We start from the raw sequence: 57671 nt of genomic DNA, 5'->3' as shown, positions 1-57671 counted from the left end.
GAGCCCATGCTCGACCTGCGCCTGTTCGCCCAGCCGTCCTTCCTGGGCGTCGCGGTGGCCGTGTTCGCCATGATGGCCACGCTCGTCGCGGCCATGAACTACACGGCCCTGTATGTCGCGAACACCCTGGGCTACGGGCCGTCGGCCACGGGCCTGCGCTTCCTGCCCCTCACGATCGCCTCCTTCGTGGCCGCGCCGGTCACGGCGGCACTGGCCGACCGCGTCCCGCCGCGCCTGACCGTCGGCGGGAGTCTCCTGCTGACGGCGGCCGGGCTGGGACTGACCGCTCGCCTCGACGCCGACTCACGATGGACCGAGCTGGTCGCCGGGTTCGTCGTCGCCGGAATCGGGCTGGGCGCGGGGAGCGCCGCGACCTCCAACGCGGCCCTCTCCCTGGCCGAGCCCTCCCGGGCCGGTACGGCGACCGGCATGGTGAACACCATGCGCCAGATCGGCCTGGCCACCGGTGTGGCCGTGCTCGGTTCGGTCTTCCAACGGCGGGTCACCGACGCGACCAGCGGTCAACTGGCCTCGGTGCCCCTGCCGCACGACACGATCGCCGCACTCTCCGAGGCGGTCGGCTCCGGCGCCGGCGCCCAGGCCGCGGCCGGCGTCCCCGGCCCGCTGCGGCGAACCGTCGTCGAGGCGGCCCGGGCGGCCACCGCCTCCGGCCTCAATCACATCCTGCGCATCGGAGCCGTCGTCGCGGCCGTCTGCGCGGTGGTCGCGCTGGTGACGATCCGGCGGGAGACGCCGACCGCGGAGACCACGGTCTCGGCGGCGCCGGTCACGGCCGCAGAGACCGCCGGAAAGCCCTGACCATGCCGACGACGAGCTGCGGCACCAGGACCTCGCGGTTTCCTGGATGCCGCGGCGGACGTCCGGAGCCGGAGCGCCGTCGGCGACCGCGCCGCCCGGAACTCAGAAGGCGAGGACGCCTCGGAGGTTCAGGCCCTTGTGCATGTCCTCGTAACCGCGGTTGATGTCGTCGAGTTCGTAGGTGCGGGTGACGAGGCCGTCGAGCGGCAGCCGTCCGGCCCGGTAGAGGGCGTAGATCCGCTCGATGTCGGCGAGCGGGCGGGTCAGTCCCATCACCACGCCGATCAGGTTCTTCGCCGACATGGCGAACTCGACCAGCGGCAGACTCACCGTGTCCTCGGTGACAGGGGCGACGGACGTGACGACGACGTTGCCTCCCTTGCTCACCAGACGGCTCACGGGCCCGATCATGGAGCCGTACAGCACCCCCACCGTGATGATCGCGGCGTCGGCCATCCGGTTGCGGGTCAGCTCGGAGACGATGCCCTGCGCCTCCTCGACGCTCTCCGCGGTGTGGGAGGCACCGAACTTCAGTGCCTGCTCCCGCTTGAACGCGACCGGGTCCACCGCCACGATGTTCGCGGCGCCCGAGACGGCCGCGCCCATCACCGCGCTCATCCCGACCCCGCCGGTGCCGACGACGACCACGGTGTCGCCGTCCCGGATGCCGGCGGCGCGGACCGCCGAGCCGTATCCGGTGATGACCCCGCAGCTGGTCACCGCCGCGACCTGCGCGGGGATGTCGCGCTCGTAGCGCTGGACGCGGATCTCCTGCACCAGGGTGTATTCGGAGAAGGTGCCGAGCTGGCCGTACGCCCCGATCTCACGGCCGTCGGAGGTGGTGAACGCGAACGTGCCGTCCGCGCGGGCGCCGGTCATGACGTCGAGGTTCCTGTCGCACAGGTGTGTGCGTCCGTCCGCGCAGTAGCGGCACGCGCCGCACGTGGGCAGGGGCAGCAGCATCACCGGGTCGCCGACGGCGACCCGGTCGACGCCCGCGCCGACGGCCACGACGACGCCCGCGCCCTCGTGGCCCCCGACCACAGGCAGATTGGCGGGGAAGTCACCGGTCACGTTGTGATCGTCGCTGTGGCACAGCCCGGCGTACTCCAGTTTCACGAGGACCTCGCCCGCTCGGGGATCGGGGAGGGTGCAGTCGACTATCTCCCAGGGGCGGCCGACTTCCCAGCACACGGCGGCTCGGGTACGCGTAGACACTTTGGCCTCTCCTTCGAGGTGACGTGGGTGAAGCGAGGACGGCCGCGGGGGCGTGTCGCCCCGGCTAGAGCCGGATGAAGACCGACTTCAGCTCGGTGAAGTTGTCGAGTGACTTCTCGCCCAGCTCGCGGCCGATGCCGGACTGCTTGAAGCCGCCGAACGGGAAGGTGAGATCCAGTTCCGAGTACGTGTTCACCCAGACCACGCCGGCCCGCAGCCTGCGGGCCACGCTGTGCGCGGTGGACACGCTGGACGTGGCGACCGCGGCGGCCAGTCCGTAGTCGGTGTCGTTCGCGATGCTCACGGCCTCGTCCACGTCCCGGAAGGTCAGGAGTGCGGCGACCGGGCCGAAGATCTCCTCTCGGGCCAGGCGCATGCTGTTGTCGACACCGGTGAAGACCGTCGGCTGCACGAAGTAGCCGGGTGCGTCGTACTCCCCGCCGCCGATCGCGACCTCGGCGCCCTGCTCGCGGCCGATGGCGACATAGGAGGTGACCCGTTCGAACTGCTGGGCGGAGACGACGGGGCCCAGCACCGTGTCCTCCGCGAGCGGATCGCCGACCCGGAACTGCTCGAGGGCCTTGGCCAGTTCCTCGGAGAACTCGTCGTGCACGGCCTCGTGGACGAGGATGCGGGTGCCCGCGACGCAGACCTGCCCGGTGAGCATGGCGAACCCGGCGGCGGCGGCCCGTGCCGCCGCCGGGATGTCCGCGTCGGGCATGATGATGTGCGGTGACTTGCCGCCCAGCTCCAGCGTGACCCTCTTGAGGTTGCCCTGCGAGGCCTGCAGGATCGCCTTGCCGGTGGCCGTCGAGCCGGTGAACGACACCTTGTCGACACCCGGGTGGGCGGCGATCGCGGCGCCAGCGGTGTGACCGAAGCCGGTGACGACGTTGAGGACCCCGCGGGGCAGACCCGTCTCCGTGATGATCTCCGCGAGCCGCAGCGCGGTCAGCGGCGTCTGCTCGGCCGGCTTCAGGACGACCGTGTTGCCGCACGCGAGCGCGGGGGCGATCTTCCAGGCCGCCATCGTGATCGGACCGTTCCACGGGATGATTCCCGCGCAGACGCCGACGGGTTCCCGCACGGTGTAGCAGTGCACCGAGGCATCGACCGGGTTGACCGTGCCGGTCATCTTCGTCGGCCAGCCGGCGTAGTAGCGGAAGGTCTTCGCCGCGTCGGCGACCATGCCGCGGGTCAACGTGATCGGGATTCCGCCGTCGAGCGTCTCGAGGGTGGCCAGTTCTTCGGCATGGGCGTCGATCGCGTCGGCGATGCGCAGCAGGACCATGGTCCGCTCGTGCGGGTTCAGGTCCGGCCAGGACCGGTCCTCGAAGGCACGGCGGGCGGCGCTCACGGCCCGGTCGACGTCGGACGCTCCGCCCGAGGCCACGGAGGTCAGGGCCGTTCCGGTCGCCGGATTGATCGTCTCGAACGTCTCACCCGACTGTGCACCGGTCCAGTCACCGTCGATCAGCATCGGCCTGGCGCCGGGTCCGGCGATGAATTCGGGAACCGGTGCGGCGGTGACGTCGATGTGCATCGTCACGGGTTGACTCCTTACGTGTCGAGCAGGCGTCGGCTGAGGCACGGGATCACGTACAGAGAAGAAAAATGTGTGCAGTTTTACACGCCCGAAACGCTAGATCGCTCTTCGCCGATCCGTCAAGGATCGCGCAGGAGTTCCGTTCGCCTCGGAGATCATCCACGCCAGAACATGGCGCCGACCTTGAGATCTGCGTAGCGTGGGGGTGAGCCGCACGATCGCGCGAGGACGTCCCCCGGATGGTGTGGCCACGTCATTCTGCATGCATAACTGTCCCTGTCGATGGTCGTTCGGCTCTGTCGGCGGGTGCGGGAACGACCGCGCGGCACGGGTGCGGTCGCCAGGCGGGCCGCTGGTCCGCCGCATGCGCCAGTCGCGCCCGGCGTGCCGGTGTCGCCTACCTTTCGGAGCTCGTGATGGCCTTGTCGATAGACCCGCAGCGGTGCCAGGGGCACGGCCGCTGCGCTCTGATCAGTTCCGCGCTGTTCGACGTCAGCGACGAGGGGCTGGGTGTCGTCCTGGTGCCCGAGCCCGGCCCCGAGCACGCGGCCGACGTCGCCGCGGCGGTCGACAACTGCCCCGAGATGGCGATCCGTGCGGCGGCCGGCCCGGCCGACTGACGTCTTTTGCCTCACTACTTGCGGAGGTACTACCCCGTGTGTAGTTTCCGGATGATTGGCGCGTCGCCCCGGCCGCGCGCCGAGGGTTCCCTTCCCTTCTGCCGCCCGCACCTGGACGGCGCCCTGGGCCGCCTCGACGGAGGTCGACATGACCAGCCTGGACAATGAGAAGATTCCGGTCGATGAACTCGCCGCGCACTTCGACCTTTTCGATCCGGTGCACAGCGAGCGTCTGTGGGAGGTCCTGTCCTACGCGCGCTCGTCCTGTCCTGTGGTGAAGACGGATGCCGACGACGGGTACCACATCGTCACGCGCTACGACGACGTGCGGGCCGTACTCGAGGACGCGGCCACCTTCAGCTCGGTGCAGGCCGGGCTGCGCGGTGTGCCGATCCCGCAGCCGCCGCTGACGGAGGACCCGCCGAACCATCTCGAGTACCGAAGGGCGCTCAACCCGTATCTGTCCCGGTCGTTCCTCGCCCGCTACGAGGACGACATCCGCCAGCACGCCCGCGAATTGCTCGACGAACTCGTTCCCAAGGGGCGGTTCGAGTTCATGACCGAGTTCGCGGTCCCGTTCACCTCGGGCAACCTGGCGAAGGTGATCCTCGACGACGACAACGAGGAGCGCCTCGCCCGGGCCATCCGCCTGGCCACGGAGATCAGCAGCGAGGGCCGGCACGAGGCCTTCTTCGAACTCGCCGCGCTGGCGGAGGAACTGCTGCACGAGCGGGCCGAGTCCGGCAGCGAGCGCGACGACGTGCTGTCCGCGATCATCCGGGCGACGGTCCAGGGCCGGCCGCTCACCATGGAGGAACGGGTCGGTGCCACCACGATCCTGTTCACGGGCGGCCTCGACACCACCAAGGCCGCCCTCGGGAACATCGTCAGGCATCTCGCCGACGAACCGGCACTGGAGAGCCGCCTGAGGAATCCCGACTGGGTCAAGGGCGACCTCGACGAGTTCCTGCGCCTCGAGTCGCCCATCACCTTCATGGCCAGGACCGTGACCCGGGACACCGAGGTCGGGGGCTGTCCCCTGCACGCCGGTGACCGGGTGGCCATCCACTACGCCTCGGCGAACCGTGACGAGACCCGCTTCGAGGACCCGGCCGAGCTGCGCTTCGACCGCGGGCGCAATCCGCACGCCGCGTTCGGTCTCGGGCCGCACCGGTGTATCGGACTGCACTTCGCCCGTCTGCAGATCGAGATCGGCTTCCAGGAGTTGTTCAGGCGCGTCACCCGTATCCGCGTGCCCGCCGGCGAGCAGGTCAAGTCGGCCACCGGCATCGTGCTGACCCACGAGTACCTGCCGATCGAGTTCGACACGGCCGAGTAGACCGGCCGCGCCGCCCGCGGACGCCCACGGGGCGGACCGGCGGCGCCAGGATCTCCGCATACGGGCGCGCGGGGGAGGGCCGGCCCGCCGCTGGGTGCGGCCCGGCCCGCACGACCAGGCGGGAAGCCTGTGCCGTGCGGGCCCTTTCACGTCTCCAGGGTCGGGCTGACTCCAGCCCTGCGACCCTCCGTTCCGCTGGTTCGCCGGCCCTTCGGCTGTGTGCCGTCCCAGGTCACGGTCCCCTCGCCCGGCGCGAGGGTGACCGCTCTCCTCCCTGCCCCGCCTCACCCCGCCCCGACGGCGCCCGCGTTGACGCGGAGCCGGGAGGTCCGCGCCGCCGGCTGGACGCCTCCCCGCTCACCGTGCCGTCGTCGGCGCTGCGGAGTCGCGCGCGGACCGGGGCGACACCCTGCCGTCGCCTGGTCCTTCCGAGTCGTTGACACCCCCTGGGCCCGGTGCTAGCTTCCCCTGCACCTACCTACTCTAGTAGTGAATATCGGCTGATCGAAGCTGATTCCCGTCTGCGCAGCCACGCCGCAGACGCCTCCTGGTGAAGCACAGGCAGACGCTGCCCGTGCGGACCGGAAGTGCCACGCACGGACCGACAGCCCTGCCTCCGGGGCGGACCCGCGCCGTCGCAGTGGAGAAACCATTCCGCGCTGTTCTCCCTCTGGACGCCAGCGAAAGGTGCTCAACGATGAGCCTTTACCGCAACTCCCTCGCAGGCCTGGCCGTCGCGGCCACGCTCTCGGCCTCACTCTCGGCCTGTGGTTCCGGCGCGGACGCCGTGGACGGCAAGTCCGGGTCCGACACCATCACGATCGGGGTACTGACCCCGCTGAACGGCCCGGCCGCGTCCTCGTTCGGACAGAAGACCGTGGACGCGGCCAAGGCGCGGATCGAACTCGCCAACGCCACGCACGAGATCCCCGGCGTCACGCTCAAGGTCGTGAGCGAGGACGAGGGCGTCAGCCCGCAGACGTCACTGGCGGCGCTGCAGCGCCTGTCGGAGCAGGACCACGCGGACATCGTGCTCGCGGCGGGCGCCTTCTTCTTCGGTTCGTACCGCTACGCGGTGCAGAAGAACATCCCGGTGGTCGGCGACTGCATCGACGGCCCGGAGTGCGGCGACCCCAAGAACACGAACATCTTCGCCGCGTTCGGCAGTTCGGACAACAACTTCCCCAACTACACGGGAATCCCCGAGTTCTTCAAGCAGCAGGGCGGCACGAAGTACTGCGGGATCGGCTACAACTCCCCCTCCACGGTCTCCAACGGCAAGGCGATGGCCGGATCGGTGAAGGCCTCCGGCATGCCGGTGCCCTACACCAACTTCTCCTTCGACCCGGGCCAGGCCAACTTCAGCGCGATCGCCCTGTCGATCAAGAACGCGGGCTGCGACGTGGTCGGCACCCAGATGCAGGTCGGGGACAGCCTTTCGCTGTTCACCGCACTGAAGAACGCCGGAGTCACGCTGAAGGCCTCCTTCGTGCAGGGCGGGTACGGCCAGGAACTGTTCGACTCCGCCGAGTCCGTCACCGCGGCACAGGGCATCGACATGGCCGCCGGCTACACCCCCGCCTCGCTGAAGACCCCCGGCGTCACCCGCATGATGAACGCGCTGAAGACATACGCGAACTGGACCAAGCCGTACCCGTCGGCCAGCCACGAGTGGGGCTGGTTCACCGCGGACACCGCGGTCACGGGCCTCAAGGCCGCCGCCGCGGCGAAGGACACCTCGGGCAAGGGCTTCATCGCCGCGCTGCGGAAGGTGACCAGCGACGACCACGGCGGGCTGACCTGCCCGGTCAACTACTCCACCTTCGCCGACACCCAGCAGCAGTTCCCCGGCAACTGCACCTACATGGTCAAGGTCAAGGGCAAGGAGTTCGTGTCCCTCACCGGCAGGGACGAGATCCGGATCAAGGCGATTCCCGGTACCAGCAACGGCTGACGAGGGACCGCTCACCGGGCCCGGTGAGCGGATCGCGTCCCCGAGACATCCCCGAAGGGCGGAGACAATGGGCGTGTTGGAAGGCAAGGTCGCCTGCATCACCGGGGCGGCCCGCGGCCAGGGCAGGAGCCACGCGGTCGCTCTCGCACGCGAGGGCGCGCACATCATCGCCCTGGACGCGTGCACCACGATCGGCAGCGTGCCGTATCCGCTGTCCACCGAGGACGACCTGCGGCAGACCGCCAAGGACGTCGAGGCCGTCGGCGGAACCGTCGTCACCGCCGTCGCCGACGTACGCGACGAGGCCGCGCTGCGCGGCGCGGTCGACGGCGCGGTCGCCCGGTTCGGCAGGCTCGACATCGTCTGCGCCAACGCCGGCATCAGCACGCCGTCGCCGACGCTCACGATGGACGAGCAGACCTGGCAGGACACCATCGACATCAACCTCACCGGTGTCTGGAAGACCTGCCGCGCGACGATCCCGCACATCAGCGCCGGGGGCCGGGGCGGCTCGGTGATCATCACCAGCTCCGCGGCCACCGAGATCATCTCGGGCAACATCGCCCACTACACCGCGTCCAAGTACGGACTGGTCGGGCTGATGAAGGTCCTGGCCAAGGAACTCGCCCCGCAGGCCATCCGCGTCAACACCATCCACCCGACCGGGGTGGAGACACCGATGATCCTCAACGAGCCGATGTACCGGCTCTTCCGGCCCGATCTGGCCGACCCGACCCGCGAGGACTTCGAGGCGTCCGCGCGCACCCACAACGCCATGGGGATCTTCGCGCTGAGTCCCCAGGACGTCTCGGCGGCGGTGCTCTACCTCGCCGCCGACAGCGGGCGCTACATCACCGGCAGCACCTTCACGCTCGACGCAGGCGGAGCACTGGGATGACCACACCACTCAAGGACCTCGTCCAGGTCGAGGACTTCGACTTCTACACCGACCGCCAGTTCGAGGTGTACGCCAGGATGCGCCAGGAGGCCCCGGCGTTCCACTACGAACCCCTCGACGTGCACCTGCTGACCCGGATGGACGACGTACGGCACGTCTCCACCCACCCGGAACTGTTCTCCAACACCGGGGGCCTGACGCTCAACCAGCTGCGCATGGCCCGTGACGGCGCGCTGGCCGCGTTCGAGCGGTTCAACGAACCGGACGGCGAACTGGTGATCACCAAGGACCCGCCCCGGCAGAAGCAACTGCGCGGGCTGATGGCGCCGACGCTCGCCCCGCGCTACCTCGACGGTTTCCAGGAGGCGCTCGACACGTTCTGCCGACAACTGGTCGACGAGGTCGAGCCCGGAGCGTCGTTCGACTTCGTCGAGCGGATCGCGGCCCGGCTGCCCCTGTACGTGGCCGCGGCGATCCTCGGCGTCACCGAGGTCGACATCTCGCGCATGATGACCTGGGTGACGGCGCTGGAGGACCTGACCAGGGTCGAGAGCATCGCCGACCTGGAGGGACCGGGCCAACGCTTCGACGAGCTCAAGGACTTCCTGCGGGCCCGGATCGCCGCCAAGCGCGAGAACCCCGGCACCGACATGATCTCGATGTTCTTCAGGTCGCGGCTGGACGGCGGCGACGTGCCGGACGCGGTGGTCCTGGCGCACGTCTCCACCCTCATGTCGAACGGCGGCACCACCCGTCTGCTGCTCTCCTCCATGGCCGGGCACCTCGCCGACCACCCGGAGGAGACCAAGGCGATGCGGGCGGACCCCGCCCTGCTGGACACCGCGATGGAGGAGGTCCTGCGGCTGTCCCCGCCCGCCCGCGGCTTCGTCCGTACCCTGACCGCCGACACCAGCGTCGCCGACAAGGAACTGAAGGCCGGCGACCGCGTGTACATGCTCTACCCGGCGGCCAACCGGGACCCCGCCCACTTCACCGAGCCCGATCGGTTCGACCCCGCCCGCGAGCGCGCCAACCACGCCTCCTTCGGGTTCGGCACCCACTTCTGCCTCGGCTCGGGCCTGGCCCGGATGGAGACACGGGCGCTCTTCCGCCACCTCCTCGACCGGTTCGGCGAGGTCCGCCGCACCGGCCCGGCCACCCGCTACCCGCACGTGCAACTGAACGGCCCGGCCACCCTGCCGGTCTCGCTTCACCACTGACGGTACCCGTCGGCAGCCGCCGCAGCATTCGGCACAGGAGCAATCAATGTTGGGCTACGTATTCGCCGGTCTGGTGCTCGGAGGGATCTACGCGATCTCGGCTGCCAGCATCGTCGTCACCTACGTCTCCGCGGGCGTGCTGAACTTCGCCTTCGGCTCGATCGCCTTCTTCATCGCCCGGTTCTACTACTTCCTCAACGTCCAGCAGGGCTGGCCGGTCGCACCGGCCGCCGTCGTGGCCATCTGCGTGGTCGGCCCGCTGCTCGGCGTGGCGTTCCACTACCTGCTGTTCCGGTTCCTCACCCAGGCAAGCTCGCTGACCAAGGTCGCCTCGACCATCGGCCTGTCGGTGGCCATCACGGCCGCCTCCGAACTCGTCTTCGGGAACAAGGCGATCCTCACCTCGCCCGGCCTCGCCCCGAAGCCGGTGCAGGTCTACCACTTCGCCGGTGCCACGGTCACCCTCGACCAGATCATCGCGTACGCCTGCATCGTCGTCGTGCTCGCCGTCGGCACCTACGTGCTGCGCCGCACCGGGGTAGGTCTGATGGTGCGTTCCACCGTCGACTCCGAGGCCCTGACCTCGCTGTCCGGCATCAGCCCGGCACGGGTGGCCGTCGGCGTGTGGACGGCGAGCACGTTCCTCGCGGGTCTGGCCGGCGTGCTGGCCGCACCGATCCTCAACGTCAGCTCCGTCGACAACTACACGCTGCTCACCGCCTCGGCCTTCGCCGCGGTCGTCGCCGCGAGGCTGCGCAGCCTGCCGCTCGCCGTCGGCGTCGGCGTCCTCATGGGGATCGTCGGCTCCCTGCTCCAGTGGCTGCTGCCCGCCTCCAGCAAGTGGACCGCCGACGTCATCTCCAGCATCCCCTTCGCGATGGTGCTCGTCTTCCTGCTGGTCTACTCCTGGCGGGGCTCGGTCGGCCGGGAACGCACGGGCGGCAGCCTGGACCGCGCCACCGCCACGGCACCGGGGACCGCCGCCCCGGGAGCGGCCGGGACGGTCCGCCGCGGCGGACCGCTCGCCGTACGCGCGGCCACCGGCCTGGCCGGGCTCGTCCCGCGGAACCTGTTCCTGACCGTCGCGGCCGTCCTTCCCCTGCTCCTGACCGGCTACCGCGTCGGACTGGTCGCCGAGGCCCTCGCCATGGGCATCGTCTTCCTCTCCTACACGCTGCTCACGGGCGAGGCCGGCCTGATCTCGCTCTGCCAGATCAGCTTCGCCGGCGTCGGCGCGCTGACCACCGGCCAGGTGGCGACCGTCTTCCACCTCCCCGTCCTGCTGGGCGTGCTGATCGGCGGTCTGCTGGCCGGCGTGGGCGGCCTCGTCGTGGGCGCCCTGACGGTCCGGATGGGCAACCTCTACGTCGCCCTGGTCACCCTCACCGTGGGCCTGTTCCTGTCCTCCGTGGTCTTCACCGCCGACCGGTTCGTCCAGTTCGGCGTCGGCGTCACGGTCGACCGGCCGGGATTCGCCTCGGACGACCGGGCCTTCTCCTACTTCATGCTCGCCATGTTCGTCGTGGCCGGCCTGGTCATCGCCGCCGTCCGCCGCTCGACGACCGGCCTGGCGCTCGGGGCACTGCGCTCGTCGGAGACGGGCGCACGCGCCACGGGCGTGAGCGTCCTGCGGATGAAGACCGCCGTCTTCATGGTGGCCGCCATGCTGGCCGGCTTCGGCGGCGGCTTCCTCGCCATCTACAACGGGTCGGCGCTGCCGAGCTCCTACAGCACCATCGCCGGCCTCGTGTGGTTCGCGGTCCTGGTCACCAACGGCACCCGTACGAACAACGCCGCACTCGCCTCCGGCCTGTTCTTCGTCTTCCTGCCGGACATCTTCAGCTCCTATCTGCCGGTCCGTCTCGGCCCGGTGCCCGACCTGCTGTTCGGCGTCGGCGCCGTGCTGCTGGCCCGCAACCCCGAGGGCGTCATCACGCTCAACGGCCGCCAGCTGCGGGGCGCCGGCCGTGCACTGCTGCGCAGGCTGCGCCCGCAGACACGGCAGGACGACACGGCGCGACCGGCCGTCCCGGCGGCCCGGCCGGCCCTCCCCACGGCGGAGCCTGCCCCCACGCCCGTGCCCATGGCCGTGGCGGATCCGACGCGGACCGTGCTCTCGGCGCGGGGCGTGTCGGTCCGTTTCGGTGGCCTGAAGGCCCTGCAGAACGTGGACATCGACGTGCCCGCCGGCACGGTCGTGGGCCTGCTGGGCCCCAACGGCGCGGGCAAGTCGACCCTGCTCGGCGTGCTGTCGGGCAACGTCCACGCACAGGAGGGCACCGTCCTGCTCGCCGGGGAAGAGGTGTCCGGCATGACCCCGCAGGGCCGGGTCCGCCACGGGCTGGCCCGCACCTTCCAGCATCCCGAACTCTCCGGTGACCTCACCGTGCGCGACCACCTCCTGCTCGCCCACCGCCTGGACGAGAAGCCCTCGCGGTCCTGGAGCGACCCGTTCACCGGCCGCCACCTGCGCACCGAACCCGGCGAGCTGACCGCCGTCGAACAGATCCTCGGCCTGCTCGGCCTCGCCGACGCGGCGGACCTTCCGGTGGCCGGACTGCCGCTGGGCATGTGCCGCCTCGTGGAGATCGGCCGGGCCCTGGCCACCGGCCCCCGGGCCGTCCTGCTCGACGAGCCCTTCTCGGGGCTCAACGCGGGCGAGTCGCGGGTCCTGGCCGAGGCCCTCGCCCGGATCGTCGCCACGCGCGGCATATCGATGCTGCTCGTCGAGCACGACGTCGAGATCGTGTTCGGCCTCTCCAGCCGGGTCTACGTCCTCGACTTCGGGCAGCTGATCGCCCAGGGCACGCCCGCCGAGATCCGTGCGGACGAGACCGTGCGCTCGGCCTACCTGGGCGAGGTCGAAGCCGTCCCGGAACCCGGCCCGCGGGCGGCGGCGACCACCAGGAAGCCCGTGGCGGGCACCGCACGGGCCCGGACGACGTCGAGCAGCGAGCCCGTCCTGCGGATCGAGGACCTCGCCGTCGACTACGGCAACGCCACGGCCGTCCGCGGAGTATCCCTGTCGGTGCCGGGGAACGCGGTGACGGCCCTGCTCGGGGCCAACGGCGCCGGCAAGAGCACGCTCGCCCGCGCGGTCTGCGGACTGGTCCCCGCGCGCTCCGGCCGGATCGTCTTCGACGGCACCGACATCACGGGCCTGCCCGCCCACCGCATCCGGCGGCTCGGCTTGGCCCATCTGCCCGAGGGACGAGGGGTGTTCCCCGCGCTGACGGTGGCGGAGAACCTGCGCATCGCCGTGCAGACGGCGCCCAAGGCGGAACGGGCGCAGGCGACGGACCGGGCGATGGAGCTGTTCCCGATCCTCGCCGACCGGCGCACCCAAATCGCCGGCACCATGTCGGGAGGCCAGCAGCAGATGCTGTCGCTGGCCCGTATCCTCGCCCATCTGCCGCGCCTGGTCATCGCCGACGAGATCTCGCTGGGGCTCGCCCCGCTCGTCGTGGACGAGGTGTTCGAGGGCCTGCAGCGGGCCATCGACATGGGTGTCTCGCTCATCGTCATCGAGCAGTTCGTCCACCGCGCGCTGCAGATCGCCGACGAGTGCCACATCCTGCGCAGGGGCCGAGTCGTCTGGAGCGGCGCCGCGGCCGACGCGCGAGGAGACGTCTTCGACCACTATCTCGGCAACACCGGCCAGGACAGGGAGCCGGTGGCGGAGACCGCCTGACGAGGACGTCCTCCCGGACGGTCAGGAGGCCGGGAACAGAAGGCCGGAAGCCGGGACGACGGTGGACACACGGCAGCGCGACCGCTCACCGTCGTCCGGGGCCGGCGACCAGGGCGCGAACCCCACCACCGGTGCGGGCCGACGCAATGGCCTTGGCCGGTCCTGCCGGCGCAACCGCCCTGGCCGGTCCGGCCCAGGCGGCGCCGCGGTCGGCGCCGTGGGCCCGGGCGGCGGAGTTGATTCGGGGCTTGGCGTTGAGTCCGGCCACGACCGATCGAAGCGCCCGGCTCTCGGTCGACTCGTGTGTACCGCCGGGCTGCCTCTGGCTCTCGTCAGCCGCCTGCTTGCCTGAGCAGGTCAGCCGCGATGGAGAAGGGCGGCGCCGCCTTCGGAGACTTTCGGGCGTGCTTGACGATGGCCGCCTGAAGCGAGCGGTCATCGGGCGACCGCGGGTAGGCGAGACGCACGGGCTCCTGCAGTTCGGGGGAAAGCTCGGTGAAGCGGCCACCGTCGGTGAAGACGCCCTTGTGGGTCAGGTAGGTCAGCAGGCCCATGCGGTCGGCGAGGCCGAGCGAGCTGTGCAGGGCGATGGCTTCCCAGACCCGGCTGATGTCACCGTCAGGGACCCCGTGCTCAGCCAGCAGCTTTGCGGCGAGGTCCGCGCCTTCGACCTCGAATCGGGCATGGCCCCCGGCAAGCGTCCCCAGCCCGAGGTCGTGCATGACCGTGGCTGCGAACAGCAGGTCCTCGTCGTATGCCGCATCGGTCAGCAGGCCTTCTTGCTGAGCGGTCAGCCGTGCGAAGTAGAAACTGCGCAGGCTGTGTTCGGCAATCTGCTGGTCCACCGTCTCGTGCAGGATCGCGAGGGCTGCCTCGGCGATGTCGCCGGTTGGTACAACCAGAGGATCGTTCATGGTCAGAACCTAAGCTGCCGCCGCCGTCCACAGACAGTGGCCCGTGGGCCTTGCTCCGCTACGATTGGGCCATCATCTCCGATGATGCGGCCGTGTCTCTGCGTCACCACGTTGCGTACTGAGCCTGCCCGGTGTGCTGCCGCTCGAGCTGGGCATCGCGGCGCAGATCTTCTCGATGGACCCGAACTACGAGCTGACGGTTTCGACGTACGAGCAGGTCGTGCCCGTGGCCCGCACAGGGTTCTCCGCCACCGGTGCGGCCGGCCCAGCAGCCAGGAACTCGCCACCGTCCGGGACTGGATGCTCGACAACATGGCAGCGACGATCACCGTCGACGATCTCGCCGCACGTGCCCACATGGCTCGGCGCACCTTGGTCCGCCGCTTTCGCAACGAGACCGGGACCTCACCCATGGCCTGGCTGACCGACGCACGCATCGACCGCGCGCGCGAACCGCTGGAAGCCACCACAGAGCCCATCGAGCGGATCGGGCGACTGACCGGACTCGGGAATCCGGCGTCTGTGCGCGCAGCCTTCCACCGACGTGTCGGCACCTCGCCCCAGGAGTACCGCGCTCTGTTCCGGCAGGAGGTGCGAGCGGACGTGACCTCACGCCGTCACCCACCTGACCTCTTGAACCCGACCGGAACGGCTCGACGAACAGCATCAGGAATCGATGCTGATGGCCCCCGCCGGACAGCCGCGGACGGACCCTTCGACCTTCGCGCGGCGCTCGTCGGGCACCTCGTGAACGGCGACGGTCGCGCAGCCGTCGTCGTCCATCTCGAAGACGGCCGGGTTGTCGAGGATGCACAGGCCATGGCCTTCGCAGGCGTCACGGTCGATTCGTGCGGTGAAGGGCACGGCATCCTCCTTTATGTATGCAAAAATGTTTTCACGAGTTACGGTATGCGGCGGGCCGGGACGCGTCAACAACCCAGCCGCCGGTCGAGGTGAGGGAGGTCGTCGTGGCGCACAAGGTGGTTGTCGTGGGCTCGTCGGTGGCGGGCATCCGCACGGCGCAGGCCCTGACGGCCGAAGCGGACGCCGATGTCGCCGTCACCGTGATAGGCGAGGAGGCGGAGTGGCCGTACGACCGCCCGCCGCTCTCCAAGCAGATACTCGCCGGGGCGTGGGACCGTGAACGCATCGCCCTGCTCGGCGAGGCGGACGCGACGGCGGCCGGGATCGAGCTGCGGCTCGGCGTGGCGGCGGCGGGCCTGGACACGACCGCGCGCAGGGTGAAACTGGCCGACGGCAGCGTCGTCGGCTACGACACGCTCGTGATCGCGACCGGCCTCTCCGCCCGCCCTTCGCCCTGGCGACCGGAGTCGGGTGTACATCTGCTGCGCACGCTCGCGGACAGCACGAACCTGAAGCAGCACCTCCTGCCGGGCTCTTCCGTCGTCGTGATCGGCGGCGGGTTCATCGGGGCGGAGGCGGCGGCCGCCGCACGCACCGCCGGATGCGAGGTGACCGTGGTGGACCCCGTGGCGGTCCCGATGGCCCGGGTCGCCGGGCCCGTGCTCGGCGGACTCCTGTCGCAGGTGCACGCGCGACACGGGGTGGACGCCCGCTTCGGGGTCGGGGTCCGCTCGGTGACAGGCGCGGCCGGCGATCTCACCGTGGCCCTGGACGACGGCACGCGGCTGCGGGCCGCGACGGTGGTCGTCGGTATCGGCGCGACACCCAACGTCGGATGGCTCGCGGACAGCGGCCTGACCATCGACGACGGTGTGGTGTGCGACGAGTACCTGGCGGCGGTCGGTGCGCCCGGCGTGTACGCGGTCGGAGACGTGGCCCGTTGGCCGCATCCGGTGCTCGGCACGCTGGTGCGCTCCGAGCACTGGACGAACGCCATCGACCAGGCCCGCTGTGCCGCGCTCAACATCACTCATCCCGATGCCCGGGTGCCGTACCAACCGAGCGACTACGTCTGGTCCGACCAGTACGACTGGAAGCTCCAGCTCATCGGACGGCCTCTGGACGGCGGCCAGGAGGCCCTGGTCGGAGACCTGGAGGCGCAGCGGCCCCGGGCCGCCCTCCTGCACACCGACGCCGCCGGGAGACTGTGTGCAGCGGCGGTGGTCAACTGGCCGAAGGCGCTGCTCCAGTGCCGCCGGATGATCGCCGAGGGGGCGAGCCTGGACCAGGCGCGGGAGCGGCTGGCGGCGCCGCCCCGGACCTGAGGCAGATCCCGCCCCGGGGCGCGGGACCTGTGTCCGCGCGGCGCGGTCAGTGGCTCGGACCGCCTGTACTGCATACAGAAACGAGTCCATTGCGCCTCGCGTCGCCTACCCCGGCTGTGTGTCGTACCGGTCCCGCCCGGCGCGCTTGACGGGAAATTCCTCGCTGACCAGCGAAGACTCGATCCCTTTCTGTGCCTCACTGGAGTTCCTGTGCCGCGTCGATCTGTCGGTCGCGGCCCTTCCCGTCATCTGGAATGTCGCCTAAAATGAATGCAGATTTGCCGAAGGTTCCAAGCCTCCGGCATGCCGCTGGGGGCACGGGCGCTCTGTATCCCGCCGTTTCGGCCGACGGGTGAGACGAAGGCCGGCAGTGACCCGGCCCGGACCGAAGGGCTGCACCGCATCCAATGTCGATCATCAGCCTGCCCGATGTGGAGCACCGTCTGCGCGACGTCAGCAGCGTCGCGCTCGGCGGGATGCTGCTGGAGAACCGCCCCGGCACCCTGGTGCGCGCCCTGCTCCGGGCCGGCACCACCGGCCTGTTCCTGTGCTCCGCGCCCGCCGCCTCCTGGGACGCCGACGTCCTGATCGGGGCGGGCCGCGTGAGCACGGTACGTATCCCGCACATCTCCCTGGCGAGCCTGGGACTGGCACCGTGCACACGGCGGGCCGCGGAGGACGGCTCCGTCACGTTCGAGGACTGCGACGAGGCACTCCTCCTCGGCGGGTACCTCGCGGCCGACCACGACGCCGCCCTCCAAGTCCTCGACCACATGGGCACCAACGACCTCGTCGACGACAACCCGTTGACCGTGACATCCGGCGGCCTCACCGGCGCCGCACCGCTGCGGGTCGACGTGGCGCTGCTGCACGCCCCGCTCGGGGACGAGAACGGCAACCTGGTCCACTTCGGCAGCCGCTGGGCCGATGTGCTCATCGCCCGCGCGGCCCGGTATGTCGTCGCCCAGGTCGACAGGGTGATCAGCACCGCGGAAGCCGCGCGGCTCGGAGTCTCCGTCCCCGGGTACCTCGTCGACGACGTGGTGGAGACCCCGTTCGGAGCGCATCCGCTGGGCAGCGTCGGCTCCTACACCGCCGACCTCGAACATCTGCGCAGCTACCAGGCACAGGTCAGGTCGGGCGGCTTCTCCGACTACGTCGCACAGCACTGCGACGTCGATCACCACACCTATGTGGCCGGGCTGCCCGCAGCCCGGCTGCGGGAACTCGAACGGGCGGCGTGCTGAGATGACGGACACCACCGAACTGTCGCCCCGGGAGCGCATCAGCATCGCGATCTCGCGCGAACTCAAGGACGCCACGACCGTCCTGACCGGCGCCGCCTCCGCCGTACCGCTCGCGGCCTGCCTGCTGGCCCAGGCCACGCACGCGCCGCGGCTGACCGTGCTCGGAGCCGGCGTCTATGTCAATCCGCGCCGCCTGGTCCCGGAGTTCACCGCCGGCTGGGACTGCAAGCCGGTCGCGATCGGCGACATGAGCGACGTCTTCGCCCTCACCGAACTCGGCATCGACGTCATGTTCTACGGGGGCATGCAGATCGACCGGTACGGCTGTGTGAACCTGCACTGGGTGAACACCCCGTCGGGACGCCTGCGCGGACCGGGGCTCGCCAACACCGGCCTGGGGCACACCGCCCGCAGCACGATCCTCTACACCGAGCGCCACGACCGGCGCACCCTGGTCGACCGGGTCGACTACGCCTCCGTCATCGGCCACTCCTACCGCGGCCGCGGCCGGACGGAACTCGGGTTGCCCAACGCGGGACCGACGGCCCTGCTCACCCCCGACCTCCTGTTCAGGCCCGCCGACGACGGGACGCTCACCCCCGACCTGGCGCTGCACCCGGTCGACTGGCACGACGTCGGGCAGCGCACCGGATGGCCGCTGCCCGCTACACCGCCCGCGGCCTTCACCCCGACCACCGAGGAGATCGCGCTGCTGCGCGGCTCGGTCGACCCCGGCGGGCTGCTCGCGGACCACTGACACGACCGGACGTCGCGGCAACCGGTCCCCGGCGCACCGACACCTCACCCACGGCAGGGAGCATCCGAGAGACATGAGTGATCACGGCAAGCCCCTCGGCTTCGAACCGATCGCACTCACCGGCACCGAACGCGCCCTCGTCACCGAGGTACGCGCGTTCGCCCGGGCCGCGCCCTTCCCGCCGTCCGCCGAGAGCCCGACACGCGGCGGTTTCTCGCGCGAGTTCAGCGCAGAGCTCGCCCGTCGCGGATGGGTGGGGATGACCATCCCGGCCGAGTACGGGGGAGCGGCCCGCTCGGGTGTGGAGCGCTGCCTGGTCATCTCCGAGCTGCTGGCCGCAGGCGCCCCGCTCGGCGCCCACTGGACCGCCGACCGGCAGACCGCCCCCAGCCTCCTGGCCAACGGCCCCGAGACGCTGCGCCGTGAACTCCTGCCGCTGATCGCCTCGGGACGATGTCTGATCGCGGGGGGGTTCAGCGAACCGGAGTCGGGCTCCGACCTCGCCTCGGTCCGTACCCGCGCCCAGAAGGTCGACGGCGGCTGGCGGATCACCGGGCGCAAGATCTGGACCACGGACGCCGACAAGGCCGACTACATCGAGATCCTGTGCCGCACGAGCGACTCGGCCGTCAAGCACGACGGCCTCAGCCTGATCGTCGTGCCGATGGACGCCGAGGGCCTGACCGTCCACCCGATCGAGGGCATGGACGGGGAACGGCACTTCAACGAGGTCGTCATCGACAACGTCTTCGCCGCCGACGACCGGCTGATCGGCAAGGAGGGCTCCGGCTGGGAGCAGCTGACCGCCGAACTCGCCCTGGAGCGCGCCGGCCCGGAGCGCTACCTGTCGACGTTCCCGTTGTTCGAGGCCTTCGTGCGGTCGCGGCGGCACGTCGCCGCACCGGAGCACAGCCACGACCTCATCGGCAGTGTGATCGCCCAGCAGATGGGCCTGCGGCTCATGTCCCTGTCGATCGCACGCATGGTCGACGACGGCCGTTCCCCCGTCGCCGAGGCGGCGATGGCCAAGGACCTCGGGACGGAACTGGAACAGCTCCTGGTCGACCAGCTGTGGGTCTACCGGTACGAGCGGATCGAGCCGGGACCCGCCGCCGACCGCCTCCACGAGTTCCTCGACATCAACCGGCTGCGCTCGGCGGTGTTCACCACGGCCGGCGGCACCAACGAGGTGCTGCGCCTCCTGGTGAGCAGGCAGCTCGGCTCGTGGGCCCGCTCGGGCCGGACCCGGGCGCTCGGCTCGCCGCTCGCCGAGACCGTGTACGAGCAGGCGTCCCGCATCGCGGCCGACCCCGATCCGGCCGTCCGGTCGGTGCCGCGCGACCGGGCCGACCCCGTATCGCTGCGCGTGTCCGACGAGTTGCGGACGACGGGCTACCTCGGCGTCTCGGTGCCGGAGGACCTCGGAGGCAGCGGCGGCTCCCTCTCCGACGCGTTGGAGATCGTACGGGGAACCGCCTACGCGGGGACGAGCACACCCGTCATCGAGGGCCCGGTCCAGGCGGGATGGCTGCTGGCCCGGGCGGGCATCACCTTCCCCTGGGCGGACGAACTGGCCGTCGTGGGCACGGGAACCGTACGCGTCACCGACGACGGGACGACGCTCACCGGCACCGTCGACGAGATCCGCTGGCCCGACCAGGCCACCACCCTCGTCGTGCCCGTCGAGCAGGACGGGAAGCTGCACGTCGCCACGGTGGCGCTGGCCGGCCTCGCCCGGCCCGCCACCGGAGCCGACACCGCGGGCGAACCGCTGGTGCGCGCCGTGCACCTCGACGGCGTCCCGGTACGGCAGTTGGTGCCCACCGGCCTCGACCACGCGGCGGGTATGGAGACCCTGGGCCGCCGCGCCGCACTCGCCCGGTCGGTCGCACTCTCCCGTGCCCTGCAGCGCACCGCAGAGATCGCGATCGAGTACGCCGCCCAGCGCAGCCAGTTCGGCCGGCCCATCAACAGGTTCCAGGCGGTGCAGGCCCACCTGACCCGCCTGGCGTCGGAGGCACAGCGCGTCGCCGTCCTCGTGGACGCCGCCCACGCGGCCCTCGGCGAGGACAGCGACCCGGCGCTCGACCTCGCCCTCGTCGCGGCCGCCCGCACCCTCAGCGGCACCGCGGCCATGACGGCCGGCCGGACCGCACACCAGGTGCACGGCGCGATCGGCGTGACGATGGAGTACGCGCTGCAGCGCTACACCCGCCGCCTGTGGGAATGGTCGGCCGCCGACGGCACCTCCGCCCACTGGGCCGGCCGTCTCGGCGCCCAGGCGGTCTCCGGCGACCTCGCCGCGTGGCAGCTGATCACCGGGATCTGACCGTCCCACCACCCGCACACCCCACCAGACAGGGAGCGCAGACCCCATGGAGTTCTCCGACAAGGTCGTCTTCGTCACGGCCGCCGCCGGCGCCGGGATCGGCCAGGCCGTCGCCCGCACGTTCGCCCGCGAGGGCGCGAAGGTCGTGATCAGCGACCAGCACGCCGGCCGCACCGAGTCGGTCGCCGCCGACATCGCCGAGGACACCGGCGCCGACGTCACGGGCGTCCCGCTCGACGTACGGGACGAAAGCCGGATCGACGAGGTCATGAACGGCGTCGTGGAGCAGCACGGCAAGCTCGACATCGTCGTGAACAACAGCGGCATCAACATGCTGGCGCCGCTGCACGAGATGCCCACCGAGACCTGGCAGACCGTGCTGGACGTGACCCTCACCGGGCCGTTCCTCGTGACCCGGCGCGCCCTGAACATCATGCGTGCCCAGGGCACCGGCGGCGCCATCGTCAACATGTCCTCGATCGCCGGCTGGATGCGTACCGCGGAGGGCGAGGCGCACTACGCGTCGGCGAAGGCGGGCATCATGGGCTTCACCCGTGCCGCGGCGATGGAGGCCGCGCCCCACGGGATCCGCGTCAACGCGGTCGCCCCCGGCCTTGCCTGGAACCCGTTCCTCGGCAAGATCTACGGCGACGAGTACGTGGACGAGATGGCCCGCCAGACCCCGCTGGGCCGCGTCGGACAGCCCCAGGACATCGCCAACGCCGTCGCGTTCCTCGCCGGCGAGAAGGCCGGCTTCATCACCGGTGAGGTCCTGTGCGTCTCGGGCGGCTACCACCTGCACACCTGACCGTCCACGCACCGGCGCCCCCGGCCCTTTCGAACCGCCGACAGCACTGAGGCAGCTCCCTATGACACAACCCCTGGACGGCATCAAGGTCGTCGACCTGACACAGATCGCCTCCGGCCCCTACGCGACCTCGATGCTCGGCGACTTCGGCGCGGACGTCATCAAGATCGAACCCCCGTCGGGCGACCCGCTGCGCCGCATCGACAACACGTTCGGGCCGGGGGAGAGTGCCTACGCGTACAGTGTCAACCGCAGCAAACGCGCGATGGCCCTCGACCTCAAGACCGCCGCCGGATTCGGCGTCCTGGAACGGATGCTGGCAGACGCGGACGTGCTCGCCGTGTCGATGCGCCCCTCCGCCGCGGCCCGGCTCGGCGTCGACTACGCGTCGTTGGCCGAACTCCACCCGAGGCTGGTCTACTGCTCGATCACCGGGTACGGCGAGAGCGGCCCGCTGGCCGGCCGGCCCGGCATGGACCTGATCGCCCAGGCCCGCGGCGGCGTCATGGGCACCTCGGGCGAACCGGGGCGCACCCCGGTGAAAGTGGGCCCAGCGGTCGGCGACTTCCTGTGCTCCTACCTCGCGATGAACGCGATCCTGCTGGGACTCAGGGTCCGCGACCGGGACGGAACCGGCCAGCAGGTGAGCGTCAACCTCCTCGACGGGCAGGTGTCCCTGCTGGCGAACCTGTCCGTGGCCTACCACCGCACCGGGGTGCCCTACCGGCCGATGGGCGGCGCCCAGACCAACATCGTGCCCTACCAGGTGTTCGCGACGGCCGACGGCTGGATGGTCGTGGCGTGCCTGACCGAGAAGTTCTGGATCAACCTCTGCCACGCGCTCGCGCGCGAGGACCTGCGGGCCGACCCTCGGTACGCGACCAACGCCGACCGCGTGCGCAACCGGAACGACCTGGTCCCCGAACTCGAACGGGCCTTCGCCGCGCGGCCGACCGCGTACTGGGTCCCGCTGCTGGACGCCGGGGACGTGCCGTGCAGTCCGGTGAACCGGCTGGAGGAGGTGTTCGAGGATCCCCAGGTGGTGAACAACGACATGCGGCTGGTCCTCGACCATCCGGTCCACGGCGAGATCGTCACCGTGAACAACCCCGTCCACCTCTCCCGCACACCGGCCCGGCCGTGGGGCTATCCGCCCGCCGTCGGGGAGCACAGCGACGAAGTACTCACCGAACTCGGCTATGACGCGGAGGCGATCCGCGCACTGCGCGAGGCGGGCGCCGTCACCTGACCCGCCGGCGGCTCGTGGCGGTCCGGCCCGAGCCGGACCGCAGGCGCGGGGGAGCGGACCGCACGGCGGACCCGCGTCGATTTCGCCCGGCTTGCGAGGCCTAGTGTGGTGCTCATGTGGTCCCCGGGGCTGTCGCGGACCACGGCCCGCGAGCGCGAGCGGGTGGTTCGCACGATGGAGGTGGTCCGATGAAGGCGCTGGTGACCGGTGGGACGAGCGGGCTGGGGTTGGCCATGGCCTCCGCCCTGGCGACGTCGGGAGCGACGGTCGTGCTGACCGGCCGTTCCGGCGAGCGTGCGAGCGAGGTCGCCGCCGGCCTCCCGGGCGCGACCGGCATCGGGCTGGACGTGCGGGACGAAGCGTCGGTGGAGAAGGCCGTCGACGAGGCCTGGCAGCGGCTCGGCGGCGTCGACCTGCTGGTGAACAACGCCGGGATCGGCATGCGCACGGTCAACCCGCGCTTCATGACGGACCCCCAGGGCTTCTGGGAGGTGCCGGCCGACGGCTTCCGCGCGGTCATCGAGACCAACCTGACCGGCTACTTCCTGATGGCGAAGGCGGTCACGAAGCGGATGCTGGCCGCCGGCGGTCACGGCCGCATCGTCAACATCTCGATGAACCATACGACCATGCGACTGCCCGGGTTCGTCCCGTACGGGCCGTCGCGGGCCGGCAGCGAGGCGCTCTCCCGGATCATGGCCGCCGACCTGCGGGACACGGACATCCGGGTCAACCTGCTGCTGCCCGGCGGGGGGACGCACACGGGGATGATCCCTTCCGGCGCGGTGCCCGAGGGACATACGCTCCTGGAGTCCTCGGTGATGGGCCCGCCCATCGTCTGGCTGGCGTCCGACGACGCGGCCGACGTGCACGACGAGCGCATCGTCGCCGCCGAATTCGACAGCTGGCTGCGGGACAGGAACAGCGGGCGCTGAGAACAGCACCTGGCCGCCGCCCGCACAGCCTGCTCAGCTGCCGGTGAACACCGGCGGGCGCTTCTCCCGGCGCGCGGCCAGCGCCTCGCGGGCATCGTCGGTGCGCGCGAGGCGCAGCGTGTACTGCTGCTCGACCGCGTATCCCTCCTGCACCGGTAGCGGTTCGGCGGCGTCCAGGGCGGCCTTGCCCAGGCGCAGCGCCACGGGACTCTTGGCCGCGATGCCCCGGGCGCGCTCCAGCGCGGCCCGAGCCAGCTCCGCACCGGTGTCGTACACGGCGTCGAGGAAGCCGTAGCGCAGGGCTTCCTCGCTGGTCAGCGGTGCGGCGGTGAAGAACATCCGACGGACGACGCCCTGCGGCAGATGCCGCATCAGGTGCCGGCCGCCGCCACACCGCCCGACGTCCACCTCGGGCAGGACGAAGGCGGCCCGCCGCGATCCAATCCGCATGTCGCAGCAGGACGCGATGACCGCTCCGGCGCCGATCGCCGGGCCGTCCACCACGGCGATGCTCGGCTGCGGCAGCGCCAGCAGCTGCCCGAAGACGCGGCGGGCCAGCTCCTGGCGCCGTACGTCGGCCTCCTCCGCTGCCGGACCGGTGAGGCCGGCCAGCTCCGTGACGTCCGCGCCGGCACAGAACGCCCTGCCGCTCGCGGACCGCAGGACGAGCACGTTCACCGTGTCGTCGCCGGCCACCTGCTCCAGCGCGGCGGCGATCTCCCCGTAGAAGGCGGACGACAGGGCGTTGACCGGGGCGCGGTCCAGGGTCATCACCGCGACGTGGTCCCCGGTGTCGACATGGACATCGCTCATGAGGCGTCCCTGGGCCGGGCCGCGACGAGCAGCGCCCACTCGCTGTCCAGTACGACGACGTCGTCCTGGTTGACCGCGCGCCGCCGCTCGGTGACCAGGCCGCGGGTGCGGCTCGCGGTGTACTCGGCCTTGACGAAGGTCAGCTCGATGCGGAGCGTGTCGCCGATCCGGGTCGGGGCGGGCCAGCGGCACGACATGCCGGTCATGCCGAGCAGGGAGGGCTGCAGGCCCTGCAGCACCGGCAGCCGGGTCGTCATGCCGGACGCCATCGACAGCACGAGCAGCCCGTGCGCGATGCGCCCGCCGAACGACGTCGCGGCCGCGGCGTGGGCGTCGACGTGCAGCGCGTTCCAGTCGCCCGACAGGCCGGCGAAGCCGACGACGTCGGCCTCGGTGACGGTCCGGCCGGACGTGACGAACGTCCGGTCGAGCGGCACGTCCTCGAAGTAGAGACGGTCGTCGCCGACGAGACCGGCGTGCTCCTCCGGGCTCATACCTGCGTCCCGCGGTTCGACGGGAACTTCGGCGCGCGCTTCTCCCGCATCGCCTGGTAGCCCTCGCGGGCGTCGTCGCTGAAGAACTGCAGCATCTCCAGCGCCAGGGCGTTCTCGAAGATCGGCGTGGCGTGCCGGATCCAGTGGTTGAGGGTGCGCTTGGTGGCGGCGGTGGCGTGCCGGGGGCCGGCGGCCAGCTTGGCGGCGACCCGCAGCGCCTCGGGCAGTACCTCGTCGGCCGGGGCGCACTTGCTGACCAGGCCGATGCGTTCGGCCTCGATGCCGTCGACGAAGTCGTTGGTCAGCAGGTAGTAGCGGGCCTTGGCCATGCCGCACAGCAGCGGCCAGATGAAGGCCGCGTGGTCGCCGGCGGCCACGCCGATCTTGTGGTGGCCGTCGGTGAACCGGGCGGTCTCCGACATGATGCTGATGTCCGCGGTGAGCGCGACGGCGAGACCCGCACCCACGGCGGTGCCATTGATCGCGGAGATCACCGGCTTGCTGATGTCGGTGATGTTGTGGACGAGGTCGGCCGCTTCCTTGAACAGCCGGGAGACGACCTGGTAGCTGCCCAGCGTCGCCTCGACCATCTCGAAGTCGCCGCCCGCCGAGAAGGCCTTGCCCTCCCCGGTGATGACGACGGCGCGGCAGTCGTCGTCCTTGTCGACGTCCAGCCACACCTGGCTGAGCTCCGTGTGCAGCGGCGCGTTCATCGCGTTCAGCCGGTCCGGACGGTTGATCTTGATCAGCAGGACACCGTCGTCCGGGTAGTCGAAGGTGAGGTGACGGTACGAGGACCAGTCCATGAGCACTCCTTGAGACGTGGGTGCGTATCGCGGCAGCCGGCCGGCCGGGGCCGCGGCACGGTCAGCGGTCGGGCGTGGTGTCGGCCTGGCGGACGACGCCGGAGGCGATCAGGGCATCGATCTCCGCGTCGCCGAGCCCGTGTTCGGACAGCACCTCACGGCTGTGCCCGCCGAGCGCCGGAGTCGGCGTGAGACGGCCGCGGTCGGCGAAGCGGTCGAGGACGGCCGGCCATTCGGCGATGCGCGGGTGCTCGTCGTCCGGCGTGTCGTAGACCATGCCGCGCGCCCGGAAATGCGGGTCCCGGGCCGCCTCGTGCAGGTCGTTGACCGGTGCCACGGGCACGTCGTGGAGCACGAGGAGGTCCATGAGCGCGTCCCGGGTGAACTCGGACACCCGCTCCCGCAGCGGCTTGTCGATCCGGTCGATGAGCCGGCGCCGGTCCTGGTAGGCGGCGAACTCCGCGCCCGCGAACAGGTCGAGGCCGAGCGCGCGGACGAGGCGCTGCCAGAAGTGGTCCTCCAGCGCGCCGATGCTGACATAGCGGCCGTCGGCGGTGAGGTAGACGCCGTAACCGGGACGCACCAGCGCCGCGGACGTGGACGGTTCGCTGAGCGCTTCGGCGATCCGCGGTTCCATGAGCGCCAGAGTGCAGTCCGCCATGCCGATGTCCAGGTGGCACGCGGTGAACACGCCGGGGTCGCGCTGCTTCTCGAGCAGGGCGAGGACGATCGCGAGCACCGAGTACACCGAGGTGCCCATGTCGGCCACCGGCAGGGTGGTGGGTACGTAGTCGGCCGCGTAGTACGCCTGCGGAGCCGGGATGGCGCCGGTGTGGGCGAGGTACTGGAAGTCGTGGCCGGGCAGGTCACGGTACGGCCCGGTGGCGCCGTACCCGGATATGGAGACGTAGACGAGGCGCGGGTTCGTCTCGGTGAGCTTCTCGAAGCCCAGGCCGAGCCGCTCCATCACGCCGGGCCGGTAGCCCTCCACGAGGACGTCGGCCGAAGCGACCAGCCGCAGGAGGGCTGCCCGGCCCTCGGGTGCCTTCAGGTCGATCGACAGGTCGCGCTTGCCGCGGTTCTCCGCGGCGAACATCACCGGGCGGTGCCGCAGCCGGTCGCCGGAGTCAGGACGCTCCACCTTGATGACATCGGCTCCCAGACCGGCGAGCAGACGGGTGGCGTAGGGGCCCGGCACCTGTTCGGACAGATCGACGACGCGGATGCCGGCCAGTACCGCCTGTGCCAATGGATGCCTCCAGGGACTCGATGAGTTCCGGTGATCCCCGGCGCCCGTCAAGGGCACGGCAGCCGCGTAGTTCTGGTGCGGCGACGGCGCGGCCCGCGGCGCGAGGGGGGCGTGTGCAGAGCGTTGATCGCAGAAGGGATCGTACTCACTAACGTGGTAGGTAGCAATTATCTCTCCTGAGTTCCGATTACTCGGTCATCTTCACTACGTATGCAGTGACTATCAGCTGTGACCCTCCTCTTGTTCTGCCGACAGGAGACAGTGTATGCATTAGTGGATGTATTTCTTAAGGGAAGGGGACGGGCCGGTGCCACGTCAGTCGATCGTGGGGGAGCGGCTTCCCGGTTTCGATGTCGTCGTCGAGCGCGGCCCGCTGCGGTTCTTCGCGCGCACGATCGGCGACCTGCGCCCCGTGTGCCACGACGTCGCCGCCGCCCGGGGAGCCGGCCACCCGGACCTGCTCGTGCCGCCCACGTACCTGTTCAGCCTGGAGATGGGCCGGCCCGATCCGTACCACGCGCTCGGCGTGCTCGGCGCCGGCCTGTCGAGCGCGCTGCATGCCGGTGAGACGTTCACCTACCACCGGCCGTGCTTCGCCGGGGACCGGCTCCACTTCGACCTCGGCATCACCGGCTACACCGAGAAACGCGAAGGCCGGCTCGGGCTCCTGGAGCGCACGGCATCCGTGACACGGGACGGCGAGCCGGTCGCGGAACTGGTCAACGTCCTCGCCATCAGATGGGACACCGCCGCATGACGGACCTGGAGACCCTCGCGGTGGGCGATGAGCTGCCCCCGCTGGTGCTGCCCCCGATCAGCCGGACCACGCTCGCCCTGTTCGCCGGTTCCTCGGGCGACCACAACCCCCTCCACATCGACATCGACGCCGCCCGCGCGGCCGGCGAGTCCGACGTCTTCGCGCACGGCATGCTGTCGATGGCCTACCTGGGAGCCCTGCTCACCTCGCACCTCGCGCAGACGCAACTGCACACCTGGACGGTCCGGTTCGTCGCCAGGACCCCGGTCCACGCGCAGGTCACCTGCCGGGGCACCGTCCGCGAGATCCACGAGGAGGACGGCCGGCGCACGGTCGTCCTCGACGTCGCCGCCGCTCTCGCGGACGGCACCACCACAGTGCGCGGCTCCGCGACCTTCCGCACCGATCCCACGACCGAGGCCGGGACATGAACGACTACGTATCTCCCTGGATGACCGACGAGCTGAAGGCACTGCGCGACGTGGCACGCCAGTTCTTCGAGCGTGAGGCCGCGCCGCGGATGGCCGAGTGGTCCGAACAGCGCTACGTCGACCGCGACTTCTGGCTGAAGGCCGGCGAACTCGGCCTGCTGTGTCCCACCGTGCCCGAGGAGTACGGCGGCCCCGGCGGGAACATCCTGCACCAGGTCGTGATCACCCAGGAACAGTCACGGGCGGTCGAGAAGGGCTGGGGCAACAACGTCCACAGCGGCGTCGTCACCGACTACATCCTCAGGTACGGCACCGAGGAACAGCGTCTGAAGTGGCTCCCGCAGATGGTCGAGGGCAGGACCATCGGCGCGATCGCGATGACCGAGCCGGGCGCCGGCAGCGACGTGCGCGCCATGACGGGCAGGGCGCGCCGCGAGGGCGACGAGTACGTCGTCGACGCGGCGAAGACCTTCATCACCAACGGCCGGACCGCCGACCTGGTCATCGTCGCAGTCAAGGTGGAGAACCCTCAGGACACCGCCGCCGCCGATCCCAAAGCGATCACGCTCATCGCGGTCGAGGCCGACCGGCCCGGCTTCTCCCGGGGCGCGCCGCTGCGCAAGATCGGCCAGCACGCCGCCGACACCTCCGAACTGTTCTTCACCGACTGCCGCGTGCCGGTCGCCAACCGCATCGGCGCCGAGGGTGCCGGCTTCCCCGCGCTGATGACGCAGATGCCGCAGGAACGGCTCATCCTCGCCGTCAACGCCGTCGTGCAGACCGAGAAGGCCGTCCGGCTGACCCTGGAGTACACCAAGGACCGCAAGGTCTTCGGCAAGCCGCTGTACCAGCAGCAGAACACCCGGTTCGTGCTCGCCGAATGCGCCACGCTCGCCAAGGCCGCCCGGCTCTTCCTCGACCACTGCATCGTCGCGATCGGCGCGGGCCGCCTCGACAACGAGACCGCCGCGATGGCCAAGTGGTGGCTGTCCGACGTGCAGTGCAAGGTCCTCGACGAGTGCGTGCAACTCTTCGGCGGCTACGGCTACATGGAGGAGTACCCGATCGCGCGGATGTACGCCGACGCCCGCGTCCAGAAGGTCTACGGCGGCGCGAACGAGATCATGAAGGAGATCATCGCGCGCACCCTCTAGCCGGCCGCCCGTCGCCCCCGCGGCGGCGGACACCCCGCCGGCACGACGTCATCCACGAAGTTCTCGGCAGAGAAGTTCTCAGCAGAGTGAGGGGAAGCGCGATGTCACGTCGCCTCAGCGACCTGCGGGACCAGGTCGCACTGATCACCGGCGGCGCCGGCGGCCTCGGCAGCGAGACCGCCCACTGGCTCGCGGCGGCCGGAGCGCAGGTCGTCGTCGCCGACGTCAGTGCCGAAGCGCTCGAACGAGCGGTGGCCGGCTGCGCCGAGACGGTGCCGGCGGCCAAGCCGGTGGAGTCCCTGCTCCTGGACGTGACGGACTCCGCGGCGGTCCGTGCCGCCGTCACCGGCATCGAACAGCGCCACGGCCGCCTGGACATCCTGGTCACCAGCCACGGATTCCCGCGCGACCGCCGCCTGACCGAGCTGACCGACGAGGAATGGTCCGACGTCATCGACGTCTGCCTGACCGGAACCTTCTTCTGCGTCCGCGAAGCGGCACGGCTGATGACCGCCCAGGGCTACGGCCGTATCGTCACGCTCGCCTCCCGCGCCTGGCAGGGCAACCCCGGCCAGGCCAACTACTCGGCGGCCAAGGCCGGAGTGGTCGGCCTGACCAAGTCGGTCGCCAAGGAGCTGGGCCGCAAGGGCGTCACCGCGAACGCCATCGCGCCGGGCCTGATCGAGACGGCGTCGCTGCGCGGCCTGGAGACCTTCGAGGCGATCGCCGAGCGGGCGGTGAAGGCGAACAGCATCAAGCGCCTGGGCGAGCCGAGCGACATCGCCGCCGCCGTCCTCTACCTCACCTCACCCGAGGCCGGGTTCCTCACCGGCGAGGTCGTGCACGTCTCCGGGGGGCGATTCAGCTGACCACGACCACCGCCACCGAGGCCGGCGACAAGGACCTGCCCGGCCACTGGGCCCTCCTCGACGAGGAGACCCGGGCCCTGCTGCGGCGCGCCCGCGCCTACCTGGACGGCGTCGCACCGCTGATCCCGGCCGCCGAAAGGGACCGCACCTTCCCGACGGAGATCGTGCCCGGCCTGCTCGACGTCGGCTTCGTCCGCGGCGCGATCCCGGTCGCCGACGGCGGACTGGGCCTGTCGCATCTGGCGAGCGCCCTGCTGATGGAGGAGGCAGGACGCTGCTGGGGAAGTATCCGCACCACGGCCAACATCCTCACGCTGGTGGCCGAACTCCTCTCCATGGCGGGCACCGACGAGCAGAAGGAGCGGTTCCTCCGGCCACTGCTGGCGGGCCGGCGACCGGGCTGGTTCGCGATCACCGAGCCCGACGCCGGTTCGGACGCCACCGCCCTGTCCACCAGGGCGGAACGCCTGCCGGACGGCTCCTGGCGGCTCACCGGCCGCAAGGCGTACATCACCAACGCCGATCACGGCGACTTCGGCATCGTGCTCGCCACCGTCGACCCGGACCTCGGGTCCCGTGGCGTCACCGCGTTCCTGGTCGAACGCGCCGACGGATATCGCGCGGTCGACCGCCCGCACCTGCCGGTGCGCTCCGTGACCTGCTGCGACGTCGAGCTGGACGGGGTCGTGGTCCCGGCCGCGAACGTACTCGGCGAGATCGGACGCGGCCTGTCCCTCGCGATGCGCGCCGTCAACGCCGGCCGCCTCAACGTGAGCGCCGGCTGCACCGGACTGGCCCAGGCGGCCCTGGAGGCGGCGACCGACCACGCACGGCACCGCCACCAGTTCGGCCGGCCCCTGGCCGGGTTCCAGCTGGTACAGCAACTCGTCGTCGACATCGCCGTACGCACCCGGGCGGCCCGCCAGATGTACCAGTCGGCCGCACGGCTGCTGGACGCCGGCCACCAGGCCCGCACCGAGTGCGCCATGGCCAAGTACTACTGCTCGGAGGCCGCCAACGCCGCCGCCACCAGCGCGGTCCAGGTCTTCGGCGCCGCGGGACTGATGGACGGCAGCGTCCCCGAGAGGCTGTTCCGCGACGCCCGCGAAGCGACCATCCCCGAGGGCACCTCGCAGATCCAGATCCTGGGGATCGGCAAGGAACTACTGGGCGTCTCCGCCCTGCGCTAGGCGGGTTTCCCGCGCGTCGACAACGAAGGAAGGCAGGCGCGTGACCGGCATCGTCAAGTACCACTGCTACGTCCCGCAGTACCGGCTGCGGCGATCGGAGATCGCGGCGGCCCTGGGCGCGGACGCCTCCGGTGAACGCAGCGTCGCCGGATACGACGAGGACACCACCACGCTCGGTGTCGCGGCCGCGCTCCCCGTGGTGCGGGGCCGTACGGAGTCCGTGGGCAGCCTCTGGTTCGCCACCTCCGACCCGGTCTACGCGGACAAGACCAACGCGACCACCGTGCACGCCGCCCTCGACCTGCCCCCCGACATCACCGCCGTCGACCTCGGCGCGAACCTGCGCTCGGGCATCACGGCACTGCTCGCGGCGGCCCGCGACGGCGGCCTGGCCGTCCTCGCCGACCTCCGCGGCGGACCCGTCGGCGGCGCCGACGAACGCGGCGGCGGCGACGCCTCGGCGGCCTACCTGTTCGGCGCCGACGGCACACTCGCCGACCTCACCCACACCGCCTCCGCGACCGCCGAGTTCATCGACCGGTGGCGCACCCCCGGCTCCGGCGACGCCCACACCTGGGAGGAACGCTTCGGCGAACAGCGGTACGCCGAACTCGCCGACCAGCTGCTGGTCACCCTGGCCAAGCAGGGCCTGGACCTGGACGGCATCGACCGCTTCGCCGTCGCCGGCCTCAACCCGCGAGCCGTACGCACCGTGGGCGCCGCGATCCGCCGCACCACCGGCGCCCGGCAGCAGGGAGCCGACCTCGCCGACGCCGTCGGCAACACCGGAACGGCCCATGCCGGCCTGCTGCTCGCCGACCTCCTGGACGCGGCCGGACCGGGCGAACACCTGCTGCTGGTCTCCCTCGCCGACGGCGCCGACGCGATCGTCCTGCGGGCCGCCGACAGCATCGCGGAGCTGCGCGGGCGCCCGGTGCGCGACCGGATCGGCGACGGCGTGACGATCACCTACCCCCAGTACCTGCTGTGGCGCCGGCGCGTCGAGGGCGAGCGCCCCCGCCGCCCCGAACCGGACCGCCCCTCCGCGCCCTACGCCTGGCGCAACCGCCGCTACAAGCTCTCCCTGTCCGGCGGGCGGTGCCGTGCGTGCGGCGCCGTGCAGTACCCGCTGCCCACGGTCTGCTACCGGTGCCGGCACACCGACGCGTTCGATCCGGTGAGCGCGGGCGGCGAGACCGCTCGCGTCGTCACCTTCACCGTCGACCGTCTCGCGTTCTCCCCGAGCCCCCCGCTGGTCAGCGCCGTCGTGGCCTTCGAGGGCGGCGGACGGCTCCAGTGCGAACTGACCGACGTCCGACGCCCGATCTGGGTCGGCGACGAGGTCGTCCCCACCTTCCGGCGCGGCGGAACCGTCGACGGCATCCACAACTACGTCTGGAAGTCGCGCCCGCGCCGCGACCCGTCCACGGACGACGAGAGCTAGGAGAGCGCCGTGGCACAGCACAGTCTCAGTGATCGGGTGGCCATCGTCTCGATGAGCTGTACCCGCTTCGGCGAGCACTTCGACCGCGGCGCCGACGAACTCGCGGTCGAGGCGGTCACCGACGTCCTCAAGGGCGCGAACATGTCGGCCGACGACGTCGACGCGTACTGGCTGGGCACCTACGTCTCCGGGATCAGCGGCATGGCGCTCAGCCGCCCGCTGCGTCTGACGGGCAAGCCCGTCACCCGGGTCGAGAACATGTGCGCCACCGGCTCCGAGGCGCTGCGGGCCGCCGTGTACGCGGTCGCCTCCGGCGCGGTCGACGTGGCGATGGCGGTGGGTGTGGAGAAGCTCAAGGACACCGGCTACGCCGGGCTCGTCTCCCCGAAGATCCAGGACGACGGCACGCGCGTGAACACCTCCGCCCCGGCCAACTTCAGCCTGCTGGCCCCCGCCTACCAGCAGCGCTACGGCATCGCCGCCGAGGACTTCCGCGAGGCGATGACCCACGTCGCGTGGAAGAACCACGCCAACGGCGCCCTGAACCCGCGGGCCCAGTTCCGCAAGGAGATCTCGAAGGAGACGATCGCCCGCTCGCCCGCGGTCGCCGGGGTCCTGGGCGTACTGGACTGCTCCGGTGTGGCCGACGGCGCCGCCGCGGCCCTCGTCGTCCGCGCCGAGGACGCCCACCTCTACACCGACCGCCCCCTCTACATCAAGGCGCTGTCGCTCGTCACCGGCGCGGGCTCCGGCGCCGCGGACGAGGAGTACGACTACACGAGCTTCCCCGAGGTCGTGAGCTGCGCCGAGGGCGCCTACGAGCAGGCCGGGATCACCGACCCGCGGCGTGAGCTGGCCCTGGCCGAGGTCCACGACTGCTTCACGCCGACCGAGATCGTGCTCATGGAGGACCTCGGGTTCACCGGGCGCGGCACGGCATGGCGGGACGTCCTCGACGGCCGCTTCGACCGCGACGGGGACCTGCCGGTCAACCCCGACGGCGGCCTGAAGAGCTTCGGGCACCCGGTCGGCGCCAGCGGCCTGCGGATGATCTACGAGTGCTGGCTGCAACTGCGTGGCGAGGCCGGCGAACGGCAGGTGGCCACCGCGGACCGCGGTCTGGCTCTCACCCAGAACCTCGGCGGCGCCCCCGGCGACTGCGTCTGCTTCATCTGCGTGGTCGGCACCAGGCTCGGCCGAGCCGACGCGTAACGGGACAGTCCGTCCACACCCCACGGAACAGGTGATCTCGATGTCGTCCTTCGCGGACATCTCCCGGCTGGTCCGTCCGAACCGCGTCGCGGTGGTCGGCGCCTCCGACCGGCCCGGCTCCTTCGGACGCTCGACGTACCACAACGTCCGCAACAACTCCTCGGTCCCCGGCGGCACCTTCCCGGTCAACCCGGCCTACGACACCGTCCTGGGCGACCGGGCGTATCCGTCGGTGTCGGCGATCCCGGGCGAGCCCGTCGACGTGGCGATCGTCCTCGTGGCGGCCGGGGCGGTACTCGACGTCGTCAAGGACTGCGCGGCGGCCGGGACCCGGCACGTCATGGTGCTCAGCTCCGGATTCTCCGAGACCGACGACTCGGGCGCCGACCTCCAGCGGCAGCTCGTCGAGACCGCGCACGCGGCCGGCATGCGGGTGTACGGCCCCAACTCCCCGGGACTGTCCAACAACGCCGACGGCGTGCTGCTGACCATGTCGCCGGTCGCCGGCGACGACGTGAGCCTCGGCCCGGTCGGCCTGGTCACCCAGGGCGGCGGACTGGGCCGCGCGGTCATGCAGTGGCGCGAGCGGGGCCTGGGCATCGGGCTGTGGGCCTCGCCCGGCAACGAGGCCGACCTGGACGTCGGTGACTTCGTCAACCACATGGTGGACGATGACCGGCTGCGCGTGATCGGCGCGGTGGTCGAGGGGTTCAGCGACGGCACGAAGTTCATCGCCGCGGCCCGCCGTGCCCAGCAGGCCGGCAAGCCGCTGGTGGTCCTCAAGATCGGCCGCTCCGAGTACGGGCAGAAGACCGCCGCGTCGCACACCGCGTCCATCGCGGGGAACGACGTCGTCGCCGACGCGGTGTTCCGCCAGTACGGCGTGATCCGCGTGGACGACGTCGACGAACTCGCCGAGACGCTGCTGCTGTTCCACAAGGCCCTCGACGCGGACATCACCCGCGCCGGGCAGGTCTGCGTGTACTCCTTCTCCGGCGGCACGGCGTCGCTCGGCGCGGACATGATCGGCGCCGCAGGCCTGCACCTGGCCGAGTTCACCGAGGACACCGCACGGGCCCTCGCCGAGCGGGCGCCGAGCTTCGGCTTCGTCGACAACCCGGTCGACCTCACCACGAAGGTGTTCACGGACTCCGCGCTGAACCGTGCGGTGTTCCAGCTGGTCTGCGACGACCCGAACGTGGGCTCGATCCTGTTCGCGATGCCCGCCGACTACGGCGACAGCACCGTCTCGGTGACCACCGACGCGCTGGAGATAGCCGCCGGGCACGACACCCTGCTCATCCCGGTGTGGATGTCGCCGAAGCACGGCGGCGGGTACGACGTGCTCTCCGACGCCGGTTTCGCACCCTACGACGGCCTGAACCGCGCGGTGACCGCCCTGGCCCGGGTCGTGGAATGGGCGAAGGTGTCCCTGCCGGCCGCGCCCACGCCCCCCGCGCAGGCAGCGGCCGAGCCGCCCGAGGAGTCCCACGCCACCCGTACCGCTCTCGGCTACGACGAGGCCCGTGAACTCCTCGAACGCCACGGCCTGCGCTTCCCCGCCGAGGAGTTCGCCGCCTCCGCGCAGCAGGCCGCCGAGGCGCAGCGCCGCATCGGCCGGCCGGTGGCGATGAAGCTGTCCGCCAAGGGCCTGGTGCACAAGACCGAGGTGGGCGGTGTCGCCCTGCACATCACCTCGCCCGAGGAGGCGGCACGCGTCTGGACGACGATGACCGATCCCGGTCGGCTGGCCCCCTTCGGCCTCACGGCCGACGGGGTCTACCTCCAGGAGATGGTGGGCGAGGGTCTCGACGTGCTGGTGGGCGCTCACCACGACGAGGTGTTCGGCCCGGTGCTGACCGTCGGCACCGGCGGCATCGAGACCGAGATCGAGAAGGACGTCCTGCACCTCGCGATCCCGTTCACCGACGAGCAGTTCACCCGGGCGCTGAGCCCGCTGCGGCTGTGGCAGCGGATGCAGGGGGTGCGCGGCGGGCAGGCGGCCGATGCGGCTCGACTCACCCGCGTGGCGCAGGCGTTCGCGACGATGTTCCTGGCGGAGGCCGGCCGCGTCGCAGAGATCGAGGTCAACCCCTTGCGGATGGTCGTCAGCGAGTCCGGCACCGACTGCGTGACCCTGGACGCGGTACTGCTCGCCCGCTGAGCACGCCCCGCCGTACGGGTGGGCGGGCCGGGCGCCGCTGGTCAGGCCAGTGACCGCAGCCCGCCCTGGTCGCCTTCCGGCGGGTCGGTGTGGCGCTGTCCGCGCCGGCCGGACGCCGCGGCGTTCCGGTCGAACAGCCCCTCGAGTCCCGCGCCGTAGCGGGCGCGCATGTCGTCGGCGAAGTCGTGGTACGTGCGCTGCATGAAGATGTCGTGCCGGACGAAGCCCTTCACCAGCGCCGCGAGCAGGGTGTCGTCGGTGGCGAAGACGGCTTCCCAGACGTCGCCCTCGGGAGCGAGGGCCCACAAGGAACCGCCTGAGTCACAGGTGAGGGCCAGGTGCCGTGCCTGGTGGTGCCGGTAGACGGTGCCGTCGGTACTGCTGTGCCGGATGACGGTGCCGTTCTGGAGGGAGAAGGGCGGTTCGCCGAAGCACAGCACGTCGATACGGACGCCGCGCCGGTCGGCCTCGTCGAGGGCGTCGCCGAGGGCGTCGAGGTACGAGCTGTGACCGGAGACGTACACCCGTTCTCCGGCGCCCGTGATGAGCTGCCGGGCCGCGGCGGCGATCTCGACCCAAGAGGTCGCCTCCTGGTACGGCCGCAGATTCTGCGTTCCGGCACCGGCCGGACGCATCCGCGAGATCTCCAGCTCGACCGTGGCCAGCCGCTGACGGAAGGCGGACTCCAGCTCGTTGAGCACACGGGTCGGCGACACGGCGATGAACTTCGCGGGAGTGCTGCTGGTCTGCACCACCGCACCACGCTCCACGAGGCGTACCAGGGTCTCGTAGACCTTGGGCTGCGGGACGTTCGTCTCCTTGGCGACGGCGTAGCCGGTCATTGGCTCCCGCCCGATGAGGCCGGCGTAGGTGCGCGCCTCGTACTGGGAGAACCCGAGTTCCACCAGGGCGTTGATCACCCGGGTGTCGAGCCGGGACGCGTTGACGGGGGCGGAGACCTGCCGGGCCATGGGTGGGGTCCCTTCACACTGTGGACGTGGGGTTGCCGCGTGCGTCGGCCTGCTGGGCCCCAGCATAGCAACGACGGTCACAGTGCCTACTTCAGTAGTGAGTGACACAGCCGCTTTCGGCCGGGCGCCGAGGTCAGGGACGAGGGGAGGGGTCCACTCCCCAGTCCCGCAGGACCGCGTCGCGGTCGGCGTCGAGGCCGGGCCCGGCCGCCGCGTCGGGTGTGAAGCCGTCGAGCGTGAACGGCATCGACACCGTCCGCAGCCCGTCGCTCAACGTGGTCAGATAGTTGTTCGCCGCGACTTGTTCGTCGTCCAGGACGTCCCCGAGACGGTTCACGGGCGCACACCACACACCGTGTTCGCGCAGCCGTTCGAGCCAGTGGCCGGCCGGGCGGGTGGCGAAGTGCCGGTCCAGTTCCACGCGCATCTCGTGCGTGTTGGCCAGCATGTCGGCGTACGTGGCGAACCGCGGGTCGGTGACCAGGTGCTCGATCTGCGCACCGGCCACGAACGAGTCCCACGCCCGGGCGTTGACCGCGGCCACGGCGATCCATCTGCCGTCCCCGGCCCGGTACTGGTTCAGGAGCGCGTTGCGCGGGTCGGTGCGCGGCCTGCCCGTGGTCGAGGCGCCCTCGGTGTTGGCCACCGAACCGACCAGACCCATCTGTGTCCACAACGCGCTCTGCAGGAGGGACCCGGTCACGGTCTCGCCGCGGCCGGTCCGGGCGCGACGCAGCAGCGCGGCCAGTACGCCGCTGAAGAGGTAGGTGCCGGTGATCACGTCGTTCAGCGCGCCGGGCGGAGCGAACGGCTGCTCCGGGTCGGGAGACAGGGCGAACAGCATTCCGGCGTAGGCCATGCCGGTCATGTCCTGCGTGAGGTCGTTGGCCCGTGGTCCGCCGGGGCCGAGCCCGGAGCCGCGGGCGTACACCAGTCGTGGGTTCACGGCATGCAGGGAGTCCGCGTCGACGCCCAGCTTGGTGACGGTCGTGGGGCTCATGTTGGTGATGAAGACGTCGGCCCGCTCGATCATCCGGTCGAAGGTTCCCCGGTCGGCCGCGGAACCGAGGTCCAGGGCCACGGAGCGCTTGTTCCTGTTGAAGGTGGAGTAGGAGATGCTCGTCCCGGTGGTCCCGCTGCCGGCGGTGGGGGCCGTGTGCGAGCGCGTGGGGTCGCCGTTGAGGCTCTCCACCTTCACGACGTCGGCCCCGAGGTCGGCGAGGAGCATGCCGGTCACGGGCCCGGCCATCCAGATCGTCATGTCGACGACACGCAGGCCGGCCAGGGGCGGCTCGCTCGCCAGGGTGGGGGAGGAATCCATCCGGTCGTCGGACACAGCAGTTCCACCTCGCAGTCACTACGTGGGTAGGTGCCATGAGCGTAACCGTCGCCCGCCGCTCCAAGTCAAGCTGTCTGCCTGCAACTTTCGCCTCCGCGGGCACTGTCTGCGTGTATCTTTGGCCTCACTAATGACGGCGAAACGAACGGATGGGCAGTGCGGTGAAGGCTGGCGGTGACGCTGTGGTCGGGAAGCCCGGTTCCGAGTCGGAGGAGTCGGCGGCTGCCGGGCGCGCGCGCTCCGTCTCCGAGCCGATGCAGCTGACTCTGCAGGCGGCCGCCCAGATCAGGGGCCTGATCATCGAGGGGGCGCTGCTGCCGGGGCAGAAGATCCGCCAGGTCGACCTGGCCGAGCAGATCGGGGTGTCCCGCAGCCCGCTCCGCGAGGCGCTGCGCACGCTCGAGTCCGAGGGCGTCGTCACCTACGAGACCAACCGCGGCTATGTCGTGTCCCGTCTCGAGCCGTCGGACCTCGCCGAGATCTACCGGATGCGCGAGCTGCTCGAGGGGGAACTGCTCCGCTCGATCGCCAAGCCCGACAAGGCCACGCTGGACGCACTCGCGCGGTACAACGACGAGATGATCGCGGCCGTCGGTCAGGGCGACATCGCGGCGGTTCTCCGGGCCAACCGCGACTTCCACTTCACGATCTTCGAACTGTCGCCGTTGAACCAGTTCAAGCGCGAGATCCAGCGGCTGTGGCAGCTGTCCGAGGGCTATCTCGCCTGGTGGTGGCGACTGCCGCACGTGACCACCCGGATCAGCCAGGAGCACAAGCAGATCATCAAGACGTTGCGCAAGTACGACCGCGAGGCCCTCGTCGAGCTGTTCGACGCGCATCGTGTCGGCGGCCACGAGAGTTCCATGCTCCTGCGGGGTCGTTCCTGACCTGTGCACCTGAGCCCGGGCGTCTGTGCGCCCGGGCTCGCGCATGCCTGCCGACGCGATCGCTGCCGCGCCCCACGGGTACCGCGGCCAGCGGTGGTGAGGGCGTTCCGCAACCTCCGGTGCCGTGCTTCACGGGGGCGGTAGCCCTCTTCTCACGGCCGTGACGGATCCTCGGCCGGCGCAGGCGCCGTCCGCCGCTCGCTCCATTCCCCTCGCCCTGCATCAGGCCCGGCGTGCCCCGTCGCGCCGCCACAGAGGTCTTCCTGCCTGCCAAAGTGTCGGCTAGAATGCATACATATTTGCCGACGCCGCGTGTCTGTACCGGTAGCTGGGTGAGGGCGAAGAAACGCTCGCCGCACGGCACTGACGTCGACGCGGGGCCCGACGGCCCCGGACTTCTGACCCCTGCCATGACGGCGGGTTACCTCTGCTTCCAGCTTCAACACTCTGGAGACGAACGCAGTGACCGCACCGAAGATTGCCGCCGCTCCCCTCAAGCACCCTGACCGTTTCTACATCGGCGGCGCGTGGGTGAAGCCGTCGACCAGTGATCTCATCGACGTCGTTCAGCCGGCCACCGAGGAGGTCTACCTCCAGGTCGCCGAGGCCAAGCCCGAGGACGTCGGCCGCGCCGTGGACGCGGCGCGCCACGCGTTCGACGAGGGCCCGTGGCCGTACCTGCGCCCCGCCGAGCGGGCCGAGTACATCCGCGCCATCGCCGAAGGGCTGCGCAAGCGGCAGTCCGAGATCGCGTACACCTGGGCGTCCGAAATGGGCATCCTGCACGGTGACGCCGTGGTCCGCGGGGCCAGGATCGCCGGGATCTACGACTTCTACGCAAACCTTGCCGACGACTTCGAGTGGATCGAGCGGCACACCCCGGCAGGCGGTGGCCACGGCTGGCTCGCACGCGAACCGGTCGGTGTCGTCGGCGCGATCGTGCCGTGGAACGCCGCGATCGTGGCCCTGTCGTTCAAGCTCGCCCCGGCGCTCATCGCGGGCTGTTCCATCGTTCTGAAGTCCTCGCCGGAGTCGCCGTCGGCCGGCTATCTCCTCGCCGAGATCGCCGAGGAGGTGGGTCTGCCCGCCGGAGTCGTCAACGTCGTCACCGCGCATCGGGCCGCGTCCGAGACGCTGGTGGCCAACCCGGGTGTCGACAAGGTGAGTTTCACCGGCTCGACAGCGGCCGGCAAGCGCATCGCCGCCCTGTGCGCCGACCGCGTCGCCCGGGTCAACCTGGAACTCGGCGGCAAGTCGGCCGCGTTGGTCCTCGACGACTACGATCTCGAGAAGGCGGCTGCCTCCCTCGCGGACTCGACCATGGAACTGACCGGTCAGGTGTGCTCCGCCCTGACCCGTGTCATCGTCAGCAAGCACCGGCACGACGAGCTCGTCGAGGCGCTCAGCGCCGAGTTCGCCAAGGTCAAGGTCGGTGATCCTTTCGACTCCGAGAGCGACATGGGACCTGTCGCCGCGCAACGGCAGCGGGACACCATCGAGCGGCTGATCGGCAAGGGACTCGAGGAGGGCGCGCAGCTCGCCGTGGGAGGCCACCGGCCGGCCGGGCTCGACAAGGGCTGGTTCATCGAGCCGACGCTGCTCGGCAATGTCGACAACCACTCCACGATCGCCCGGAACGAGGTCTTCGGCCCCGTGCTGAGCGTCATCCCGGCCGAGAACGAGGACGACCAGATCCGCGTCGCCAACGACAGCCCCTACGGTCTGAACAGCGCGGTGTTCACCGACGACGAGAACCGCGCCTGGCAGTTCGCCCGGCGCATCCGCTCGGGGACGGTGGGCCACAACGCCCATCGCAACTCGCATGCCTTCGCGTTCGGCGGCTTCAAGCAGTCGGGGATCGGCCGTGAGGGCGGCCGCGAGGGCCTCATGCCGTACTTGGAGCCCAAGGCGATCATCCTGGATCGCGACCCCTCGGACGCCCCCTGACCGCACCGCCCTGCCCCAGGGGCCGCCGGCCCCGGGGCGGCTCTCCCGGTCGCTTTCACCCGGCGCACGAACGCCCGCGCCCACCCGTCCGTGTCCGACCGGCGCGCCGACGACCTCGCTGCCGGTACCGATAGGAGTCGACATGCACGTGATCGAAACCGCGAAGATTCCGTGGAGCCTCGTCAGCAAGGCCAACCGGCCCGGCCGGGTGCACCGCAAGCTCGTGCACGAGGGAGAGGTGTCGCCGGGCGTCGGGTACACCGCGGACCTCGTGCGCTATGAGGGCGGGCACGGCACGTTCACCGCCCCGCGGCACAAGCACAATTTCGACCAGATCCGCTACACCGTCAGCGGGCAGCCCGACTTCGGTCACTACCAGGTGGCCGCACAGGGGCAGTCGGTGTTCTTCCCGGCCGGTGCCGCGTACGGCCCGGAGACGATCGAGGAAGCGGAGCTTCTGCTGATCCAGTGGGGGGAGCACTGGGTCTCCCGGGCCCAGCACGACGAGACCTACGCGCAGATGCAGAAGACGGGCGAGTTCCGGGAGGGTTACTACATCACCGTCGACGCGGACGGCGAGGAGCATCGCGCCGACGGCCGCAACGCGGTGTGGGAGACCTTCAACCAGCGCAAGCTGGTCTACCCCACACCTCGCTACCCGCAGCCGGTGATCATGGAGCCGGAGGGCTTCGCCTGGCGCCCGATCGGCGGGGGCGTCTCGGCCAAGACCCTCGGCCGCTTCACCGAGGACGATGTCTACGTCGCCAACTACGTGTGGGACACGGCCGATGGGGTCTTGGACCTCACCGCCGAGCGCACGCAACTGCTCTGGATCATCGACGGCCGGTTGACCGTCGACGGCGTGGTCTACGAGCCGGGGACCGTCGTCTTCTCCGAGTTCGGGGAGAAGACAGCGCTCGCCGGCACCGCGGACGCGCGCGCGGTGGTGTTCGGCCTGCCCCTGCCCGATCCGGCCGCGATCGCCTGAGGTCGGTCTGCCCGGCCGTAACGGCGGCCCGCAGCCCCGGACTCCGGTGGGCTGCGGGCCGTGTCTTTCCTGCCGGGGCCGACCCCGGCCGGCGCGACGGCCGCCATGCGCGCTCAGTCGGCCGAAGTGACCTCCGAGATCAGTGACTTGGCGCGTGCGATGCCCTGGTCGAGGAACTGGGTGTCGGCGCCGACCGCGACGAACCGGGCGCCTCTTCGCACCCACAGACGGGCCGATGCCTCGGCGGGGGCGAAGATGCCGAACGGGAACGCGTGCCGCTCACACGCCGACGCCACTGTGTCGATGGCGGTCTTGACCGCCGGGTGGCCGAGATCGTGCAGGTGCCCCATCGATGCCGCGAGATCGGCCGGTCCGACCATGATCCCGTCGAGCCCGGGTGTCTCCAGGATGGCGTCGATGCCGGAGACCGCGTCCACGTGCTCGATCATCACGAACGCGGCGATCTCCTTGTCGGCCCGTGCGAGGTACTCCGCGCGGCCGCCGTCGAGGCGGGCCGCCCGGCGCGGCCCGAACCCGCGTACTCCGGCCGGAGGGTAGCGCGTCGCGCTCACCGCCGCGGCGCACTGCGCGGCGTCGTGCACACCGGGAACGATCACGCCCTCGGCCCCCAGGTCGAGTATCTGGCCGATCAGCGCGGCGTCGTTCGCGCCGGGGCGGACGAACACCGTCGACGCGGAAGCACGCAGGGCGACGAGCATGGTCTGGAGCCCGTCGATCGAGATCGGGGCGTGCTCCATGTCGATCAGCACGAAGTCGAAGTCGCCCGCGCCGATGGCTTCCGTGACGAAGGCGTCGGGGATGGTGAGCGACACGCCCAGGGCCGGCCGGCCCGACGACATCCGCATCTTGGTTCGGTTGTCCCGCACGAGGCACCTCTCTGTGGACGTACTTCTGTATGCATAGTGCTGGGTTACGCAGGTACCACTTGACGCTGATCTCCGGCCACCATACTGTAAATGTATGCAAAAATGAACACCGCATGGAGGGTGGACTCCCTTCCATGGAGCGTTGATCAGCACGTTTCCCACACGGAGGCGAGTGGACTTCGATGAGCAGAGGAAGTGACTCGGACCGACTCCTCGGCCGAGCTGCGATCGTCACGGGTGGCGCACGGGGCATCGGCGCGGCCATGGCGAGGCGCTTCGTGGACGCCGGCGCACGTGTCCTGATCGCCGACGTCCTGGACTCCGAAGGAGCCTCACTGGCCGGAGAACTGGGGGAGTCTGCCCGCTACCTGCATGTGGACGTCCGCGAGCGGAGCCACTGGGACAGCGCCGTCTCGCTCTGCCAGGAGACGTTCGGGCTCCGGCCGACGGTGCTGGTCCACAACGCGGGCGTGATGACACCGGGGACGGTGGCCTCCGCCGACGCGGAGTCGGTCGGCCTGGCCGTCGGCGTCAACGTGCTCGGACCGATCATCGGCACCCAGGCCTGTCTGCCCGGGATGATCGAAGCCGGCGGTGGCTCGGTGGTGGTGGTGTCGTCCATCGCCTCGATGTCCGTGGGGCCGGGATTCATCCCCTACGCGGTCAGCAAGGCCGGCAACGCCGCGTACGCGCGGGCGGCGGCCCGGGAGCTGGGGGAGTACGGCATCCGGGTCAACTCGCTGCACCCGGGCGGAGTCGAGACACCGATGAACTCCGGGCCCGGCTTCGCCGCACTGGACAAGGACGCCTGGTTCGGCCGGATGACGATCCCGCGGATCGGCCGGCCGGACGAGATCGCCTCGGCGGCACTGTTCCTGGCGTCCGACGACTCCAGCTACATCACCGGCACGCAGCTCGTCGTCGACGGCGGCCAGCTGCTGGGGCCCACAAGCGCATGGAAGTCCTGATGCGCCCTGGCCCCTGCGGGACGCCCCGAACAGCCAGCACATCGAGAGATCGGCGATGACCAGATGACGACACTGACCAGCGACGACGTCAAGATCGAGGACCCGGACTTCTACTTCGAGGACCGGCAGGAGGTCTACTCGCGGCTGCATGCCGAGCACCCGGTCTTCTACTACGAGCCGCTCGACCTGTTCGTCCTCTCGAAGCACGAAGACATCCGGGAGGCCGCTCGTACCCCGGAGATCTTCAGCTCCAGCCGCGGGCTGCACCTGCATCAGCTGCGGCTGGAACCGGAAGAGGCCGAGGCGTACGCCACCCTGTACGGCCCCGGGGAGCAGTTCGCCTACGCCGACCCGCCACGCCACGGTCAGCTGCGCGGCGTCGCCTCGCGCAGTTTCGCACCACGGGCACTCGCCTCCCTGCGTGACCACGTGCAGCGGCAGGTCGACGCTCTGGTCAGCGGCGTCGTACCGGGCGAGCCGTTCGACTTCGTCGAGACCATCGCGGCGAGGCTGCCCATCAAGGTCGCCGAGGACTTCATCGGGCTGCCGTCCGGTCACGACAAGAAGATCCGGGGGTGGAGCGACGCACTGGAGTCCCTGAAGCTCATCCACGGAGCGGAGAACATCCGCGAGGCCGTACGGCAGTTCCAGGAAATGAACGAGTTCTTCCGCGCCCAGTTCGAGGTCAAGCGTGCCCGGCCCGGCGAGGACCTGATCTCGACACTGCTGGCGGCGGAGCTGGACGGCCGGCCGCTGACGGAGAGCACCCTGCTCATCTACTGCAGCCTCTTCCTCGCCGGCGGCAGCGACACGACCCGCTCGCTCCTGGCCGGCATGGCCCTGGCGCTCGCCGAACACCCCGGGCAGACGGAGCTGCTGCGAGCCGAACCGCAGCTCCTGGGCGGTGCGATCGAGGAGTCGTTGCGCTGGACGACACCTGCGCGCGGTTTCCTGCGTACGGTGATGCACGACACCGAGGTGCGCGGCGTCACCATCAAGGAAGGCCAGCGGGTCTATCTGCTGTTCGACGCCGGGAACCGCGACCCCGAGGTGTTCGAGGACCCCTGGACCTACGACATCCGGCGGCCGAACGCCGCCGCCCATCTGTCGTTCGGCTACGGCCCGCACCTGTGCATCGCCGCCCATCTGGCCCGGCTGGAGACACGCCTGTTCTACGAGGCACTGCTCTCCCGCTTCTCGGTGATCGAGCAGGCGGGCGAGGCTCGTGAGATCCGTCAGCTGCTGCGCAACGGCTGGTACGAGCTGCCGTTGGTCCTGCGGTGAGCGCCGCGAGCGGAGCGGCGGGCGGGTGACCCAGAAGGTTCAGGTCTGACCAGTTCCAACGGAAGGAGGTCCGATGACCTACGTGGTGACGTCGGCCTGTGTCGACGTGAAGGACAGAAGCTGCATCGCGGTGTGTCCGGTCGACTGCATATACGAGGGCGGACGGATGATGTACATCCATCCGGACGAATGCATCGAGTGCGGCGCCTGCGAGGAGGCGTGCCCGATGTCCGCGATCCTGTACTCGGAGGATCTGAGCGACGACAACCGCGCGTTCCTGACGGCGAACGCGTCGTTCTTCGACGGCATCGGGTCACCCAGGGGCGCCAAGAAGTTCGGCCCGTCCACCCATGACGCGGACATCGTCGCCGGGACCGGGGCCCAGGAGGACCGATGAGCGGTACCGCCTTTCGCGTGGCCGTCGTGGGTTCCGGGCCCTCGGGCGCGTACGTCGCCCAGGAGCTGTCCGAACAGGCCGGCCTGGACGCCGTCGTCGACGTCTACGAGCGACTGCCCGTGCCGTTCGGGCTGGTGCGCTACGGCGTCGCCCCGGACCACCAGCGGATCAAGTCGATCGTCGGCTCGCTCGCGGAGATATTCGCCCACCCGCGCGTGCGGTTCCTCGGAAACGTACGGGTGGGAACGGACATCACCTTCGACGAGCTACGACAGCGCTACGACGCCGTCGTGGTCGCCTGCGGGGCGAGCGCGGACCGCCGCCTGTCGATCCCCGGCGAGGACCTGCCGGGGGTGGCTTCGGCAACCGACTTCGTCGCCTGGTACAGCGGACACCCCGACGCCGCGGTGGACCGCTTCGCGCTGACGGCCGAGACCGCCGTGATCATCGGGGTGGGCAACGTGGCCCTGGACGTGGCCCGGATGCTCTGCCGCACCCCTGACGAACTGCGCCGCACCGATGTGCCCCAACACGTCGTCGATGTCCTGGCGGCCAGCACGGTCCGCAAGATCCTCGTCGTGGGGCGCCGCGGCCCGGCGCATGCCAAGTTCAGCAGCAAGGAGCTGGGCGAACTCCGGGAGTTGTCCGATACGGACGTCCTGGCCGACCCGGACGACCTGGCCGACGACCAGGCCGCCGCCGACTCCGCGCAGGAGAGTCCGTCCACGCGCCGGATGCTGGCGACGCTGCGTGGATACGCCGCCGGCACACCGACGGGAACGCACCGCCGAACCGTGCGCTTCGCCTTCTTCCGCACCCCGGTCGCGTTCGTGGGCGAGGACTCCGCCCGCGGTCTGCGGGTGATCCGCCGTGGTCCGGGGCGGGCGGAGGCCGACGAGGTGCTTCCCGCGCAGTTCTTCGTCCGCTCGGTGGGCTATCGGGGACTGGCCCTGCCCGGCCTTCCGTTCCAGCCGGACACCGGCACCGTCCCGCATGCCGAGGGCCGGGTCATGGACGGCACCGGACAACTCGCCGGCGTGTATGTCGCCGGCTGGATCAAGCGAGGACCGAGCGGCGTCATCGGCACCAACAAGCAGGACGCCGTCGCGACTGTCGCCGCGATCACACAGGACCGGGCGCGCGCCCCGAAGCCGTCTCGTCAGGCATTCCGGGATCCTCTCCTCCTCCTGCGGGAACGCGGCGTCGATGTCGTGGAGTGGTCCGCGTGGCAGCGCATCGACGCCGCGGAGGAGATCGCGGGCCGGCCGCTGGGCCGAGGGCGGGTCAAGCTGCACGAGCGCGGCAGGATGCTCGCCGTCGCAGCGGCCCAAAACTGATACAGTTTTGAATGCAAAAATGTCTATCTAGATGGAGGGTTGTGGCATGTCTCTGACCACCGTGGACGCCCGTTCCGCGCTTCTCGTCGTCGATCTGCAGGAAGGCACAGTGGGGCTGCCGACCGTGCATCCGGCCTCGGAGGTCGTGGATCGCGCGGCCGAGCTGGCGGCCGTCTTCCGCTCGTACGCGCTGCCGGTCGTGCTGATCAACGTCGCGGGCGGCGCCCCGGGCCGCAACGAGCTGCCCAAGTCCAGGTCGGCTCCCGCGTCGAACTGGACGGACCTCGTTCCGCAGCTGAAGGCCGAGGCCGGCGACCATGTCGTCACCAAGAAGACATGGGACGCCTTCCCCGGCACGGACCTGGACACCTACCTGCGGTCGCAGAACGTGACCCAGGTCGTTCTCACCGGAATCGCCACGAGTATCGGCGTCGAGTCCACCGCGCGATCGGCGTACGCGCTCGGCTACCACGTGACCCTGGCAACCGACGCGATGACCGACCTCGACCCCGGGGCGCACGCCAACGCCGTCGAGCGCGTCTTCCCGAAGCTGGGAGAGACGGGGACCACCGAGGAGATCATCGGCCTGGTGAAGAGCTCTCGCTGAACTCGTCCCAGCCCTCCACGGGGCCGGTACGCGGTCGTTCGCGGCATGCCGCCGGCGACGCGTATCGTGTTGTGCCCTGGGCCGGCGCCGGAGGCCCGCCCGGGGGAGGGAGAGCCCGTGGAGCAGGCCACCAGCACGCGAGCGGACGCACCTGGCAGGATCGGGAGGCCCCGGGCCACCTCTCGCACCGACCTGGAACGCATCGGCTTCGAGCTGTTCTCCTCCCAGGGGTTCGACAGTACGACGGTGGACGACATCGCCGGCGCCGCAGGCATCGGGCGCCGTACCTTCTTCCGCTATTTCGGTTCGAAGAACGACCTGGTCTGGGGCGACTTCGAGAACCAGCTGGCGGGCCTGCGCCAACTGCTCGACGCCGTCGACCCGGACGTCTCCTTTGCGGATGCGCTGCGTGAGGCGGTCGTCGCGTTCAACCGGTTCGACCCCGAGGAAGTGCCGTGGCACCGGCAACGGATGCAGCTCATCCTCACCGTGCCGACGCTCCAGGCCGACGCCACACTGCGGTACAACGCGTGGCGTGCCATCGTGACCGAGTTCGTGGCGACACGCACCGGCCAGTCGACGTCCGATCTGCTGCCACGGCTCGTCGGCTACGCCTCCCTGGCCGCCGCCATCGCCGCCTACGAGCACTGGCTCGCCGACGAACGGCAACTTCTCGCGCCGCTGATCGACGCGACGTTCCGTCAACTCGCCGGCGGGTGGGACTCGGTGAGCCACCTCCAGGGCTGATCCGCCGGCCGCCGCCGCAGGCGGCGGCCGGGAACGTCAGCGCACCTCGCGGCGCATGGCGTCCGCGACCACCTCGCCCACCAGGACGGCCGTGGCGGCGGGACCGCGCAGGGGAGCGTCCGGGAGGATCGAGGTATCGGCGACGCGCAGCGCGCGGATGCCGTGAAGCCGTCCGTACTGGTCGACGGCGGCACGGCCGGGGTCGTCGGCGCTCCCCATCGGCACGGTGCCACAGGTGTGCTGCGCGGTGCCGAGGTTGTCGGCGACCCACCGGTCGAGCGCCCCGTCCGCCGCCAGCACCTCAGGGGCCGGGCCGGCATGTCCGGCGGCGAGATCCGCCATGGGCGGTGACGCCAGCAGCGCGGCCGTGGCACGCACTCCCTCGCGCAGCCGGCGTCGGTCGTCCGGTGTGCTGAGGAATCCGTAGTGGATGCGCGGCGGCGTGGCGGGATCGGAGCGGACCAGGCTCAGCCGGCCGGTACGCCGCGGTGCCTGCGCGGCGACCAGGAACGGCAGCGGTTCCCCCGGCACGCTGGTCCGGCCGCTGGTCAACCCCCTCATCGGCACGAGGGACTGGAGTACCTCCAGGTCGCCGGGACCGTCGCGGCCGCCGTACTCGCCGACGCCCGAGGCCAGATGCAGGCACCCGCCGAGCCAGGATCCCTGCGGCGCGGGTGGGTCGTGGCGGAGCGTCCAGTCGAGGACCACCTGAGGATGGTCGCTCAGGTGCGCACCGACAGCGGGCGTGTCGCGGACCACGGGTATGCCGAGCCGCTCCAGGTCGGCGCGCGGGCCGATGCCCGACAGCAGCAGCACCTGGGGGGAGCCGATGGCCCCGGCGCTCAGCACGACCTCACCCGCGCGGACGAGTGTGCCGTCGACGAGCACCACGCCGACGGCGCGGCCGTGTGCCACCGCAACCCGGACGACGTGGCTTCCGCCTCGTACGGTGAGATTGGGCCGGGCACGGACCTTAGGCGGCAGGTAGTTCAGGGCCGTGTTGCGGCGTACGCCGTCCACGGAGTTGGTGGGTACCGGTCCGAAGCCGGGCGCCGCGTCGAGGTCGTTCTTGTCCGGCTCCACGGCGTATCCGCAGGTGCGCGCCGCGTCGCCGAAGGCCTGGGCCGCGGGGTGGTCCGTCCGCACGCGCCGGACCCGCACGGGGCCCTGACCGCCGTGCAGGGGTCCCGCACCGAGGTCGAGGTCGTTCTCCAGCGCGCGAAGGAAGGGCAGGACCCGGTCGTAGGCCCAGGCGGGGTTGCCCAGGGCGGACCAGCGGTCGAAGTCCTGGCGGCGGGCGCGCACGAAGTACCCGCCGTTGACGGTGGTGGAGCCGCCGAGCACGCGGCCGCGGGGTACCGCCCACGGGCGCTCGGGGGTGAGGTGGACGGGATGGACGCAGGTGCCGGGGTGATCCGGCTGAGCACCGGGGACCAGCCGTGCGTCGAGCAGCCGCCGGCCGAACTCCTCTTCGGTCGCCGGGGACGGACCCGCCTCCAGCAGCAGGACGGTGCGGTCGGGATCCTCACTCAGGCGGGCGGCCAGCACCGCGCCCGCGGCGCCCGCGCCGACCACGAGCACATCGTGAGGTGCGCCGGGCAAGGGTGCCGAACTCACGGGAGCGGCCCGGGGCGGACGAGCAGGCGGATCTCTGTCATGGCTCAGGGATCAAAGCCGAGTCATGGCACGAGCGCAAGCCCCCGCACGGCCCACCGCGATGCGCCGGAGCCCGCGGCGGTACCGGACATCGGCCCGGCTCGGGGGGAGTTCACGCAGGTCGCAGACGTGTCGCTGATGCAGCGACCGCACCCTCAGGTGCAGTTGCACGCCGATGCCTTCCTTTTGGCACCATGTGCCGTTAGTCTCCTGGCTACAAGCAGGGAGCCGCCCGCTGTTCTCCTTCGGCCCGGCACGTGAACGGACCGTGACACGCGCCCGTTGCCGCCCGCCGATTCCGACGGCGGTTGCCCTTCCTTTCCGCTCCGCCCCCAACACGCTCCGGCACGAGTCTGCCGGAGCCAGGCCCCGGGAGGACCGCATGAACGAGTTCGACACCGTTCCCGCCGACGAGCAGGCCACCGAGGTCGAGCCCGAGGCCCTGGTCGAGACGGACACGCTGATCGAGGAGGTCTCGATCGACGGCATGTGCGGCGTCTACTAGACCGCCGGGACGCCCCATGAACCCGATCGATTCCCCGATCGACCTGGACCGCGCCTGGGACCTGCACCCGCAGGTCTCGGTGCGGCCCGAACCCTTCGGCGCACTGCTCTACCACTTCGGCACCCGCAAGCTCACCTTCCTCAAGGACCCCCGTCTGCTCGCCGCCGTCCAGGCCCTGGCCACGGCGCCCACCGCGCGGGCCGCCTGCTCGGCCGCCGAGGTCACGGAGAGCGAACTGCCCGGCTTCGGGCGAGCGCTGGGCGCACTGGCCCGCTCCTCGATGGTCGTCGAAAGGAGTACGTCATGACTGCCCGAGCACCCCGGCCGACGGTGGCACCGGCCCCCCGGCCGGCACCGGCGCAGGCGGTGCGGCCGGCCGGGAGCCGCCTGGTCGACCTCTTCGAATACGGCCTGGACGCCCCCATCTGCCTGACCTGGGAGCTGACCTACGCCTGCAATCTGTCCTGCACCCACTGTCTGTCCAGCTCGGGGCGGCGTGACCCGCGTGAGCTGACCACCGCCGAAGCCAAGGCCGTCATCGACGAACTGGAGGCCATGCAGGTCTTCTACGTCAACATCGGCGGCGGCGAACCCACCGTCCGCGCCGACTTCTTCGAGCTCCTCGACTACGCCACCGCCCACCACGTCGGCGTCAAGTTCTCCACCAACGGGGTACGGATCACTCCCGAGGTGGCCCGCCGCCTGGCCGCCAACGACTACGTGGACGTCCAGATCTCCCTCGACGGGGCAACCCCCGAGGTCAACGACGCGGTGCGCGGAACCGGTTCGTACGACACCGCGCTGCGCGCCATGCGCAACCTCGCCGACGCCGGGATGAAGAACTTCAAGCTCTCCGTGGTCTGCACCCGCCACAACATCCCGCAGATGGACCAGTTCAAGGCCATCGCCGACCGCTACGGCGCACAGCTCCGGCTCACCCGGCTGCGCCCCTCCGGGCGCGGTGCGGATGTGTGGGACGAACTGCACCCCACCCAGGCCCAGCAGCGCGAGCTGTACGACTGGCTGGTGGCCCACGGCGACCAGGTCCTGACCGGTGACTCGTTCTTCCACCTGTCCGCCTACGGCCAGGCCCTGCCGGGACTGAACCTGTGCGGCGCCGGGCGGGTGGTCTGTCTGATCGACCCGGTCGGCGACGTCTACGCCTGCCCGTTCGCGATCCATGACGAGTTCCTGGCGGGCAACGTGCGCGCGGACGGCGGCTTCGCCCATGTGTGGCGTGAGTCCGAGCTGTTCCTGGGCCTGCGGGAGCCGCAGACAGGCGGGGCGTGCGCCTCCTGCTCCTTCTACGACACCTGCAAGGGCGGCTGCATGGCCGCCAAGTTCTTCACCGGTCTGCCGTTGGACGGCCCCGATCCCGAGTGCGTCCGTGGCTACGGGGAGCAGCTGCTCGCGCAGCGCCCCGAAGGACGCGACCACCTTCCCAAGCCGTCCGCCGACCACACCCACCGCACCGCACCCGCGCGGCGCCGAGGCCCGGTCGACCTGGTGCTGACCCGCCGCCAGGACGTCGACCGGCCGCCGGTCAGCGCCTGTGCCGAGGACCCGCTGGCCGGACTGAGCCTCACATGACGCCGTGTCCCACGGTGTTCGCGGTACCCGCGCCCGTCGTCCGCCAGATCCCGTCCGTATAACAGTCCTTTTCGAGGAAGAGTCGCCGCATGGGCAGGAACCCCTGGTTCGAGACGGTCGCGGAAGCCCAGCGCCGCGCCAAGAAGTACCTCCCCAGCACCGTGTACGACGCCCTCGTGGCCGGCTCGGAACGGGGCCGGACCATCGACGACAACCTGGGGGCCTTCGCCGAACTGGGCTTCGCACCCCGGGTCGCGGGCCACCACGCCGAGCGTGACCTGACCACCACGGTGCTGGGCGTGGAGACGTCCATGCCGGTGGTGATATCACCGACCGGCGTCCAGGCCGTCCGCCCCGACGGCGAGGTCGCCGTGGCGCGTGCGGCGGCGAACCGCGGGGTGATCATGGGACTGAGCTCGTTCGCCTCCAAACCGGTGGAGGAGGTCACCGCGGCCAACGCGAACACCTTCTACCAGATGTACTGGACCGGCACCCGCGAGAGCATGAGCCAGCGCATGGAACGGGCCCGCGCCGCCGGCGCGAAGGCCCTGATCGCCACCCTCGACTGGTCCTTCTCCGTCGGCCGTGACTGGGGCAGCCCGGAGATCCCGGAATCGATCAACCTCAAGACGGCGGTGAAGCTCGCGCCCGACGTGATCACCCGGCCACGCTGGCTGTGGTCCTTCGCCAGAACCGGCCGCATACCCGACCTGACCACCCCGAACCTGCAACCGCCGGGCGGCAGCGCTCCCACCTTCTTCGGTGCCTACTACGAGTGGATGCAGACCCCTCCGCCCACCTGGGACGACGTCAAGTGGATGCGCGAGGAGTGGGGCGGCCCGTTTCTCCTCAAGGGCGTCACCCGGGTCGACGACGCCAAACGCGCCGTGGACGCCGGCGTCTCCGCCGTCTCCGTCTCCAACCACGGAGGCAACAACCTGGACACCACCCCCGCGACCATCCGGATCCTGCCCTCCGTCGTGGAGGCCGTCGGCAGTGACATAGAGGTACTCCTCGACGGCGGTGTCCGCCGCGGCGGCGACGTGGCCAAGGCACTGGCCCTCGGCGCCCGGGCCGTCCTGATCGGCCGCGCCTACCTGTGGGGCCTCGGCGCCAACGGCCAGGCCGGTGTGGAGAACGTACTGGACCTGCTGCGCGGCGGGCTCGACTCCGCAGTCCTGGGGCTGGGCCGGGCCTCGGTCCACGAGCTGTGCCCCGACGACCTGGTCATCCCCGAGGGCTTCACCCGCACCCTCGGCACCAGCGGCTGACATGCCAGGTCAGCGTGCCCGCGGAGAGAACGAGTTGGGGCGAGCAGCGTGGCCGGAGATCACCGGTGCGCCGCTGGTGGTCGTCGCCGTCGGGTCGACCGAACAGCACGGGCCGCACCTGCCGCTGGACACCGACACCGTCGTGGCCACCGCGGTGGCCCGTGCGGCCGTCCAACGGCTCACGGACCGGGACCGGACAGAAGAGCGTTCCGGCGCGCGGGTGCTGCTGGCACCCGCACTCGCCTTCGGCGCGAGCGGTGAGCACGCCCACTTTCCCGGCACCGTGTCCATCGGTCACGAGGCACTGCGGGTGGTGCTGATCGAGATGGTGCGGTCGCTGTCGCTGTGGGCCGGACGGTGCGTGTTCGTCAACGGCCACGGCGGCAACGTGGCCACCCTCGACGCGGCTGTGGCCCAGCTGCGTGCCGAGGGACACGACACCGCGTGGCTCGGCTGCGGCGTCCCCGGCGCAGACGCGCACGCCGGGCGCACCGAGACGTCGCTCATGCTCCACCTCGCCCCCGACGACGTACGTCTCGACGCCGCCGTCCCCGGAGACACCCGACCGATCGCCCAGCTCATGCCGGAGCTGACGGCGCGCGGTGTCCGGGCCGTCGCACCGAACGGCGTCCTCGGCGACCCCACCGGCGCCACCGCGCAGGAGGGCCGTGCTCTGCTGCGCACCCTGGCGGACAACGCCGCCCGGCGCATCCAGGCCTGGCGGCCCGACCCGCGCGGGCGACTCGGCGAGCCCCCGCCGTCCGCGCAGACGCCGGCCGCGGCCCGGCGGACGGCCGCGCACGGCCCGGCAGCAGCGGCCCCCGGCACCCGCGCGGCCACGAACAACTCCGCCCGAGAACGGCTGTCTCCATGACTCTCCCCAACGGTTTCACCGTGACCCTCGACCGAGGCACCCGGGTCCTCGACGGCGGCGGGGCCCTGCTGGGCGGCCAGCCCACCCGCCTGCTGCGGCTCACCCCGCGAGCCCGGGCCATGCTGACCGGCCGCAGCCTGTGCGTGCGGGACGCGGCGAGCGCGTTCCTGGCGGACCGACTGCTGGCGAACGGCATGGCCAACCCCCAGGTCACCGCACTGGCCGACCCCGCTCCGGCGGGGGAGAGCGCGCCCTCGTACACGTACGTCATCCCGGTACGGGACCGGCCCGGGCAACTGGGGCGACTGCTCGCCTGCATACCGTCCGGCAGTCCGGTCATCGTCGTCGACGACGCCTCCCTCGCCCCGGAACGGGTGGCCGGTGTGGCTGCCGCACACGGCGCACGCCTGCTGACGCTGCCCGTCAACGTCGGCCCGGCCGGCGCGCGCAATGCCGGACTGCGTCAGGTGACGACCTCGCACGTCGTCTTCGTGGACTCCGACATCGTGCTGCCCGCCGAGACCGTGCCCGTACTGATGCGGCACTTCGCCGACCCGTCCGTCGCCATGGCCGTCCCCCGCATCACGGCGCTGACCGCGGACTCCGCCGGCGGCTGGATCAGCCGTTACGAACACGCCCGATCCTCCCTCGACCTGGGCACGCACCCCGCGTCGGTGCGCCCCGGCAGTCCCGTCTCGTGGGTTCCCAGCGCCTGCCTGGTGGCACACGTCGGGACCCTGCTGGACATCGGCGGCTTCGACGAGTCCCTGCGGGTCGGCGAGGACGTCGACCTGTGCTGGCGGCTGACCGAGAGCGGGCGACGTATCCGCTACGAGCCCGCAGTGCAGGCCGCCCACGAGCATCGGGCGCATGTCGTCGACTGGTTCCGGCGCAAGGCCGACTACGGCACCGGTGCGCACCCGCTCGCCGTACGCCATCCCCGCGACACCGCCACGGCCGTGCTCGCCCCGTGGAGCGCAGCCCTGGTGGTCACGGTCGCGGCGCAGCGTCGCTGGTCCCTGCCGGTGGCCGCGGCCCTGTGGACGACGGCGACCCTGCGCGTCGCGCGCACCCTCGACGGCACCGCACACCCGCTGCGCGAGGCCGCCCGGCTGACCGGCGGCGGAGCCGTCAACGCCCTCGCCCAGGGCGGCGCGTTGCTCACCCGGCACTGGTGGCCGGCCACGGCGGCCGGATGCCTGGTCTCCCGTCGCGTCCGCCGCGCCGCCGCGGTGGCGGCCGTCGCAGACGTGGCCCTGGAGTACCGGAGCCGCAGCACCGGCGGACTCGGCCCCCTGCGCTACGCCGTCGCCCGCCGTCTCGACGACCTTGCCTACGGCACCGGAGTCTGGCTCTCCGCCGTCAGGGGCCGATCCACGGCCGCCCTCCGTCCCCGCATCGTGGTACGGGCCCGCCGACCGGGACGGTGATGCCCGCACCCGGGCCCGGGAACACCGCGATTGCCGAGGCCGACGTCGAGTCCGTCGCGGCTCGGGGGACCTGTTCAAGGGGTGAGTTGCCATGCCCGGTTCGATGCTGACGGTGAGTGTTCCCGACGGAGCCGCACGTGCCGCGCTGGGTGCGCTGCCGGGTGATGTCCGGGTGACCGTGTGGGACGGCGTCGGTGAGATCCCGGCGCATGGCGACGAGATCGAATTCTTCGTCGGCCGCTTCAACACGCGACCGAGACGCGAAACGCTGGAGTCCCTTCCCCGGCTCCGGGTCGTGCAACTGGTTTCGGCGGGCGTCGATGCGTGGCTCTCCGTGGTGCCCGAGGGCGTCCTCCTGTGCAACGGGCGTGGCGTACACGGGCGATCGACCGCGGAGCTCGCGGTCGGCGGGATGATCGCGATGCTGCGGGGCATCGTTCCGTTCGCCATGGCGCAGCGGGACCACCGCTGGGAGCAGAGGTTCACCGAGGGACTGGACGGCCGGCGCGTGCTGGTCGTCGGCGCGGGCGACATCGGGACGCGCATCGCCACCGCCGTCCGCGTGTTCGGCGCCGACGTCACGGTCGTCGCCCGGCGCCCGCGGCCGGGTGTCCATGACCCCGCCGAGCTGCGGCAGCTGCTGCCGGGGCAGGACGTGGTGGCCCTCGCGGTGCCGCACACCGACGATACGCACCACCTGGTCGACGCCGAGTTCCTCGCCGCACTGCGCGACGACGCGCTGCTGGTGAATGTCTCACGCGGCGGGGTGGTGGACACCGAGGCGCTCGTCGCCGAAGTGCTCGGGGGGCGGATCCGGGCGTTCCTGGACGTCACCGACCCCGAGCCGCTTCCCGTCGGCCACCCGTTGTGGGACGCGCCGAACGTACTCATCACCCCGCACGTCGGCACGATCCGCGGCTGGGAGGAGCGTGCCTACCGGCTCGTGCGCGAACAGATCCTGCGCCTGCGGGATGGGCACGAGCTGGTGAACGTGGTCGAGAAGCGCTCCTGAGCGAGCGAGCGCGCGCGGGCGGGCGCCGCGGCCCCGCGGCCCCGCGCGTCGCGGTCGATGACCGGATGAGAACGGGTGGGGGGTCTTGCGGTCGCCAGTAATGTATGCAAAATTGCACACCGAAGGTCGCAGTCAAGTGGAGCCGTGCCGGACGGCAGGGAAGGAAGCATGATGCGCGGGAGCGAGGCAGTTGCCGAGGTGTTGCGCCGAGAAGGCGTGGAGAACGTGTTCTGCTTCCCGGCCAACAAGATGATCGACACCGCGGCCGCCGTCGGGATCCGGCCGATCGTCGGGCGCGAGGAACGCAGCGTCATCAACATGGCCGATGCCTACAGCCGGATCAGCAACGGCCGACGCATCGGTGTCGCCATGACCCAGCACGGCCCCGGCGCCGAGCACTCCTTCGGAAGCATCGCCCAGGCCTACAGCGACTCCGTGCCACTGCTGTACCTGCCCAACGGCAATCCGCTCGACGAACTCGGGCTGCGTACGACGTTCGACGCCGTCGACTCCTTCCGTTCGATCACGAAGTGGTCGGCCCGGTTCGAGAGCGCGAAGACGATTCCGGCCCAGCTCCGGCGCGCGTTCCAGCTCATGCGGTCGGGCCGACCCGGACCGGTGCTGCTCGAACTGCCCCTTGATGTCGCCGAGGAGGAGA

The 57671-nt window shown here is 71.0% G+C and carries 51 protein-coding genes and 1 pseudogene (2 of these 52 cut by a window edge); 40 read left to right on the top strand and 12 right to left on the bottom strand.

Features of this window, described 5'->3' with window-relative positions:
- Positions 1-819 carry the 3' portion of an MFS transporter gene (locus tag ACFWXC_RS35825; protein ID WP_384485342.1) on the top strand. It extends 762 nt beyond the left edge of the window, so the window shows 819 of its 1581 coding nt (coding positions 763-1581); its start codon lies beyond the left edge, outside the window; its stop codon occupies positions 817-819.
- 102 nt (positions 820-921) lie between these two features.
- Here ACFWXC_RS35825 and ACFWXC_RS35820 read toward each other — a convergent pair whose 3' ends face one another.
- Both ACFWXC_RS35820 and ACFWXC_RS35815 read right to left on the bottom strand, forming a co-directional pair.
- A complete protein-coding gene (locus tag ACFWXC_RS35820) occupies positions 922-2037 on the bottom strand; it encodes an NDMA-dependent alcohol dehydrogenase (protein WP_384485340.1) in 1116 nt (371 codons plus the stop codon).
- Between the two features lie 64 nt (positions 2038-2101).
- Entirely contained in the window at positions 2102-3580 is a 1479-nt protein-coding gene (locus ACFWXC_RS35815; protein WP_384485358.1) for an aldehyde dehydrogenase family protein, read from the bottom strand.
- A gap of 419 nt (positions 3581-3999) precedes the next feature.
- Between ACFWXC_RS35815 and ACFWXC_RS35810 the strand changes: the two genes are divergently transcribed.
- The 6 genes from ACFWXC_RS35810 to ACFWXC_RS35785 all read left to right on the top strand — a co-directional run bounded on the left by ACFWXC_RS35810 (position 4000) and on the right by ACFWXC_RS35785 (position 13305).
- Positions 4000-4203 (top strand): ferredoxin, encoded by a 204-nt coding sequence (locus tag ACFWXC_RS35810; RefSeq protein ID WP_384485338.1) that lies wholly within the window; start codon positions 4000-4002, stop codon positions 4201-4203.
- Positions 4204-4351: 148 nt separating this feature from the next.
- Positions 4352-5542, top strand: coding sequence for a cytochrome P450 (locus ACFWXC_RS35805; RefSeq protein WP_384485336.1), 1191 nt, complete (start codon positions 4352-4354; stop codon positions 5540-5542).
- A gap of 697 nt (positions 5543-6239) precedes the next feature.
- Positions 6240-7496, top strand: coding sequence for an ABC transporter substrate-binding protein (locus ACFWXC_RS35800; RefSeq protein WP_384485334.1), 1257 nt, complete (start codon positions 6240-6242; stop codon positions 7494-7496).
- Positions 7497-7563: 67 nt separating this feature from the next.
- Positions 7564-8394 (top strand): mycofactocin-coupled SDR family oxidoreductase, encoded by an 831-nt coding sequence (locus tag ACFWXC_RS35795; RefSeq protein WP_384485332.1) that lies wholly within the window; start codon positions 7564-7566, stop codon positions 8392-8394.
- Positions 8391-9614, top strand: a complete 1224-nt coding sequence (locus tag ACFWXC_RS35790; RefSeq protein ID WP_384485330.1) for a cytochrome P450 — start codon at positions 8391-8393, stop codon at positions 9612-9614. Before ACFWXC_RS35795 ends, ACFWXC_RS35790 begins: the two co-directional genes overlap by 4 nt.
- 46 nt (positions 9615-9660) lie before the next feature.
- Positions 9661-13305: an ATP-binding cassette domain-containing protein gene (locus ACFWXC_RS35785; protein ID WP_384485328.1), complete on the top strand. Its 3645-nt coding sequence runs from the start codon at positions 9661-9663 to the stop codon at positions 13303-13305.
- 332 nt (positions 13306-13637) lie between these two features.
- On the opposite strand, the gene ACFWXC_RS35780 is transcribed toward ACFWXC_RS35785, so the two are convergent.
- Positions 13638-14219, bottom strand: coding sequence for an HD domain-containing protein (locus ACFWXC_RS35780; protein WP_384485326.1), 582 nt, complete (start codon positions 14217-14219; stop codon positions 13638-13640).
- Between the two features lie 81 nt (positions 14220-14300).
- Here ACFWXC_RS35780 and ACFWXC_RS35775 point away from each other — a divergent pair.
- Positions 14301-14783, top strand: a pseudogene (locus tag ACFWXC_RS35775) (helix-turn-helix domain-containing protein); the annotation flags it as partial.
- Between the two features lie 102 nt (positions 14784-14885).
- On the opposite strand, the gene ACFWXC_RS35770 reads toward ACFWXC_RS35775, so the two are convergent.
- Complete coding sequence (locus ACFWXC_RS35770) at positions 14886-15083, bottom strand: ferredoxin (RefSeq protein ID WP_384485324.1); 198 nt, start codon at positions 15081-15083, stop codon at positions 14886-14888.
- Positions 15084-15187: 104 nt separating this feature from the next.
- Here ACFWXC_RS35770 and ACFWXC_RS35765 point away from each other — a divergent pair, with 104 nt between their 5' ends.
- The 7 genes from ACFWXC_RS35765 to ACFWXC_RS35735 all read left to right on the top strand — a co-directional run bounded on the left by ACFWXC_RS35765 (position 15188) and on the right by ACFWXC_RS35735 (position 23733).
- Positions 15188-16408: an NAD(P)/FAD-dependent oxidoreductase gene (locus tag ACFWXC_RS35765; protein ID WP_384485322.1), complete on the top strand. Its 1221-nt coding sequence runs from the start codon at positions 15188-15190 to the stop codon at positions 16406-16408.
- A gap of 407 nt (positions 16409-16815) precedes the next feature.
- Positions 16816-17655, top strand: coding sequence for a CoA transferase subunit A (locus tag ACFWXC_RS35760; RefSeq protein WP_384485320.1), 840 nt, complete (start codon positions 16816-16818; stop codon positions 17653-17655).
- 1 nt (position 17656) lies between these two features.
- Positions 17657-18412 (top strand): CoA synthetase, encoded by a 756-nt coding sequence (locus tag ACFWXC_RS35755; protein ID WP_384485318.1) that lies wholly within the window; start codon positions 17657-17659, stop codon positions 18410-18412.
- 73 nt (positions 18413-18485) lie between these two features.
- Complete coding sequence (locus ACFWXC_RS35750) at positions 18486-20741, top strand: acyl-CoA dehydrogenase family protein (protein WP_384485316.1); 2256 nt, start codon at positions 18486-18488, stop codon at positions 20739-20741.
- 46 nt (positions 20742-20787) lie between these two features.
- Entirely contained in the window at positions 20788-21549 is a 762-nt protein-coding gene (locus tag ACFWXC_RS35745) for an SDR family NAD(P)-dependent oxidoreductase (protein WP_384485314.1), read from the top strand.
- 61 nt (positions 21550-21610) lie between these two features.
- Entirely contained in the window at positions 21611-22798 is a 1188-nt protein-coding gene (locus tag ACFWXC_RS35740) for a CaiB/BaiF CoA transferase family protein (RefSeq protein ID WP_384485312.1), read from the top strand.
- Positions 22799-22986: 188 nt separating this feature from the next.
- Positions 22987-23733, top strand: a complete 747-nt coding sequence (locus ACFWXC_RS35735) for an SDR family NAD(P)-dependent oxidoreductase (protein WP_384485310.1) — start codon at positions 22987-22989, stop codon at positions 23731-23733.
- 33 nt (positions 23734-23766) lie between these two features.
- On the opposite strand, the gene ACFWXC_RS35730 is transcribed toward ACFWXC_RS35735, so the two are convergent.
- From ACFWXC_RS35730 to ACFWXC_RS35715, 4 genes are all read right to left on the bottom strand, one after another.
- The gene (locus ACFWXC_RS35730) at positions 23767-24546 is read right to left on the bottom strand and encodes an enoyl-CoA hydratase-related protein (protein WP_384485308.1); all 780 of its coding nucleotides are present in this window, start codon (positions 24544-24546) and stop codon (positions 23767-23769) included.
- The gene (locus ACFWXC_RS35725) at positions 24543-25040 is read right to left on the bottom strand and encodes a MaoC/PaaZ C-terminal domain-containing protein (protein WP_384485306.1); all 498 of its coding nucleotides are present in this window, start codon (positions 25038-25040) and stop codon (positions 24543-24545) included. Before ACFWXC_RS35725 ends, ACFWXC_RS35730 begins: the two co-directional genes overlap by 4 nt.
- The gene (locus ACFWXC_RS35720) at positions 25037-25846 is read right to left on the bottom strand and encodes an enoyl-CoA hydratase/isomerase family protein (protein WP_384485304.1); all 810 of its coding nucleotides are present in this window, start codon (positions 25844-25846) and stop codon (positions 25037-25039) included. The genes ACFWXC_RS35725 and ACFWXC_RS35720 overlap by 4 nt, the downstream gene beginning before the upstream one ends.
- A gap of 61 nt (positions 25847-25907) precedes the next feature.
- Positions 25908-27095, bottom strand: coding sequence for a CaiB/BaiF CoA transferase family protein (locus ACFWXC_RS35715; RefSeq protein ID WP_384485302.1), 1188 nt, complete (start codon positions 27093-27095; stop codon positions 25908-25910).
- A gap of 307 nt (positions 27096-27402) precedes the next feature.
- On the opposite strand from ACFWXC_RS35715, the gene ACFWXC_RS35710 reads away from it, so the two are divergent.
- The 8 genes from ACFWXC_RS35710 (at position 27403) to ACFWXC_RS35675 (ending at position 36316) form a co-directional block, all read left to right on the top strand.
- A complete protein-coding gene (locus tag ACFWXC_RS35710) occupies positions 27403-27852 on the top strand; it encodes a MaoC family dehydratase N-terminal domain-containing protein (RefSeq protein WP_384485300.1) in 450 nt (149 codons plus the stop codon).
- Positions 27849-28283, top strand: a complete 435-nt coding sequence (locus ACFWXC_RS35705; RefSeq protein ID WP_384485298.1) for a MaoC/PaaZ C-terminal domain-containing protein — start codon at positions 27849-27851, stop codon at positions 28281-28283. The genes ACFWXC_RS35710 and ACFWXC_RS35705 overlap by 4 nt, the downstream gene beginning before the upstream one ends.
- Entirely contained in the window at positions 28280-29437 is a 1158-nt protein-coding gene (locus ACFWXC_RS35700; protein ID WP_384485296.1) for an acyl-CoA dehydrogenase family protein, read from the top strand. The genes ACFWXC_RS35705 and ACFWXC_RS35700 overlap by 4 nt, the downstream gene beginning before the upstream one ends.
- A 101-nt stretch (positions 29438-29538) precedes the next feature.
- The gene (locus ACFWXC_RS35695; protein WP_384485294.1) at positions 29539-30306 is read left to right on the top strand and encodes an SDR family oxidoreductase; all 768 of its coding nucleotides are present in this window, start codon (positions 29539-29541) and stop codon (positions 30304-30306) included.
- Positions 30297-31496, top strand: coding sequence for an acyl-CoA dehydrogenase family protein (locus ACFWXC_RS35690; protein WP_384485356.1), 1200 nt, complete (start codon positions 30297-30299; stop codon positions 31494-31496). The genes ACFWXC_RS35695 and ACFWXC_RS35690 overlap by 10 nt, the downstream gene beginning before the upstream one ends.
- Before the next feature lie 40 nt (positions 31497-31536).
- A complete protein-coding gene (locus ACFWXC_RS35685; protein WP_384485292.1) occupies positions 31537-32940 on the top strand; it encodes an OB-fold domain-containing protein in 1404 nt (467 codons plus the stop codon).
- A 9-nt stretch (positions 32941-32949) separates the two neighbouring features.
- Positions 32950-34152: an acetyl-CoA acetyltransferase gene (locus ACFWXC_RS35680; RefSeq protein WP_384485290.1), complete on the top strand. Its 1203-nt coding sequence runs from the start codon at positions 32950-32952 to the stop codon at positions 34150-34152.
- Positions 34153-34192: 40 nt separating this feature from the next.
- Positions 34193-36316 (top strand): acetate--CoA ligase family protein, encoded by a 2124-nt coding sequence (locus tag ACFWXC_RS35675; protein WP_384485288.1) that lies wholly within the window; start codon positions 34193-34195, stop codon positions 36314-36316.
- A 41-nt stretch (positions 36317-36357) separates the two neighbouring features.
- On the opposite strand, the gene ACFWXC_RS35670 is transcribed toward ACFWXC_RS35675, so the two are convergent.
- Entirely contained in the window at positions 36358-37287 is a 930-nt protein-coding gene (locus tag ACFWXC_RS35670) for a TrmB family transcriptional regulator (protein ID WP_384485286.1), read from the bottom strand.
- A 133-nt stretch (positions 37288-37420) separates the two neighbouring features.
- A complete protein-coding gene (locus tag ACFWXC_RS35665; RefSeq protein WP_384485284.1) occupies positions 37421-38623 on the bottom strand; it encodes a CaiB/BaiF CoA transferase family protein in 1203 nt (400 codons plus the stop codon).
- 257 nt (positions 38624-38880) lie between these two features.
- Between ACFWXC_RS35665 and ACFWXC_RS35660 the strand changes: the two genes are divergently transcribed.
- The 3 genes from ACFWXC_RS35660 (at position 38881) to ACFWXC_RS35650 (ending at position 42448) form a co-directional block, all read left to right on the top strand.
- Positions 38881-39513 carry a GntR family transcriptional regulator gene (locus tag ACFWXC_RS35660; RefSeq protein ID WP_384485282.1) on the top strand — a complete coding sequence of 211 codons (633 nt, stop codon included), beginning with the start codon at positions 38881-38883 and terminating at the stop codon, positions 39511-39513.
- Positions 39514-39975: 462 nt separating this feature from the next.
- Positions 39976-41460: an aldehyde dehydrogenase gene (locus tag ACFWXC_RS35655; protein ID WP_384485280.1), complete on the top strand. Its 1485-nt coding sequence runs from the start codon at positions 39976-39978 to the stop codon at positions 41458-41460.
- 142 nt (positions 41461-41602) lie between these two features.
- Positions 41603-42448, top strand: a complete 846-nt coding sequence (locus ACFWXC_RS35650; protein WP_384485278.1) for a hypothetical protein — start codon at positions 41603-41605, stop codon at positions 42446-42448.
- 113 nt (positions 42449-42561) lie between these two features.
- On the opposite strand, the gene ACFWXC_RS35645 is transcribed toward ACFWXC_RS35650, so the two are convergent.
- Positions 42562-43335 carry an HpcH/HpaI aldolase/citrate lyase family protein gene (locus ACFWXC_RS35645; protein WP_384485276.1) on the bottom strand — a complete coding sequence of 258 codons (774 nt, stop codon included), beginning with the start codon at positions 43333-43335 and terminating at the stop codon, positions 42562-42564.
- A 182-nt stretch (positions 43336-43517) separates the two neighbouring features.
- Between ACFWXC_RS35645 and ACFWXC_RS35640 the strand changes: the two genes are divergently transcribed.
- From ACFWXC_RS35640 to mftR, 6 genes are all read left to right on the top strand, one after another.
- Positions 43518-44303, top strand: coding sequence for an SDR family NAD(P)-dependent oxidoreductase (locus tag ACFWXC_RS35640; RefSeq protein WP_384485274.1), 786 nt, complete (start codon positions 43518-43520; stop codon positions 44301-44303).
- 63 nt (positions 44304-44366) lie between these two features.
- Complete coding sequence (locus ACFWXC_RS35635; protein WP_384485272.1) at positions 44367-45587, top strand: cytochrome P450; 1221 nt, start codon at positions 44367-44369, stop codon at positions 45585-45587.
- Positions 45588-45660: 73 nt separating this feature from the next.
- On the top strand, positions 45661-45984 hold the full coding sequence (gene fdxA, locus ACFWXC_RS35630) for a ferredoxin (protein ID WP_384485270.1): 324 nt from the start codon (positions 45661-45663) through the stop codon (positions 45982-45984).
- Positions 45981-47321, top strand: a complete 1341-nt coding sequence (locus tag ACFWXC_RS35625; protein ID WP_384485268.1) for an FAD-dependent oxidoreductase — start codon at positions 45981-45983, stop codon at positions 47319-47321. The genes fdxA and ACFWXC_RS35625 overlap by 4 nt, the downstream gene beginning before the upstream one ends.
- Before the next feature lie 46 nt (positions 47322-47367).
- Positions 47368-47928: a cysteine hydrolase family protein gene (locus ACFWXC_RS35620; RefSeq protein WP_384485266.1), complete on the top strand. Its 561-nt coding sequence runs from the start codon at positions 47368-47370 to the stop codon at positions 47926-47928.
- A 117-nt stretch (positions 47929-48045) separates the two neighbouring features.
- A complete protein-coding gene (mftR, locus tag ACFWXC_RS35615) occupies positions 48046-48675 on the top strand; it encodes a mycofactocin system transcriptional regulator (protein ID WP_384485264.1) in 630 nt (209 codons plus the stop codon).
- A gap of 36 nt (positions 48676-48711) precedes the next feature.
- On the opposite strand, the gene mftG is transcribed toward mftR, so the two are convergent.
- Entirely contained in the window at positions 48712-50250 is a 1539-nt protein-coding gene (gene mftG, locus ACFWXC_RS35610) for a mycofactocin system GMC family oxidoreductase MftG (protein WP_384485262.1), read from the bottom strand.
- A gap of 463 nt (positions 50251-50713) precedes the next feature.
- Between mftG and mftA the strand changes: the two genes are divergently transcribed.
- From mftA to ACFWXC_RS35570, 8 genes are all read left to right on the top strand, one after another.
- Positions 50714-50836, top strand: a complete 123-nt coding sequence (gene mftA / locus ACFWXC_RS35605; RefSeq protein ID WP_362566931.1) for a mycofactocin precursor MftA — start codon at positions 50714-50716, stop codon at positions 50834-50836.
- A 16-nt stretch (positions 50837-50852) separates the two neighbouring features.
- Positions 50853-51143 carry a mycofactocin biosynthesis chaperone MftB gene (gene mftB, locus ACFWXC_RS35600; protein WP_382538056.1) on the top strand — a complete coding sequence of 97 codons (291 nt, stop codon included), beginning with the start codon at positions 50853-50855 and terminating at the stop codon, positions 51141-51143.
- Positions 51140-52426, top strand: a complete 1287-nt coding sequence (gene mftC / locus ACFWXC_RS35595; RefSeq protein ID WP_384485259.1) for a mycofactocin radical SAM maturase — start codon at positions 51140-51142, stop codon at positions 52424-52426. The genes mftB and mftC overlap by 4 nt, the downstream gene beginning before the upstream one ends.
- 89 nt (positions 52427-52515) lie before the next feature.
- Positions 52516-53697, top strand: coding sequence for a pre-mycofactocin synthase MftD (gene mftD, locus ACFWXC_RS35590; RefSeq protein WP_384485257.1), 1182 nt, complete (start codon positions 52516-52518; stop codon positions 53695-53697).
- A gap of 34 nt (positions 53698-53731) precedes the next feature.
- Positions 53732-54571, top strand: a complete 840-nt coding sequence (gene mftE / locus ACFWXC_RS35585; RefSeq protein ID WP_384485255.1) for a mycofactocin biosynthesis peptidyl-dipeptidase MftE — start codon at positions 53732-53734, stop codon at positions 54569-54571.
- Between the two features lie 20 nt (positions 54572-54591).
- Complete coding sequence (mftF, locus tag ACFWXC_RS35580; protein WP_384485253.1) at positions 54592-56001, top strand: mycofactocin biosynthesis glycosyltransferase MftF; 1410 nt, start codon at positions 54592-54594, stop codon at positions 55999-56001.
- A gap of 91 nt (positions 56002-56092) precedes the next feature.
- A complete protein-coding gene (locus ACFWXC_RS35575; protein ID WP_384485251.1) occupies positions 56093-57013 on the top strand; it encodes a 2-hydroxyacid dehydrogenase in 921 nt (306 codons plus the stop codon).
- A gap of 168 nt (positions 57014-57181) precedes the next feature.
- Positions 57182-57671 carry the beginning of a thiamine pyrophosphate-requiring protein gene (locus ACFWXC_RS35570; protein ID WP_384485249.1) on the top strand. 1172 nt of this gene lie beyond the right edge of the window, so 490 of the gene's 1662 nt are visible here — the first part of the coding sequence; the start codon lies at positions 57182-57184; its stop codon lies off the right edge, out of view.

The organism is Streptomyces sp. NPDC058683 (assembly GCF_042716195.1).
Taxonomy (GTDB): Bacteria; Actinomycetota; Actinomycetes; order Streptomycetales; family Streptomycetaceae; genus Streptomyces.
This window is presented reverse-complemented; position numbering and strand designations above follow the sequence as displayed.

Coding starts and splice junctions, on each gene's coding strand:
- ACFWXC_RS35625 (WP_384485268.1), top strand. CDS start 45,981: ATGAGCGGTACCGCCTTTCGCGTGGCCGTCGTGGGTTCCGGGCCCTCG.
- ACFWXC_RS35660 (WP_384485282.1), top strand. CDS start 38,881: ATGCAGCTGACTCTGCAGGCGGCCGCCCAGATCAGGGGCCTGATCATC.
- fdxA (WP_384485270.1), top strand. CDS start 45,661: ATGACCTACGTGGTGACGTCGGCCTGTGTCGACGTGAAGGACAGAAGC.
- ACFWXC_RS35800 (WP_384485334.1), top strand. CDS start 6,240: ATGAGCCTTTACCGCAACTCCCTCGCAGGCCTGGCCGTCGCGGCCACG.
- mftB (WP_382538056.1), top strand. CDS start 50,853: ATGAACCCGATCGATTCCCCGATCGACCTGGACCGCGCCTGGGACCTG.
- ACFWXC_RS35675 (WP_384485288.1), top strand. CDS start 34,193: ATGTCGTCCTTCGCGGACATCTCCCGGCTGGTCCGTCCGAACCGCGTC.
- ACFWXC_RS35740 (WP_384485312.1), top strand. CDS start 21,611: ATGACACAACCCCTGGACGGCATCAAGGTCGTCGACCTGACACAGATC.
- mftA (WP_362566931.1), top strand. CDS start 50,714: ATGAACGAGTTCGACACCGTTCCCGCCGACGAGCAGGCCACCGAGGTC.
- ACFWXC_RS35650 (WP_384485278.1), top strand. CDS start 41,603: ATGCACGTGATCGAAACCGCGAAGATTCCGTGGAGCCTCGTCAGCAAG.
- ACFWXC_RS35720 (WP_384485304.1), bottom strand. CDS start 25,846: ATGGACTGGTCCTCGTACCGTCACCTCACCTTCGACTACCCGGACGAC.
- mftC (WP_384485259.1), top strand. CDS start 51,140: ATGACTGCCCGAGCACCCCGGCCGACGGTGGCACCGGCCCCCCGGCCG.
- ACFWXC_RS35785 (WP_384485328.1), top strand. CDS start 9,661: ATGTTGGGCTACGTATTCGCCGGTCTGGTGCTCGGAGGGATCTACGCG.
- ACFWXC_RS35795 (WP_384485332.1), top strand. CDS start 7,564: ATGGGCGTGTTGGAAGGCAAGGTCGCCTGCATCACCGGGGCGGCCCGC.
- ACFWXC_RS35810 (WP_384485338.1), top strand. CDS start 4,000: ATGGCCTTGTCGATAGACCCGCAGCGGTGCCAGGGGCACGGCCGCTGC.
- ACFWXC_RS35695 (WP_384485294.1), top strand. CDS start 29,539: ATGTCACGTCGCCTCAGCGACCTGCGGGACCAGGTCGCACTGATCACC.
- ACFWXC_RS35640 (WP_384485274.1), top strand. CDS start 43,518: ATGAGCAGAGGAAGTGACTCGGACCGACTCCTCGGCCGAGCTGCGATC.
- ACFWXC_RS35815 (WP_384485358.1), bottom strand. CDS start 3,580: ATGCACATCGACGTCACCGCCGCACCGGTTCCCGAATTCATCGCCGGA.
- ACFWXC_RS35730 (WP_384485308.1), bottom strand. CDS start 24,546: ATGAGCGATGTCCATGTCGACACCGGGGACCACGTCGCGGTGATGACC.
- ACFWXC_RS35705 (WP_384485298.1), top strand. CDS start 27,849: ATGACGGACCTGGAGACCCTCGCGGTGGGCGATGAGCTGCCCCCGCTG.
- ACFWXC_RS35700 (WP_384485296.1), top strand. CDS start 28,280: ATGAACGACTACGTATCTCCCTGGATGACCGACGAGCTGAAGGCACTG.
- ACFWXC_RS35725 (WP_384485306.1), bottom strand. CDS start 25,040: ATGAGCCCGGAGGAGCACGCCGGTCTCGTCGGCGACGACCGTCTCTAC.
- ACFWXC_RS35805 (WP_384485336.1), top strand. CDS start 4,352: ATGACCAGCCTGGACAATGAGAAGATTCCGGTCGATGAACTCGCCGCG.
- ACFWXC_RS35635 (WP_384485272.1), top strand. CDS start 44,367: ATGACGACACTGACCAGCGACGACGTCAAGATCGAGGACCCGGACTTC.
- ACFWXC_RS35760 (WP_384485320.1), top strand. CDS start 16,816: ATGTCGATCATCAGCCTGCCCGATGTGGAGCACCGTCTGCGCGACGTC.
- ACFWXC_RS35755 (WP_384485318.1), top strand. CDS start 17,657: ATGACGGACACCACCGAACTGTCGCCCCGGGAGCGCATCAGCATCGCG.
- ACFWXC_RS35780 (WP_384485326.1), bottom strand. CDS start 14,219: ATGAACGATCCTCTGGTTGTACCAACCGGCGACATCGCCGAGGCAGCC.
- ACFWXC_RS35620 (WP_384485266.1), top strand. CDS start 47,368: ATGTCTCTGACCACCGTGGACGCCCGTTCCGCGCTTCTCGTCGTCGAT.
- ACFWXC_RS35735 (WP_384485310.1), top strand. CDS start 22,987: ATGAAGGCGCTGGTGACCGGTGGGACGAGCGGGCTGGGGTTGGCCATG.
- mftD (WP_384485257.1), top strand. CDS start 52,516: ATGGGCAGGAACCCCTGGTTCGAGACGGTCGCGGAAGCCCAGCGCCGC.
- ACFWXC_RS35575 (WP_384485251.1), top strand. CDS start 56,093: ATGCCCGGTTCGATGCTGACGGTGAGTGTTCCCGACGGAGCCGCACGT.
- ACFWXC_RS35750 (WP_384485316.1), top strand. CDS start 18,486: ATGAGTGATCACGGCAAGCCCCTCGGCTTCGAACCGATCGCACTCACC.
- ACFWXC_RS35745 (WP_384485314.1), top strand. CDS start 20,788: ATGGAGTTCTCCGACAAGGTCGTCTTCGTCACGGCCGCCGCCGGCGCC.
- ACFWXC_RS35790 (WP_384485330.1), top strand. CDS start 8,391: ATGACCACACCACTCAAGGACCTCGTCCAGGTCGAGGACTTCGACTTC.
- ACFWXC_RS35670 (WP_384485286.1), bottom strand. CDS start 37,287: ATGGCCCGGCAGGTCTCCGCCCCCGTCAACGCGTCCCGGCTCGACACC.